The sequence below is a fragment of the Microbacterium sp. SSM24 genome, assembly GCF_025989145.1.
GTDB lineage: Bacteria > Actinomycetota > Actinomycetes > Actinomycetales > Microbacteriaceae > Microbacterium.
Map to the genome: position 1 here is coordinate 112,808 of NZ_JAPDNQ010000001.1, position 57,671 is coordinate 170,478.

Genomic DNA, 57,671 nt, shown 5'->3' on the forward strand with positions numbered 1-57,671 from the left:
CCACGTGCGCCGGTTCACCGCCGATGCGCAGAGCGCGGCATCCGCCACCTCCCAGACGCCGATCGCGCGACGCGGGTCGAACGGATGCTCCAGCCCGACCCGCTGCGGTGCGCCGCGGACCGCGAGGTCACCGCCGGCGTCGACGACCACGTCGCCCGCGACCAGACCGCACACGAGCGCGTGCACGAGGTCGACCAGGCGCCCCTTGCCGAGAGCGCCCACGTCGATCACTCCCGGGCCGTCCAGGGTGAGCAGGTCGCCGTCCCAGGTGAGGCGCCGCGCCCAGTCGGCCGGCGCAGGAACGGGCTCTCCCGCTGCCAGCGAGTACGCCGGGTCGTAGCCGAGACGCTCCAGCGACGATCCGACCAGGGGGTTCACGGCACCGTCCGTGGCATCGTCGAGTTGGGCATAGGCCTCGAGCATCGCGACCGCATCGGCGGGCGCCGGCACGCTGCCGCCGGCGTGCGCGAGGCGCGACACGACCGAATCGCCGCGGAATCGCGACCACTCGGCGTCGAAGCCCGCGACGACGTCCGAGACCGCGTCACGCGCACGCGCGTCGAGCGGCTCGTCGGTGACGATCTCCCATGCCGTGCCGATCGCCTCGAACCGCCAAGGGGCGGGCGGCTGGTCGGACGCGGCGGGCATGGCCTACGCGATCGCCTCGGACTTGATGGTCTCGAGCGCTTGATTGAAGCCTTCGCTGGTGAGCGACGAGCCCGCGACGCGGCTGACCGAGATGGTGTCGATGTCCTGCCCCTCGACGACGTCGGAGATGCCGCCGATGAACTGCCCCTGATACTGCTCCGACTCGGGCCGCGACGGGTCGCCGGACACCTCGACCGACGTGACGACGTCGTCCTCGAGGGTGACGGTGACGCTGATGGTCTCGACGGACTCGGGAGTGGCGTACGAGCCCTGTGCGGAGTATGTGCCGTCCGCGTAGGTGGCGGTGCCGGACGAACCGGTGTCACCGGAGTCCGAGCCGGTGTCGGCGGACGTGTCGGTGCCGGTGTCGGTCGCTGCGGGAGCGCAGCCCGCGAGCAGCGCGATCCCCGCGACGGCGGTGAGCGTGAGACCCGCACGGGCGGGACGGGTGGCGACGGCGGTGCGGATCATGACGGTCCTCCTGGGTCGTGGTTTGTCCTGGTGCTCTTCAGCAGCCTGGTGCTCTGGGCCCGGTGGGGCTGAACAGCACAGTGGCATCCTGACAGCGCACTCTATGAGCGCACTATGAAGGAGTTCACGGTCCGCTGCGCCGGATCGTTCAGAATCGGGTCAGGCCGCACCGTCGAACATGCTCGTGACGGAGCCGTCCTCGAAGACCTCGTGGATCGCACGCGCGAGAAGCGGGGCGATCGGCAGGATCGTGAGGCTCGGGAACCGCTTCTCCTCGGGGATGGGGATCGTGTCGGTCACGACGACCTCGTCGATCGCCTCGCTCTGGAGGCGCTGCGCGGCGGGGTCGCTGAAGATCGGATGCGTCGCCGCGACGATGACGCGCACGGCCCCGTTCGCCTTGAGCGCCTCGGCGGCCTTCACGATCGTGCCGCCGGTGTCGATCATGTCGTCGACCAGCAGGCACACCCGGCCGCTCACGTCACCGACGATCTCGTTCACGGTGACCTGGTTCGCGACGTTCGGATCGCGCCGCTTGTGGATGATCGCCAGCGGAGCGCCGAGGCTGTCGGACCACGTGTCGGCCACGCGCACGCGGCCGGTGTCGGGAGAGACCACCGTGAGCTTCGCGCGGTCATCGGCGGAGAGGGTTCGCTCGAAGTACTCCAGCAGGACGGGCTTGGCGAACAGGTGGTCGACGGGGCCGTCGAAGAAGCCCTGGATCTGCGCGGCGTGGAGGTCGACGCTCATGACGCGGTCGGCGCCCGCCGTCTTCAGGAGGTCGGCGACGAGGCGGGCGCTGATCGGCTCCCGGCCGCGGCCCTTCTTGTCCTGACGCGAGTACGGGTAGTACGGCGCGACCACGGTGATGCGCTTGGCCGACGCGCGCTTGGCCGCGTCGAGCATGATGAGCGTCTCCATGAGCCACTCGTTCACCGGCGGCCCGAAGCTCTGGATCAGGAAGAAGTCGCAGCCACGGATCGACACCTCGAACCGCGTGAGGATCTCGCCCGACGCGAAGGTGCGGTATTCGGTGGGCACCAACTGGGTGCCGAGGTGCTCGGCGACCTCGACGGCGAGCGCGGGATGCGAGCTTCCCCGCGCGACGACGAGCCGTTTCTTGGTCTTGGCGACCAGGCCGGGTGCGATGTCGTTCTCGCGGTCGAGCTCAACCGTCTTCTTCTTGCGCGCCATCGTCCGCTTCCTGTGCGGACCGAGCCTTGGCCGCGACGTCCGCGGCTCCGGTTCCCGGTCTGTTCTTCTCGACCCACCCCTCGACATTGCGCTGAGGGGCGACGCTGAGAGCGAGGGCACCGGCCGGCACATCCTTGCGGATGACCGCTCCGGCGCCGGTCTTCGCGCCGTCTCCGATCCTAACGGGCGCGACGAAGACGTTGTGCGAGCCGGCGTGCACCTCGTCGCCGATCTCGGTGCGGTGCTTGGCGAGATCGTCGTAGTTCGCCGTGATGGCGCCCGCGCCGAGGTTCACGCCGGTGCCGATCGTGGTGTCGCCGATGTACGACAGGTGCGGAACCTTGCTCCGCTCGCCGATGGTGGAGTTCTTCGTCTCGACGAACGTGCCGATCTTGCCCTTGTCACCCAGGTACGTGCCGGGACGCAGGTACGCGAAGGGCCCGACGCTCGCTCCGGCGCCGATGACGGCGAGCGTCGCGTCGGTGCGCGTGACGACGGCGTCCTCACCGACCTCGCAGTCGACCAGGCTCGTGTCGGGGCCGACCGTCGCGCCGGCGGCGATCGCGGTCGAGCGGAGGATGTGCGTGTTGGGAAGGACGGTCACGTCGGGTGCCAGGGTCGCCGTCACATCGATCCAGGTGGTGGCCGGATCGAGGATGCTGGCCCCCTCGAGCTGCCAGCGACGCACGGTGCGCGCGTTGAGCACGCGCGCGGCCTCGGACAGCTGCACGCGGTCGTTCACGCCGAGGGCGGCCGCGGCATCCGGCGCGCTCGACGCGGCCACGAGGAGGCGTGAGCCGCGCAGCAGCGCCACCACGTCGGTCAGGTACTTCTCGCCCTGTGCGTTCGCCGTTCCGACGAGCGCGAGGTGTGCGCGCAGCGCCGGCGCCTGGAAGACGTAGACGCCCGCGTTGATCTCGGAGACGGATGCCTCGTCCGCCGTCGCATCCTTCTGCTCGACGATGCGCGCCACGGAGCCGTCGGCGTCGCGGATGACCCGGCCGTAGCCGGTGGCATCGTCGACGACGGCGCTGAGCACCGTCGCGGCCGCGGCACCGGCGCGGTGCTCCCGCACGAGGGCGTCCAGCGTGTGCGCGTCGAGCAGCGGCACATCGCCGCTGAGCACCAGCACGTCACCGGCGAAGTCGTCGAGGGCGGCGAGTGCGAGCTCGACCGCGCGACCGGTGCCCGGGACCTCGTCCTGGTCGACGACGACGACACCCGGCGCCGCATCGACGACCGCGGCGGCGACGAGGTCGCGCTCGTGCCGCACGACGACGGCGACCGTGTCGGGCGAGAGCGTGAGCGCGGTCTCGATGACATGGCCGACGAGGGACCGGCCGCCGATGCGATGGAGCACCTTCGGCACCGAGGACTTCATGCGCGTGCCCTGTCCTGCGGCCAGCACGATCACGGCCAGACGGGTGTCATCGGTGTTGTGGGTCATGCTCCGCCGCCAGGATTCGAACCTGGGCCTCACAGCTCCAAAGGCTGTCGTGCTGCCGTTACACCACGGCGGATCGCCGCGTCGCGGCCGTCGTCAAGTCTGCCACGCCGCGCTTCCCCGGCCGGCCTTCGCCGCGGCGCCCTCGATAATGGGGACATGGCCAAGGAGACCGACGAGGTCGATCGCATCGTCGAGGCGTGGACCGCTCAGCGGCCCGACCTCGACTTCTCGCCCCTCGGGGTGCTCTCGCGAGTGGATCGACTCTCGCGGCACCTCGATCGCGCCCGCCGCGACGCGTTCCGGCGCAGTGAGCTGGAGCCGTGGGAGTGGGACGTGCTGTCGGCTCTCCGCCGGGCCGGCGAGCCGTTCCAGCTGAGCCCGAAGCAGCTGCTGCAGCAGACCCTGGTCTCCAGCGGCACCATGACCAACCGCATCGACCGGCTCGTCGGCCGTCGGCTCGTGCGCCGGGAGGCGGATCCCGACGACGGACGCAGCATCCTGGTCACGCTGACCGACGAGGGGAAGACGCGGGTGGATGCCGCCATCACCCGCCTCGTCGACGCGGAGGCCGTGCTGCTGGCGACCCTCTCCCGTAGCGACCGCGATCGCCTCGCGGCGCTGCTGCGCAAGCTCAGCCTCGGCTTCGACGCCTGACTCAGCCCATCTGCTCGGTGAGTTCGAACCAGCGCTCCTCGACGCTGTCGCGCTCGCTCTCGAGGGTGCCGATGCGCGCCATCTCGGCGCCGAGGCCCACGTAATCGGACTGGTCGTGGTCGGCCAGCGCCGTGCGCGCCGTCGCGATCTGCGCCTCGAGCTTCTCGAGCCGCCGCTCGAGCGCCGAGACCTCCTTCTGCACCGCGCGCAGGTCGGATCCGCTCAGCGCCGACGTGACGGGCGAAGCGGATGCCGCGGCATCCGATCGTTGCGCAGAGGGAGCCGAGCGTTCCCGCTCGCGCAGCCGGAGGTACTCGTCGACGCCGCCGGGAAGGTGCCGGAGGTGTCCGCCGAGGATCGCGTACTGCTGGTCGGTGACGCGCTCGATGAAGTACCGGTCGTGCGAGACGACGAGGAGCGTGCCGGGCCACGTGTCGAGGAGGTCCTCCATCGCCGCGAGCATGTCGGTGTCGAGGTCGTTCGTCGGTTCGTCGAGGATCAGCACGTTGGGCTGCTCGAGCAGGATGAGCAGCAGCTGCAGGCGACGCTTCTGCCCGCCCGAGAGATCCTTCACCGGGGTCGACAGCTGGGCGCTGGAGAAGCCCATCCGCTCGAGGAGCTGACCGGGCGTGAGCTCCTGCGCCTTGGAGCCGGCGCCGAACGTGTACGTCGTGCGCAGCCGCTCGATCACGATGCGCACGGGGTCGTCGAGGTGATCGTCGAGCTCGTCCAGACGCTGGGTGAGTGTGGCGACCTTCACCGTCTTGCCGCGCTTGACCCGGCCCGCAGTGGGCTCGAGGTCGCCCGACACCAGACTGAGCAGGGTCGACTTGCCCGCGCCGTTGACCCCGAGGATGCCGGTGCGCTCGCCCGGCGCGACGCGCCATTCGACGGGGTGCAGGACTTCGCGTGCCGGGCCCCCGTCGCGCGACGGATACGTCACCGACGCGTCGAGCAGGTCGACGACGTCCTTGCCGAGCCGCGACACGGCGAGCGACTGCAGCTCGGTCTTGTCGCGGATCTCGGGCACATCGGCGATCAGGGCGTTCGCGGCGTCGATGCGGAACTTCGGCTTCGACGTGCGCGCGGGCGCTCCTCGGCGCAGCCACGCGAGCTCCTTGCGTGCGAGGTTCTGCCGCCGCGCCTCGATCGAGGCCGCCTGACGGTCACGCTCGACGCGCTGCAGGATGTAGGCGGCATAGCCGCCGTCGAAAGGCTCGACGATGCGGTCGTGGACCTCCCACGTGCGCGTGCAGACCTCGTCGAGGAACCAGCGGTCGTGGGTGACGACGAGCAGTCCGCCGGCGCTGGCGGCCCAGCGGCGCTTCAGATGCTCGGCCAGCCACGCGATCGCCTCCACGTCGAGGTGGTTGGTCGGCTCGTCGAGGAAGACCACATCGTGGTCGCCGGCGAGCAGCGCCGCAAGCGCGACGCGGCGGCGCTGGCCGCCTGACAAGCCGACGACGGGACCCTCCCACGGGATGCCGTCGAGGAGGCCTGCGATGACCTCCCGCGTGCGCGCGTCGCCGGCCCACTCGTGCTCGGGCCGGTCGCCCACGACGGATTCGGCGACGGTGAGCGCGTCGTCGAGGGTGTCGGCCTGATCGAGCACGCCGACGCGCACCCCGCTGCGCACCGTGACCCGACCGCTGTCAGGGTCGAGGCGACCGGCGAGCATCGCGAGAAGGCTCGACTTCCCGTCGCCGTTGCGACCGACGATGCCGATGCGGTCGCCCTCGTCGATTCCCAGCGAGACGCCGTCGAAGACGACCTTGGTCGGAAACTCCAGGTGCAGGGCCTCGGCCCCGAGAAGATGTGCCATGTCCCCTCCAGGCTATGCGAGCGAAGCCCGCTGTCCCGCCGACCGGCGCTCGCACCGGCTCCGAGCGCTCAGTACCAGATGCTCAGGCGCGGCGCGGTGTGCCACGAGAGCACGCGGGCGGCAGCGGCCGCGTCGGCCGATCGCACGCGTCCGGCGGCGGCGAGGGTCGCCAGCGACACCCCGCCGAGGTAGGTGGCGGAGAGCTCCTCGATGCCGAGCGAGACCTCGACCGCCCCGGCGGGCGCGTCGCCCTCCCACGCACGCACGCGGCCCACGCCCTCGGCATCCACCTCGAGCAGGTACCGACCCGCGGCGTGACCGAGCGCGTCACTGACATCGAGCGCGATCAGCCCCGGCGCTCCGTACCGGCGCACCTCCAGCGCAGCGGCCACATCGAGGATGCGCACGTACTGGTGGTCGCGCAGCGTGATGGTCGCCGCACGCTGATCGGCGATCATCCACAGCAGCGGCTCGTCGACGGAGAGCTCGTCGGCGTTCACCTCGGCGACGAGGTCGAGCTCGAGGAGGAAGCGCCACAGCGCCGCGTAGGCATCGTCTCCGTCCGTCAGCAGGTATACGACCCGCACGGACGCCTTCGTGAAATCGTCGTGGTTCTCGCGCACCGTGTACAGCGCCAGGCCCCTCACCTCACCCGCCGCGTCGGTGTACTGGATCGCGCGCTTCTCGCCCGCCTTCTCGGCGGTGGGCGACGTCCCCGCGAAGCCGTCCCAGTGGCTGCCGGGAACGTCGATCTCGCCCGCGAGCGCCAGCCGCACGCGCTCGTGCAGCGCCGGTGCGAGCCCGCGGAGCGTCTCTCGCGAGATGAAGTCGACGCGACCCTCGGGTCGGGGTCCGATCCACGCGGCCCGCCGCGTCTCGATGCGCCAGCTCGCGCTCGCCGCGGCGGGAGCGAACCCGTAGCGCCCGTACAGCGTCGACTCGCTCACCGTGAGCATGGCGACCGGGATGCCGGCATCCGCCGCCGCGCGCAGCTCGCCCTCGAGCATCGCGCGGGCGATGCCGCGTCTCCGATGCGTCGGGGCGACGGTCACGGCGGAGATCGCGCACGCGGGGACAGCGGCCCCGCCCGGGACCGACAGCTCGCCGAGCCACGATGCGATCGTCGCCACGGGAGCCTCCGACACCGGGGCTGCGGGGTCGTACACGCCCGTCAGGCGCCGGTAGCCCGAGCGCTCGCGCGAGGACGCGATCTGCTCGGGGGTCCGCTCGCCGTCGAGGAACCCGCGGGCGACGGACTGGAGCCACGGTGCGAAGTCGTCGCCGTCGATCGAGGTGCGCCGGTAGTCGAGACCTCCTTCGGCGAGGCGTGCACGCGACTGCTCGTCGACGGGTCCTGCGCGGTACGCCGAACGATCGGCCTCCGAGGCGACGGGGACGCGGTCTGCGGTGGTCATCGGTGATCCTCCCAGGGGTTGTTCGTCGTCAGGTGCCGATCACGCGCGCGCCGGCGACCGGGCCGTGCACGTGGAGCGCCGGCAGCCCGGCCGCCGACAGCATGACCTGCAGTTCGAGCGCGGACTCGGGGTCGGCGGTCAAGAAGGCCAGAGTAGGCCCGGACCCCGACACCATGCCGGCGAGCGCCCCGGACCGCTCGCCGAGTTCGAGCGTGTCGCGCAGCGCGGGCCGCAGCGACAGGGTGGCCGCCTGCAGGTCGTTGCGGGTGTGCTCGGCGAGCGCGACGGGGTCGGCGGCGCGCAGCGCCTGGAGCACGGTGGGATCGACCTCCGGCACGCGGACGACCGACGCGATGTCGTGCTGCGCGCGCAGGGTGTCGAGGTGTCCGTAGACCTCCGGCGTCGACAGACCCTCGTCCGACGGCACGACGATCCAGTCGAAGCGGCCTTTCGCGAGCGCCGGGCTCAGCTGGTCGCCCCGGCCCGTGCCGACCGCGGTGCCGCCCATGAGGGCGAACGGCACGTCGGCCCCGAGCCGCGCGGCGAGCTTGTGCAGCTCCGCGCCGCCGAGGTCGGCGCCCCACAGCGCGTCGCACGCGACGAGGGCGGCCGCGGCATCCGCTGATCCGCCCCCCATGCCGCCGGCGACGGGCACGGCTTTCACGATGTCGAGGTGCACGCCGCCGCGGTGGCCGATCCGCTGCGCCACCAGGCGCGCGGCGCGCACCGCGAGGTTGCGGTCGTCGGCCGGAACGCCGTCGACGTCCACCGAGCCCGAGATCGTCACGGTGAAGTCGTCGGAGTGACTGGCCCACACGTTCTCGTACAGCGAGACGGCCTGGTACGCCGAAGCGACGTCGTGGTATCCGTCGTCCTGGACGTCGCCGACCTCGAAGAAGAGGTTCAGCTTGCCCGGGGCGCGAACATGGACGCGGCCCTCGACGAAAGCGTGGCTCACGAGGTGGCCGAGTCCGCCCACAGGTCGACGTCGATGCCGTCCGAGAGCGCGTCGATCTGCTCGACCTCCTCGGTCGTGAACGCCGGGCCCTCGAGGGCGGCGAGATTCTCGTCGAGCTGCGCCGGTCGCGACGCTCCGATGAGAGCCGACGCGACCACCGGGTCGCGCAGCACCCACTGGATCGCCATCTGCGCGAGCGACTGACCGCGCTCCTGGGCGATGACGTCGAGGCCGCGCAGCGTGGCGACGCCCTTGTCGCTCAGCGGTCCCTTCGGGAGCGACCCGCGCTGCTGCGCGCGGTCGGCGCGACCGCCGCCGAGGTACTTGTCGGTGAGCAGACCCTGCGCCAGCGGGGTGAACGCGATCGCGCCCATCCCCTCCTGCTTCAGCACGCCGGTCAGTCCGTCCTCGACCCAGCGGTTCAGGATCGAGTAGGCGGGCTGATGGATCACCAGCGGCGTTCCCAGCGAACGGGCAACGGATGCCGCGACCGCCGTGCGCTCCGCGCTGTACGACGAGATGCCGACGTAGAGCGCCTTGCCCTGGCGCACCAGGGTGTCCAGCGCCCCCACGGTCTCCTCGATCGGGACGTCGGGATCGACGCGGTGGGAATAGAAGATGTCGACGTAGTCGACGCTCATGCGGCGCAGCGACTGCTCGGCGCTCGCGAGGATGTACTTGCGCGAACCGCCGTTGCCGTAGGGACCGTGCCACATGTCGTAGCCCGCCTTGGACGAGAGGATGAGCTCGTCACGGTACGGGGCGAAGTCCTCGCGCATCATGCGTCCGAAGTTCGTCTCGGCCGTCCCGTAGGGCGGTCCGTAGTTGTTGGCCAGGTCGAAGTGGGTGATGCCCTTGTCGAACGCGTGGCGAAGCAGCGCGCGCTGGTTGTCGAAGGGGATGTTGTCGCCGAAGTTCCACCACAGGCCCAGCGACACCGGGGGAAGCGTCAGCCCCGAGGTGCCGACGCGACGATACTCGCGCAGGTCGTAGCGGTCATCGGCGGCGGCATACGGACGGTGGAGATCTCCTCCGCCGGAGCGGTAGTTCGGCTGGTCGGTCACCGGTCCAGGCTAGCGGCGCCGCGGCGACCACGCAGGTGCCAGGGCCGACATGCCGGGAAGCATGAACCGAACCGGCATGTCAAGGGGCCTCCCCGGAAACGTCCCCGTAATGGAGCGTGCCTAGTGTGAGGTCAGGAGGCCGCGCGCTCGCGGCATCCGCCCACCGTCGAAAGAGGTTCCGATGCCCGCACTCTCGGTCGTGCCGGCCGCGCCGGATGCCTGGTCGACCCTTCTCGGTCGCCCCGATGTGGTGCTCGACGGCGGCACCCTGCACCTCGTGCACGACACCGTCACTCCCGAGCAGGCGCGCGTCGCCGACCTGCTCCTGACCGCCGACGTGCTCGAGAAGGCCGGGATCGGCGTCACCCTGATCCGCCACGACCGATCCGTCACCGCGCTCGTGGTCGACATCGAACGTGCCCGTGAGGCGATGGCGGCGCTGGCCGTGGCCGGACGCGACGAGCCGCTCTACGTCAAGGCTCGGCGGCGGCCGGCGCAGCGGGCGGTCGACGCCGACCTGCCGGCCGGGACCCCGACGTCGCTGCGGGTTTTCCGGCCGCGCCTGACCTCGAGCGGCCTGCGCTACGGCGCCTCGCTCGGGGCGCGTCTCGAGTTCTGGCGGTTCGGCGAAGAGCTCGTCGAAGCGCCGAACGACAACGCGCTCACCCGTCGCCTGACCCCCACCGTGGACCTCTCGACGGCCACCGTCGACCGCTACGGCCGCACCTGGCGCACCATCGACGGCATGTTCGATCCGCTGCCCGCCGAGTTCACGGAGGACGTCGACCTCGTGTTCTCGTGGGTCGACGGTTCTGCGAGCGACTTCCAGCGTCAGCGCGCCGCACGCCTGGCGGAGTACGTCGTCGGCGAAGGAGACGACGGCCCCGCGCGCTTCCGTCACGTCGACGAGCTGCGCTACGCGCTGCGCAGCGTCCACATGCACGCCCCGTGGGTGCGGCGCATCTTCATCGCGACCGACTCCCCCGCTCCGGCATGGCTCCTCGACCACCCCAAGGTGTCCATCGTGCGGAGCGAGGAGTTCTTCGCCGACCCGTCCGTCCTCCCGACCCACAACTCGCACGCGGTCGAGGCGCAGCTGCACCGCATCCCGGGGCTCGCGGAGCACTTCCTCTACTCGAACGACGACATGTTCTTCGGCCGAAGGGTCGAGCCCGAGATGTTCTTCACCCCCGCCGGCATCTCGAAGTTCGTCGAGTGCGAGGTGCGCATCGGCGCCGGGGAGCCCGCGACGCACCGGAGCGGCCACGACAACGGCCTGCGCGTGAACCGGGCGCTCCTGCGCTCGCGATTCGGCCGGTCGATCGTGCGTGATCTCGAGCACTGCGCCACCCCGCTGCGCCGCAGCGTGATGGCCGAGCTGGAGCAGACCTTCGCCGCCGACTTCGCGCGCACCGCGGCATCCCGCTTCCGTGCCGCCACCGACATCTCGGTGACCAACAGCCTGTACCACTACTACGCGCTCATGACGGGGCGCGCGGTGCCGACCACGCAGCCGCGCACCCGTTACGTGCAGACCACGCTCGCCGCGTCGCTGCGGCGCATGGAACGCCTCGCCGAGCGCGGCGACGTCGACATGTTCTGCCTCAACGACGGCGGCGAGACGGAGGTGCCCGAGCAGCTGCGCACACGCGTCGTGCGCGAGACGCTCGAGCGGATGTTCCCGGTCCGTGCGCCGTGGGAGCGCGCCGAGACCAGCGCGGCGGTGCGATCGCTCAGCGCTGCAGAGCGATCGGCTCGGTTGGCGCATCCGTCCGCACGGCGCTGAACGGGCCTACGCCCGCGAGGGCGAGGCGGCGCTGGGCCTCGGCCGCGTCGATGTGCTCGAGCGTGCGCGGAACGTCGACGGGCACGACGGAGTGGACGATCGTGTCGTCGAAGAGGTGCACCAGGTTGAACGCCTGCGCACCGTCCTGGGGGCGAGTGCCCCCGGTCGGCACGGTGAGGTCCTGCGCGTAGCAGGTGGAGGATGCGACGGAGACGGGGATGCCCGCGAACGTCGCGAACGTCGAGTAGTGCAGGTGCCCGGCGATGATCGCCCTCACATCGGTGCCTCGCAGCACCGCGGCCAGCCGGCCCTGGCCCCGAAGCTCGACGCTCGCGGCGAGCGGGAGCACGCTCGGCACCGGCGGGTGGTGCATCGCGACGATCGTGCCCAGGGGCGCCGGCGTCGCGAGCACGTCCGAGAGCCACGCCAGCTGCGCGTCGGTGAGCTCACCGTGATGATGGCCGGGCACGGTCGAGTCGACGGTCACCACGCGCAGTCCGTCGAGTTCGGCGACGGCGTCGACGGGGGCCGTGCCGCCGGGTTCGTCGAGGAGCGCGCGTCGGAAGCCGTCGCGGTCGTCGTGGTTGCCCATGACCCAGAACACGCGCGCGCCGATGCGGGCGGCGAACGGGTCGACGAGTGCGCGCAGCTCGGCGTAGGCACCGGGCTCGCCCAGGTCGGCGAGGTCTCCCGTGAAGACGACGGCGTCGGGACGGATGCCGCTCGCCTCGATCGCAGCAAGGGCACGGGCCAGTCGCTCCGACGCGTCGACGAGGTCGAACAGGCGCGAACCGTGCGCACGCAGGTGCGTGTCGCTGATGTGCAGCAGGATGCGCTCGGGGTTCGGGTATTCGGCGCTCAGCATCGTCCCTCCGGCGCCCGCGGTCGAGGCGGGCTTGCCGGAATGCTACGCGCGCACCCGGCTCCATCCGGGTGAAACGCGGTGAACGCTGAGGGAACGCTTGGCGGTCACGCGGTGCGCGCGATCCTCACGAAGTCATCGATCGACAGTTCCTCGCCGCGCGCGGTGGGCGCCACGGCCGCCCGCTCCAGCACAGCGGATGCCTCCGCCGACGTTCCTCCGAGCACACTCGACAGCGCCTGGCGCAGCATCTTGCGGCGCTGCTGGAACGCGGCGTCGACGATCGCGAACACGCGCCGGCGCTCCTCCTCCGATCCTCGCGGCTCGGGGTCGCGGTGGAAGCCGACGAGCACGCTGTCGACGTTCGGCACGGGCCAGAACACCTGACGGGACACCGTGCCGGCGAGGCGCCACTCGCCGTACCAGGCGGCCTTCACGCTCGGTGCGCCGTACACCTTGGATCCGGGCGGCGCAGCGAGGCGTTCCCCCACCTCGGCCTGCACCATGACCACGCCGCGCTCGAGGCGCGGGAAGGTCTCGAGGAAGTGCAGGAGGACGGGCACCGACACGTTGTAGGGAAGATTCGCGACGAGCACCGTCGGCTCGCCCGGCAGCTCGGTGACGCGGAGGGCGTCGGCGTCGACGACGGTGAGCGCTCCGTCTGGCACGCCGTGCGCGGCGGCGGTCGCGGGGAGGCGCTCGGCGAGGCGGTGGTCGATCTCGACGGCGGTGACGGCGGCGCCGGTCTCGAGGATCGCGAGAGTGAGCGAGCCGAGACCCGGCCCCACCTCGACGACGCGGTCCTCGGGACGCACGCCCGCGACGTGGACGATCTTGCGGACCGTGTTCGCGTCGACGACGAAGTTCTGGCCGAGTTTCTTGGTCGGAGTGACGTCGAGGTCGGCGGCGAGCGCGCGGATCTCCGCGGCGCCGAGCAGGGTCACGGGCATGCGTTCACTGTACCCAGTGCCGCCGCCGCCGCTGTGTGGCTAGGGTGACGAGGGTGAACACCACTGGCGCGATTCCGTCCGATGCGTTCTCCCTCAAGAGCCCCTTCGGGCGCCGAGCGATCGGCCTGTCGGTCGCGGCCGCCGTCGGCGGGTTCCTGTTCGGCTTCGACTCGTCCGTCATCAACGGCGCGGTCGACTCCATCTCGAGCGACTTCGCACTCAACGACGTCATCACGGGCTTCGTCGTCGCGATCGCCCTCCTCGGCTGCGCCGTCGGTGCGATCGTCGCGGGCAACCTCTCCGACCGGTGGGGTCGGCTGCGGGTCATGTTCCTCGGCGCGATCATGTTCTTCGTCAGCTCGATCGGCGCCGGCCTCGCGTTCTCGGCGTGGGACCTCGCGCTGTGGCGCGTGATCGGCGGCCTCGGCATCGGCATCGCGTCGGTGATCGCGCCGGCCTACATCGCCGAGATCGCGCCGCGCCAGATCCGCGGCGGGCTCGCGTCGCTGCAGCAGCTCGCGATCACCCTCGGCATCTTCGCCGCGCTGCTGTCGGACGCGCTGCTGGCCAACACGGCGGGGGGCGCGGACGAGGTGCTGTGGCTCGGACTCGAGGCGTGGCGCTGGATGTTCATCGTCGGCGTGATCCCGTCGGCCGTGTACGGCATCCTGTCGTTCACCCTGCCCGAGTCGCCGCGATACCTGATCTCGAAGGGGCGCTACGACGAGGCGCGGGCGATCTTCGCGCGACTGGTGCCCGCGGCCGATCTCGACCACACGATGCGCGATCTCCAGACGACGATCGAGACGGACCGCAAGAACGCCGGCGTCTCGCTGCGCGGGCCCGTGCTGGGCCTCCAGCGGATCGTCTGGGTGGGCATCATCCTGTCGGTGTTCCAGCAGTTCGTCGGCATCAACGTGATCTTCTACTACTCGACGAGCCTGTGGCAGTCCGTCGGCTTCGATGAGAGCGACTCGTTCACGATCAGCGTGGTGACCTCGATCACCAATGTGCTGGTCACACTCATCGCGATCTTCCTCGTCGACCGGGTCGGGAGGAAGCCGATCCTGCTCACCGGGTCGGTGATGATGACGCTGTCGCTCGGGCTGATGGCGATCTCGTTCCTGTTCGCGACCACCAACGCCGAGGGCGAGGTGCAGCTCGGTGCGCCGTGGGGACCCATCGCCCTCGTCGCCGCCAACGTCTTCGTCGTCGGGTTCGGCGCATCGTGGGGCCCGCTGGTGTGGGTGCTGCTCGGCGAGATCTTCCCGAGTCGCATCCGCGGCAAGGCTCTGGGCGTCGCGGCCGGTGCGCAGTGGATCGCCAACTTCCTCATCACCATCTCGTTCCCGGCGATGTCGTCGTGGTCGCTCCCCCTCACGTACGGCATGTACGCGCTCTTCGCCGCACTGTCGTTCGTCTACGTCGCGTGGCGCATCCCCGAGACCAAGGGCATGGACATCGAGCAGACCGAGACCCTGTTCACCCGGAAGGGTTCCGCGGCCACGACCTGAGCCGTCGACGTCTGCGGCCGCGCCTAGGATGGGCGGATGCCTTCGCTCGGCGACCTGATCGCACCACGCCGACTCGGCACCGACTTCCGATGGCTCCTCGCCTCGTCGTGGACGAGCAATCTCGGCGACGGCATCGCGCTGGCCGCCGCGCCCCTGCTGATCGCCTCGCTCACGTCGTCTCCCGTGCTCGTGGCCGCCGGCGCCATGATGCAGTTCCTGCCCTGGCTGCTGTTCGGGCTGTTCGCCGGCGCCGTCGCCGACCATCACGACCGCCGTCGCCTCGTGATGCTGGCCAACAGCCTGCGCGCGGTGATCGTCACCGTCTTGATCGTGTTCCTCGTCACCGGCCAGGCGACGGTGTGGATGGTCCTGGCGACCGCCTTCCTGTACGGCACGGCCGAGGTGTTCGCCGACTCCGCGGGAAGCACGCTTCTTCCGATGCTCGTGAAGCCGGCCGACCTGGGCGTCGGCAACGCGCGCATGCAGGCGGGGTTCCTCGTCGGGAACCAGCTGGCCGGCCCGCCGTTGGGCGCGTTCCTGTTCGCGCTCGGGTCGTTCTGGCCGTTCGTCCTGCAGGTGCTGTGCGTCGCGTTGGCCGTGCTGCTCATCTCGCGCATCACGCGAACGCCCGTGCCGGAGCATCCGGACTCCCCCCGAGGCACGAAGGTCCACGCCATCCGCGAGGGGCTGCAATGGCTGCGACACAACGCACCGGTGCGCACGCTCGTCCTGATCATCCTGGTGTTCAACGTGACGTGGGCGGCGCCGTGGGGCGTCCTCGTGCTCTACGCGACCGAGTACCTGGGGATGGGTCCGGTGGGATACGGCGCCCTCACGACCGCCTCGGCGCTGGGCGGCATCGTCGCGATCTTCAGCTTCGGCTGGCTCGAGAAGCGCGTGTCGTTCTCGACGCTCATGCGTGTGTGCCTCTCGTGCGAGGTGCTCATGCACCTCGGCTTCGCGCTCACGACCTCGCCCGTCGTCGCGTTCGTGATCATGTTCGGCTTCGGACTGTACGCGTTCATCTGGGCGACGATCTCCACGACCGTCCGCCAGCGGCTGGTGCCGATGGAGCTGCAGGGCCGCATCGCCTCGGTGAACATGGTCGGCGTCTTCGGCGGACTCGTGATCGGTCAGTTGATCGGCGGCATTCTCGCCCAGGCGTTCGGACTGACCGCACCCTGGTGGTTCGCGTTCGCCGGCTCCGCGATCACGCTGGCCCTCGTGTGGCGCTCGATCGCGCACATCACCGCGGCGAAGCCCGTGCTCGACGACGACGAGGCGGATCGCATCCGCCCGGAGGACGAGCCGGGCGCCGGTGGGATGCCGCTCCCCGACTGAGCGCGGGTGCCCCTCAGTCCTCGAAGGAGCCGTACGCCTCGACCGTGTTCGCCGCGATCTGCGCGCACAGCTCGTCGAGGTCCAGGCCGAGCTCCTCGGCGATGAACCTCACCGTGACCGGGATGAGGTACGGGGCGTTCGGACGGCCGCGGTGCGGGACCGGCGTGAGGAACGGGGCATCCGTCTCGACCAGGATCCGCTCGCGGGGCGTGACCCGGAGCGCGTCGCGCAGGTTCTGCGCGTTCTTGAAGGTGACGTTGCCCGCGAACGACAGGAAGTACCCGCGTTCGGCGGCGATGCCCGCCATGTCCTCGTCGCCCGAGAAGCAATGGAACACGGTGCGTTCGGGTGCGCCGACCCGCTCGAGCGTCTCGAGCACGGCGTCGTGGGCGTCGCGGTCGTGGATCTGCATCGCGAGGCCGTGCTTCTTGGCGAGGGCGATGTGCGCCTCGAAGCTCTCGAACTGCGCCGGGAAGCCGTCCTCATCGGTGCGGAAGAAGTCGAGTCCGGTCTCGCCGATCGCCCGCACCCGGGGCTGGGCCGCGAGCTCGTCGATCACCCCGATCGCCTCGGCGAGGCGGCCCGCCTCCGCGTACGCGGGTGCTTCGTTGGGGTGGATGGCGACCGCTGCGAGAACACGGGGGTGGGATGCTGCAGCCCACGCCGACCACCGGCTCGACTCGATGTCGCCACCGGCCTGCACGACGCCGATCACGCCGACCTCCGCTGCGCGTGCCAGCTGCTCGTCGAGATCGAAGCCCACACCGTCCTCGATCTCGAGGTGCGCGTGGTTGTCGTAGACCGGCACCGCGAGCGGCTCGGGCGCCGCCGGATAGCTCACGTCGCGCGACCCCTTCTCGCGCACCCGCACGTACTGCGACGGATCCGATCCCTCCGCCGGGTAGGGCACCGGGCTGCGGGTCATCAGACCGACTGCTCGACCCGGGGGAAGAGCGGCGCGAGGCCGTTCACCGAGGTTCCGGGCTTGAGCACCCCCCACGCACCGGCGTCGCGGATCGGCTGGTCGATGAGGCGGCCGAGGCTCTCGGCCGCGCCGAGGGCGATCCACAGCTTCTCGGTCGACACGGGCATGACCGGCGACAGCAGCACGGCGAGCGCGCGCAGTCCCTCGGCGGCGGTGTAGAGCACCGTGCCCAGCCGTTCGCGCTGCGCCTCGTCCTTGGCCAGCACCCACGGCTCGTTCTCGGTGATGTAGAGGTTCAGGGCGTCCACGATCGTCCAGATCGAGGAGATCGCCTCGTCGATGCGGAAGCGCTCGATGGCCGCATCGGCGGCGGCCGCGGCATCCGCCACCGTCTTCTGCACGTGCAGGTCGGCCTCGGTGTAGGCGCCGGCCGGCGGCACGACGCCCTCGAAGTAGCGCTCGATCATCGCCGTCGTCCGCGAGGCGAGGTTGCCGAACCCGTTCGCGAGCTCCGCCTGGTAGCGGGCCGAGAGGTCCTCCCACGAGAACGAGCCGTCCTGGCCGAACGCGATCGCCGACAGGAAGTAGAACCGGTAGGCGTCGGAGCCGAACACGTCGGTGATCTCGGTCGGCGCGATGCCGGTCAGCTTCGACTTCGACATCTTCTCGCCGCCGACGAGCAGCCAGCCGTGCGCGAACACGCCGCGCGGCACGTCCACGCCCGCAGCCATCAGCATCGCCGGCCAGATGACGGCGTGGAAGCGCAGGATGTCCTTGCCGACCACGTGGTACGCCGGCCAGCGGCGGGCGAACTCGTCCGGGTCGCCGCCGTACCCGACCGCCGTCGCGTAGTTGAGCAGCGCATCGACCCACACATAGATGACGTGCGATTCGTCCCACGGCACCGTGATGCCCCAGTCGAACGCCGAGCGCGAGATCGACAGGTCCTTGAGGCCCTGCCTCACGAACGAGACGACCTCGTTGCGCGCCGACTCCGGCCGGATGAAGTCGCTCGACGAGTACAGCTCGAGCAGGCGATCCTGGAACTCGCTGAGCTTGAAGAAGTAGTTCTTCTCCTGGAGCAGTTCGAGCGGCTTGGAGTGGATCGCGCACACCTTGAGGCCCTCGAAGGGACCCGTGCCGTCGACGATCTCGGACTCGGGCTTGAACTCCTCGCAGCCGACGCAGTACAGCGCCTCGTACTCGCCCGCGTAGATGTAGCCGCGGTCGTAGATCGCCTGCACGAACTGCTTCACGCGCTCCTCATGACGCTCCTGCGTCGTGCGGATGAAGTCGTCGTTGGCGACGTCGAGCGTCTTCAGCAGCGGGAACCACGCCTCGCCCACGAGCTTGTCGACCCACTCCTGGGGCGTGACGCCGTTCGCCGACGCCGCACGCATCATCTTCTGACCGTGCTCGTCGGTGCCCGTCAGCATCCAGGTGTCGTCACCGGCCTGCCGGTGCCAGCGCGCGAGCGTGTCGACCGCCACGGTCGTGTAGCCGTGGCCGATGTGGGGCACGTCGCTCGGATAGTAGATCGGCGTCGTGATGTAGAAAGATCGGCCGGAAGTCACCCGAGGATTCTAGTCGGCACGGATGCCGCGCCCGGCCGGTGTGACAGGCGGGGCCGCCGCGGGGCCGGCACCGGGCGCTTTCGTCACATTCCCGGCGGGTGTCACCCCTTGACGGCGAGCGCGCCCTGATACAGCTCGCGCGAGGAGTGGCCGGTCTGTGCCGCCACCTCGCCGGCGGCATCCTTCAGCCGTGTGCCCGAACGCACCAGCTCGAGCACCTGGGTGACGGCGTCGGGGAACGCGACCTCGCGCGCGGCCGCGCCGTCCACGACGATGACGAGCTCGCCGCGGACGCCGGCCTCGGCCCACGCGGCCAGCTCGGCGAGCGTGCCCCGCGCCACCTCCTCGTGCAGCTTCGTGAGTTCGCGACACACCGCCGCCCGCCGGTCGGCACCGAACGCGACGACCATCGCGGCCAGCGTCGCCGCCACCCGGGTCGGCGCGTCGAAGAACACCATCGTGCGCGGCTCGGTGGCCAGCGCACGCAGGGCGGAGGCACGCTCGCCCGGCTTGCGCGGCACGAAGCCCTCGAAGGTGAAGCGGTCGGTCGGCAGGCCCGACACCGCGAGCGCGGTGAGCACCGCGCTGGGCCCGGGGATCACGGTCACCGTCACCCCGGCCGCGGCCGCGGCGGCCACGAGGCCGTATCCGGGATCGCTGACCGTCGGCATGCCGGCGTCGCTCAGCACGAGCACGTCCTGGTCCCGCGCCAGCTCGACGAGTTCGGGCGCGCGGTCCTTCTCGTTGTGGTCGTGGAGCGCGATGAGCCGCGGCCGATGAGTGACGCCGAGCCCGGCGAGGAGCCGCTGCGTCGTGCGCGTGTCCTCGGCGGCGATCACCGGTGCGCTCCCGAGCGCCTCGATGAGGCGCCGCGAGGCGTCCCCCAGATTGCCGATCGGAGTCGCCGCGAGGATGATCACGACCCCAGCCTACGAGTGGGCGGATGCCGCGTCGCCGGGCTCGCGGTCCGCGGTCTCGCGCGGGACCTCGTGAGCGGGCTGGACCAGGTCGACGGCGGACTGCATGCGGGCGAGGCACTCGATCACGATGCGCGCATGCTCGGGCGGCATGTCGACGACGGCCTCGAGCATCCGTGTGTGCATGGCACCGAGGGTGCGGCGCACCTCGTGGTCCGTCTCCGCCGTGGGGATCACGACGATGGCGCGGCGATCGGTGGGGTGCGGGGCACGGCGCACATGGCCGGACTTCTCGAGCCGGTCGATGATCGCCGTCGTCGACGCCGTCGACACGCCCAGATACCGCGACAGCTCCGCGGGCTGCACGATGCGTCCCTCGCGCTCGGCCTTGAGCAGGTACCGCAGCGTGAGCAGGTCGTTCTCGCCCATCGCCATCGCGTCGCGCGTGCGCCGGCGCATCGCGGCATCCGCGGCGCGGTAGAGGCGGAAGGACTCGAGCACCTCGATGGCCCGGCGGCGCGCGGCGTCGTCGTGCTCGCCGTACCAGTAGCCGCTTCCCGCCGTCACGACACGAATCATACGGATGCCCGCACTCCACGGGCCCGCACCGCGCAGGAACATCCCTGCTCGTGCACATGCACCGCGCAGGGTCATCGCGGGAGCCGCACTTATAGTGTCAGCGTGACGCACGCCGCCCCTCGCCTGGACGACAGCACGCCGGCTGCGCCGCTGCTGCCCGCGGAGCGTCCCACCCTGTACGAGCGGTTCACCGCGAGGCTCTCCCGCGACGACGCCGCGCGCCGCCTGTACGCGTGGCTGGGCCCCGCGCTCGTCGTCGTGCTGGCGGCGGTCCTGCGCCTGTGGAACCTCGCCGCGGCGCACGACCTCATGAACCAGTTCGACGAGACGTACTACGTCAAGGACGCCTGGACGCTGTCGCAGCTCGGGTACGAGGCATCGTGGCCCGGCAATGCCAACGAGAGCTTCCTGTCGGGCAACGTGAACGTCTTCACCGACAACGCGGCGTTCGTGATCCACCCGCCGCTCGGGAAGTGGATCATCGCGCTCGGCATGATCGTGCTCGGCCCCGAGAACGGCTGGGGGTGGCGCATCACGACGGCGCTGCTCGGCACGGCGGCGGTCCTCGTGCTGATGCTGATCGCGAAGCGGCTGACCGGCTCCACCACGTTCGCCGTCATCGCGGGACTGCTGATGGCCGTCGACGGAATGTCGATCGCGATGAGCCGCGTCGCGCTGCTCGACACTCCCCTGCTGTTCTTCGTGCTGCTCGGGTTCCTGTTCGTGCTGCTCGACCGGGAACGCACGACCGCGCGCATCGCGCAGACGGTGGCGGCGCGCTACGACGGGGACGAACCGCCGGCGTGGGGGCCGATCCTGTGGAACCGGCCGTGGATCGTCGCGGCGGGCGTCGCGCTGGGCGCGGCATCCGCCGTCAAGTGGTCGGGGGTCTGGGTCCTCGCGGGACTCGGCGTCTACCTCGTCGTGACCGACGCGCTCGCGCGGCGACGTGCGGGGGTGCTGTTCTGGCCGACCGACGCGATCCGTCAGGGCGTCGCGACCTTCGTCCTGCTGGTGCCCGTCGCGTTCGCGGTGTATCTCGCGTCGTGGACGGGCTGGCTCGTGACCGACGGCGGCTACGACCGTCACGCCGCCGACGCCGCGCCGGCGACCGGACTCTGGTCGTGGGTGCCGCTGTCGCTGCAGAGCCTATGGATCGACCACACCACGATGTTCAACGCGGCGTCGCAGATCACGTCGGGCCACTCGTATTCGAGCCCGGCGTGGCAATGGCCGCTGCTGATCCGCCCGACCGGCATGTATTACCACCACGACGCCTTCGGAGTCGACGGATGCACCGCCGTGAACGGCTGTTCGTCGGTCGTCTCCAGCATCCCGAACCCGCTCGTCTGGTACGCGGGCGTCGCCGCTGTGCTGTACCTCGCTTACCGGTTCGTCATCGTGCGTGACTGGCGCTACGCCTTCGTCCTCACGGGGATCGGGCTGACCTACGTCCCGTGGCTGTTCTACCCCGAGCGCACGATCTTCCAGTTCTACACGGTGCTCGTGCTGCCGTTCATGCTGCTCGCGCTGACCTTCGCTCTGCGCGACATCGCCGGTCCGCGACATGCCGACTCGTACCGAAGGCGCACCGGACAGCGCCTGGTGTGGGTGTTCCTGGCGGTCGCCCTGCTCCTCGCCGCCTTCTGGTATCCGGTGATCTCGGCGATGACGGTGCCGTACGACTTCTGGCGCATGCACAACTGGCTGCCCACCTGGGTCTAGACGGCCGCCAGCGCCTCCGGGTCGGTGACGGGCAGGCGGCAGGCGAAGTCGCGGCAGTCGTACGCCGTCGGACCGCCGTGCGCGGTCTTCGCCTCGAAGAGCGCGAACCCGGCGGCGGCGAACGCCCGTGCCTGCTCGGGACTCACGACGGCGACGGCGTCGGCGTCGAGGGCGCGCGCGGCGACGGCGAGCGGATGCTGCGGCTCGGCCGACACCACGACGATCTGCCGGGGTGCGGTGGCGACGAGGGCGGCCACGCGCAGCAGCGCGCCGTGCGCGAGGGGCTGCGCGAGTGCTCCCGCGGCGCCACGCGCGACGATCCGCTCGGCGAGAGCGCGGTAGGCGTGGCCGGCACCGAGCGTCCAGAGCGCGAGCGCGGCCTCGGCGAGCGCGGCGGGCCCCGAGGGCTCGTCGCCGTCGGATGCGGCATCCGGAGCACCCACGCCCTGAGCGGCGAGGACGGGATCGCCGCCGCCGGGCACCGCGAGGGCGCCGTCCGGTGCCACGCAGGCGTCGACGAGCTCGCGCGCCCGCGTCGCGTATGCGGCCTCGCCGGTCGCGACGGCCAGTGCGACGAGACCCGACGCGAACTGGCCGTAGTCGGCGATGGTGGCAGCGGCCCGTGAGGGGATCTCGTCGAGGGAGGCGCGGACGAGGAGGCCGTCCGTGGTGACGTTCGCGGTCAGCACGGCCTCGGCGGCCCAGCGCGCGGCGTCGATCCAGGAGGTCTCGCCCAGCCGCGCCCCGGCGCGAGCGAGGGAGCCGATCGCGAGTCCGTTCCACCCCGTGACGACCTTGCCGTCGACGGCCGGACGTTCGAGGCCGGCGCGGTCCGCGGCATCCCGCTCGTAGTACCCGCCCTCGCTGCGCGCACCGTCGATCCACGACTCGGAGTCCTGCGCCGCGCCGAACCCGCCCGTGGGCTGCTGCAGCACGCCGACGAGGAACGCGGCGATGCCGGTCGCCGTCGCCGCGTCACCGTCGGCGATGGCGACGTCGAGCAGCTGTGCGTTGTCGGTCAGCATGCGCTCGAAGTGCGGCACCGACCAGTCGCGACGCGTGGCGTAGCGGAAGAAGCCGCCTTCGACCGGGTCCCGCAGGGGCGAGGCGCTCATCGCCGCGAGCGCGCGCCCCGCGACCGCCGATGCGTCGCCGGCCCGCTCGCGCACCAGGCCCGTCTGGAGGAACCGCAGCGCCGTCGCCACCGGGAACTTCGGGGCCTCTCCGTCACCGAACCCGCCGTACTCGGGGTCCTCGCGCGCGGCGAGGGCCCTCGCCGCACCGGCGAGCTCCTCCGCGGACGGCGGAGCGGATGCCTCGGCACCCGTCTGCGCCCGGGCGTCGGCGAGCGCATCGACGATCGCGTCGGCCGTGCCGTCGATCTGCTCGCGGCGCTCCTCCCACGCCTCGTGGACGGCGGCGAGCACCTGCCGGAAGGCGGGAAGCCCGCCTCTCGGCTGCGGTGGGAAGTACGTGCCGGCGAAGAACGGGCGCCCCTGCGGCGTCACGAACACCGTGAGCGGCCAGCCGAGATTCGCGGTGAACGCGGACGCGGCGGCCATGTAGGCGGCGTCGACCTCGGGATGCTCCTCGCGGTCGACCTTGATCGAGACGAATCCGGCCGCGAGCTCGGCGGCGGTGGCGGGGTCTTCGAACGACTCGCGCGCCATGACGTGGCACCAGTGGCACGTGGAGTAGCCGATGGACACCAGGACGGGCACGTCGCGGGCGCGCGCCTCGGCGAACGCGTCGTCGCCCCACGGGAACCACGGGACCGGATTTCCCGCGTGCGAGCGGAGGTACGGACTCGCGGCCTCCGTGAGGCGACGGTTCATGGCGGTGTCAGTTCACCTCGTCGGGGTGGGCGCTGACGCGTCCCGACCCTTCGGGCTTCTCCATCGCGTCGATCGCGGCGACCTCGGCCTCGGTGAGCTCGAAGTCGAAGACGTCGAGGTTCTCTTCGAGGCGTTCGCGGCGGACGGACTTGGGGAAGACGATGAACCCCTTCTGCAGGTGCCAGCGCAGCACGGCCTGGGCGGGCGTCTTGTCGTGGGCCTTCGCTGCGGCGGCAACGGGATCTGCGCCGAACAGGTCGTACTTGCCCTGGCCGAGCGGACCCCACGATTCGATGCGCACGTCGTGCGCCGCGGCCCATTCGGTGATGTCGCGCTGCTGATACGCCGGGTGGAGCTCGATCTGGTTGACGGCGGGAACCACGCCGGTCGCGGCGACGAGGCGCTCGAGGTGCGGCACCAGGTGGTTGGACACGCCGATGCTGCGGGTGAGGCCCGCGTCGCGCAGCTCGACGAGCCGGGACCACGCGTGGACGTAGTTGTCGTGGGCCGGGGTCGGCCAGTGCACGAGGTAGAGGTCGACGCTCTCGAGACCCAGCTTCTCGAGACTCTCCGCGATCGCCGCCCGAGGCTCGTCGCCCTCGTGACGGTCGTTCCACAGCTTGGTGGTGATGAAGAGATCGTCGCGCGGAAGGCCGCTCGCGGCGATGGCGGCGCCGACGCCCTCTTCGTTGCCGTAGATCGCGGCGGTGTCGATGTGGCGGTAGCCGACTTCGAGCGCCTCGCTGACGGCGCGCTCGGTGTCTGCCGGCGGCACCTTGAACACGCCGTAGCCGAGCTGGGGGATGTCGTTGCCGTCGTTGAGCTTCACGGTGGGGATGTTTGCCATTCCTCCAGCCTAGGAGTGTCCGGGACGGGGTAGACCGGGTAGAGCCCGAGATCTGGCTCGCTGGCCCGAGGCGGGGCCTCGGTCTGCTTCCCCCGCCGGCCCCGACGGTAGCCGCGCCCAGGGCCCTTGAACGGAACGCCGGCGTAGACGAGCGGCTCGGCGAGTGGATCGTGCTTGCGGTGGTGCTCGGAGTCCCAGCCGACCCTGCGCACCCACTTCGCCCGCAGCTCGCTGACCTCGTCATCGAGGGTCTCGAAGCCCGCATCGGTCAGCCAATACCATCGCCACTGCAGCTCGGCGCGGACGTCCACGAGCCGCGCATCACGCAGTACACGCAGGTGCTTCGATACCGCCGTTCGCGTGATGCGGAACTCCGCCCCGACGATATGCGCCAGCTCTCCCGCGGTGTGTTCGCCACTGGCGAGGATCTCGATGATCCGGCGTCGAGCGGGTTCGGCGAGGGCGGCGAACGGGTGCATGGTCAGACCGTAGGGCGGCGGGCCGCGCCCGCGTGCTGGCGTGGCCGCCCGTGTGAATCGCGGTCACCGCTGGGCTGCGGTGGAGGAGTCGCGTCGATCGGTCGGTCGCGGATGCCGCTCCTCTTCCTCTTTCGCATTCATCACCCTCTCGTTTTCGCATGTGAGTTCTTGTTCACACGGCCTTCGGCCGGCCTCGGAGGGTCGCCGTCGTTCGGAGGACGGACGCACCCGGATGCTCTTTGCGACCACGGATCCGCGAACGGCGACACCACCCACCACGCATGTGAACCTCAACTCACATGACGGACGGCCACCACCCACCAGGCATGTGAACCCCAACTCACATACGAAAACGAAACTATGCAACTCCCGGCGACGGGACGGGGGACGAAAGTCGACGCGACTCATCAACCGCGCGTCGTCATACGATGGATGGCTATGTCCGTGCCCGAACCCGTGATCTCCTACCCCCCGGAGCTGCCCGTCAGCGCCGCGCGGGACGAGATCGCGCGCGCGATCCGCGACCACCAGGTCGTGATCGTCGCCGGGGCGACCGGATCGGGCAAGACCACGCAGCTGCCGAAGATCTGCCTCGAGCTGGGCCGCACGCGCATCGCGCACACGCAGCCGCGCCGCATCGCCGCTCGAACGATCGCCGAGCGCGTCGCCGAGGAGCTGCAGGTGCCGCTCGGCTCGACCGTCGGCTACAAGGTGCGCTTCACCGACAAGGTGACCGACGACACCCGCATCGCGCTGATGACCGACGGCATCCTGCTCAACGAGATCCATCGCGACCGGCTGCTGCGCCGCTACGACACGATCATCGTCGACGAGGCACATGAGCGCTCTCTCAACGTCGACTTCCTGATCGGCTACCTCACGCGCATCCTGCCGAAGCGTCCCGACCTCAAGGTCGTCATCACGAGCGCGACGATCGATCCGGAGAGCTTCGCGAAGCATTTCGCCGATCGCGACGGCACGCCCGCGCCCATCATCGAGGTCTCGGGTCGCACGTACCCGGTCGAGGTGCGCTACCGGCCCGGCGTGCGCGCCGCGAAGGGCGCCGATGCCGTCGAGAGCGACGACGTCGACGGCATCACGACGGCGCTGCGAGAGCTCGACCGCGAGACCGCGGGCGACGTGCTGGTGTTCCTCCCCGGTGAGGCCGAGATCCGGGACGCGATGGATGCCGTGCGCGGCATGTATGCCAAGGATGCCGCCCCCACGGAAGTGCTCCCCCTCTACGGCCGGCTCAGTTCGGCCGAGCAGCACCGCGTCTTCGAACGCTCCGCGATCGCGGGCGTGCGCCGCCGGGTCATCCTCGCGACCAACGTCGCCGAGACCAGCCTCACCGTGCCCGGCATCCGGTACGTCGTCGACACCGGCACCGCGCGCATCTCGCGCTACAGCAACCGCAGCAAGATCCAGCGCCTGCCCATCGAGGCGATCTCGCAGGCCTCCGCCCAGCAGCGCTCCGGGCGTGCCGGCCGCACCAGCCCCGGCATCGCGATCCGCCTGTACGACGAGGACGACTTCACGGCCCGGGAGGAGTTCACCGAGCCCGAGATCCTGCGCACGAGCCTGGCGTCGGTCATCCTGCAGATGCTGTCGCTGGGATTCGGCGACATCTCGGCGTTCCCGTTCCTCACCCCGCCGGACTCGCGCGGCGTGCGCGCCGCGCTCGACCTCCTCATCGAGCTCGGCGCCGTCCGTGCGCGCGGACGCGACGACGCGCCGGCGCTCACCGATCTCGGCCGCGAGATCGCCCGGCTGCCGATCGATCCCCGTTTCGCGCGCATGCTGATCGCGGCACGGAAGACCGGCGTGCTCCGCGATGTCCTCACGATCGTCGCAGGACTCTCCATCCAGGACGTGCGCGAACGGCCCGAGGAGCGACGCGAGGAGGCCGACCGCCTCCACGCCCGGTTCACCGACCCGACCAGCGACTTCCTGAGCCTCCTGAACCTCTGGAACCACCTCCAGGAGAAGCAGGCGGAGCTCGGCTCGAGCGCGTTCCGGCGCCTCTGCCGGCAGGAGCATCTCAACTACGTCCGGGTGCGCGAGTGGGCCGACGTCCACCGCCAGCTCAGCGCGCTGCTCGGCGTCTCGCGCAAGGCCGACACGGCCGCCGCGGATCCCGACGACATCCACCGCGCGATCCTCGCCGGACTGCTATCGCAGATCGGCATCCTCGACGACCGCACTCCCGCGAAGACGTCCACGCGCGGCGGCAAGCCCGATCGCGGCGCCGAACGCCGCTCGGCCGAGTACCTCGGCGCACGGGGAACGCGGTTCGCGATCTTCCCCGGGTCGGGACTGCGCAAGCAGCGCCCGACGGCGGTCATGGCCGCCGAGGTGGTCGAGACGTCGCGCCTGTTCGCCCGCACGCTGGCCGCGATCGACCCGGAATGGGCGGAGCCCCTCGCCGGCGACCTCGCCAAGCGCCGGCTGAGCGAGCCGCACTGGTCGAAGGCGTCGGGGGCGGCATCCGCCTACGAGAAGGTCACCCTCTTCGGCGTCGAGATCATCCCGAGGCGCCGTGTGCAGCTGGCCCGCTTCGACCGGCCGTACGCGCGCGAGCTGTTCGTGCGGCACGCCCTGGTCGAGGGTGAATGGGATGCCTCGGCCCTCGACAAGCGGCTGACGGCCTTCGAGCGGCGCAATCTCGAACTGCGCCGCCGACTCGAGAAGATCGAGGAGCGCGAGCGCCGCCGCGACATCCTCGTCGGCGACGAGGCCGTGTACCGGTTCTACGACGCGCGCATTCCCGGCGACGTGTACGACGTCCGTTCGTTCGAGGCCTGGTGGCGCGATGCCGCGGAGCGCACGCCGCGCCTGCTCGACATGACGGAATCCGACCTCGTCGATGAGGCCTCCCGCGGCGACGAGCGCGACTTCCCGGCGCGCTGGCAGCAGGGCGATCAGGTGCTCTCACTCGCCTACCGCTTCGAGCCGGGCGCGCCCGACGACGGTGTGACGGCGGTCGTGCCCCTGGCGCTGCTCGCCCAGCTGCGTCCCGAAGGGTTCGACTGGCAGGTCCCCGGCATGCGGGACGAACTCATCACGGCGCTGCTGCGATCGCTCCCCAAGGCGATTCGGCGCCACGTCGTTCCGGCGGCCGACTGGGCGTCCACCTTCGCGGGCGAGATCGCCGGTCAGGGACCGGAGGCGCACGGGGGCCTTCCGCCGTCGGGGCTGCGCGAGGCGCTCGCCGCGCGCATCCAGCGGGTCGCGAACCAGCCCGTCACGGCCGCCGACTTCGAGCTGGAGCGCGTGCCCGGGCATCTGCTCGTGTCGTTCCGCGCGGTCGACGAGCGCGGCCGCCCCGTCGGCTCCGATCGCGACCTCGCCACGCTGCAGGATCGCCTCGCCGGCCGCGCCCGGGCCTCGGTCGCACGTTCCCTCTCTCGGACGCCCGCGCGCGAGACCCCGACCCCCGCCCCCGGCCCCGGCGGACCCGGCATCGGCACCGCATCGGCCGGCTCCTTCATCGAGCGCGCCGGTCTCACCGAGTGGTCGTTCGGCGACCTCCCCGACGTCGTCGACACCAAGGTGGCGGGCGGCGTGGTGCGCGGCTACCCGGCGATCGTCGACGAGGGATCGAGCGTCGCGCTGCGGATCGAGGCCACCCCCGAGGCCGCCGCGCGGGCCACGCGCGACGGCGCGCGCCGCCTCCTGCTGCTCGCCGTTGCGTCGCCGACGGCCTATGTGCTCGATCACCTGACCGCCTCGGAGAAGCTCGCGCTCGCGGCATCCCCCTACGCCTCCGCCAAGGCCCTCGTCGAAGATGCGCGCGTCGCCGTCGCCGATGCCCTCGTCGAGCGCACGGCTCCCGGCGGCGTCGTGCGCACGCGGGCGGGTTTCGACGCCGTCCGCGATGCCCTGTCGGCGGTCGTCGTCGACGAGCTGTTCCAGACCGTGTCGCTGAGCGCCCGTATCCTCACGGCCTCGCGCGACGTGGAGCGCGCCGTCCGCGAGCAGAACTCGCTGACGCTGCTCGGAACGCTCAACGACATCAAGGGCCAGCTCGCCGGACTCGTCTTCCCCGGCTTCGTGTCGCGCACCGGCACCACCCGTCTCGCGCACCTGCCGCGCTATCTTCGCGGCGCTCTCGACCGGGTGCGCGCGCTCCCCGACAACCCGGGTCGCGACCGCCAGCGCATGACCGAGTTCGAACGCGCCGCGGTCGCCTTCGCGGATGCCGGCGGCACGGTGCCGCCCGAGGCGGATGCGCCTGCGCCGCTCGTGCGCGCGCGCTGGCTGCTCGAGGAGTACCGCGTGAGCCTGTTCGCCCAGCAGCTGGGGACGGCCGAGCCGGTGTCGCTTCAGCGGATTCAGAAGTCGCTGCGGGAATAGCCTCCGACGACGAGGAGGTTGCGCCTGCCATGACCACTGCGATCGTGTACTCCGAGTTCGGCGGACCCGAGGTCCTGCACTCCATCGACATCGACGCGCCGGCGCCCGGCGCCGGACAGCTCGCGATCCGCGTCGAGGCCGCGGGGGTGAACCCCATCGACGCGAAGCTGCGCTCCGGTGCGCGCCCCTCCGGGCCGATCGACGAGCCGCGCCGCGTCGGATCCGACGGCGCCGGCGTGGTGACCGCGGTCGGCGAGGGCGTGGACGGATTCCGCGCCGGGGACGCCGTGGTCTTCTCGGGTGCGAGGGGCGCGTACGCGACCGACGTCGTGATCGACGCGGCGCGCGTCCACAGCCGCCCCGCACACGTCTCGCCCGCTCAGGGCGCTGCGCTGGGCATCCCGATCGGCACCGCCTACCAGGCGCTCCGCTCGCTCGCGGTCGGTCCCGACGACACGCTGCTCCTCCACGCCGGATCCGGCGCCGTCGGACAGGCCGCCATCCAGTTCGCCGTGCTGTGGGGTGCGACCGTGATCGCGACCACCTCCGGCCGCCGGGCAGACGCCGTGCGCGCCCTCGGCGCGACGCCGGTCGAGTACGGCGACGGACTCGCCGAACGCGTGCGAGCGCTGGCCCCGAACGGCGTGACCGTCGCCCTCGACGCGGCGGGAACGGACGAGGCCCTGCAGACCTCGATCGAGCTCGTCTCCGACAGGACACGTATCGCGACCCTCGTGCGGGGGCGGGATGCCGCGTCGCTCGGCATCCGCGCGTTCTCCGGCGGATCGCCCACTCCCCTGACCCCCCAGCAGCTCGCGTGGCGTGACGAGGCGGTGCCCGTGGCACTCGCGCTGCTGGCCGCGGGCCGCTTCGATGTCGAGCTCGGACCGTCGCTGCCGCTCGCCGATGCCGCCGAAGCCCACGGGCTGGTCGAGCAGGGCGCCGACGGCAAGATCACCCTCGTCCCCTAGTCACCCCGCGGAGATCACACCAGGCCGGAAGACACCGCGCCGGATCACTCCGGGCCGGATCACACCGTGCCGGATCACACCGTGCCGGTGACCTCCGACGGGTCGGCCCCGGTCGCGATCGCGCGGCCCGGCGTGTTCGACCAGGCGCTCCACGAGCCCGGGTAGACGGCCACGTCGATCCCGGCCACGGCGCCGGCGAGAGCCGTGTGCGCCGCCGTGACGCCGGAGCCGCAGTACGCGGCGACAGGTGCTCCCGACCTCGCCCCGACGGCGTCGAACGCCGCCGCGAGTTCGTCCGGACGGCGGAATCGACTGCCGTCGAGGAGTGCGGCGGCCGGGAGGTTGCGGGCGCCGGGGATGTGGCCGGCGACCGGGTCGATCGGCTCGATGTCGCCGCGGTAGCGCTCCGGCGCGCGCGCGTCGAGCAGCACGCCCTGCTCCGCCCACGCGGCGGCCTCGTCGATCGTCACGGTCGACGCCCCGAGCTCGCTGAGCACGACGGAGCCGCGCCGCGGCGCGACCTCGCCCGTCTCGAGCGGCAGGCCGGCATCGATCCACGCGCTCAGTCCGCCGTCGAGCACGCGCACGTCGTCGACGCCGCTGCCGCGCAGCAGCCACCACGCGCGGGCCGCAGAGACCGAGTTCCAGTCGTCGTACACGACGACCGTGTCGCCGTCGTCGAGGCCCCAGCCGCGCGCCGCGTCCTCGAGCGCGTCCCGCGTCGGGAGCGGGTGGCGTCCCTCGTCAGGGCTGCCGGGACGCGAGAGCTCCGTGCCGAGGTGCACGAAGACGGCGCCGGGCAGATGTCCCGTGAGGAAGTCCGGCCGGCCGTCGGGACGATCCAGACGCCAGCGGACGTCGAGGATGCGGACGCGCGACGAGGATGCGGCGAGATCGGCGAGCGCTGCGGGGTCGATGAGGTGCGGCATCCCACCATCCTGCCCTCGTGCCCGCGTCCCGGCGCCCCGCAACAGTTCGACACACGGCGAGCGAGGCGAGGCATCCGGCGCCGACAATGGTGGGCATGTCTGAAGCCCCGCTCGCCTTCGCGACCGCACAGGTGCAGGCGGGGTTCGAGTCGGGCCTCGCCGAGAACACCGCGGTGCCGTCGATCCACCAGTCGAACGCGTTCGAATTCCGCTCGCTCAGCGACGCCCGCGACCTGTTCGCGCTGCGCCGCGACGGCAACATCTACAGCCGCGCCGCCAACCCGACCGTGCTGGTGTTCGAGAAGCGCGTGGCCGAGCTCGAAGGGGGCATCGCCGCGGCGGGCGTCGCCTCGGGTCAGGCCGCCGTCGCCCTCGCACTCCTCGCGCTCGCGAAGCAGGGCGAGCACATCGTCGCGGCACGCCAGCTCTACGGGGGCACCGTCGACCTGCTCCAGGACACGTTCGCCGACTGGGGCATCGACGTCACCTTCGTCGACCAGGACGACCCCGAGGCCTGGGCCGCCGCGGTGCGCCCCGCCACGCGCGCGTTCTTCGCGGAATCCATCACCAACCCGATCGCGCAGGTGCTCGACGTGCGCACGGTCTCCGACCTCGCCCACCGTGCCGGCGTGCCGCTCGTGATCGACGCCACGGTGGCGACCCCGTACCTGCAGCGGGTCAAGGACCTCGGAGCCGACATCACCGTCCATTCGGCGACGAAGTTCCTGGGCGGCCACGGCACGTCGCTCGGCGGCGTGATCGTCGACCTCGGCACTTTCGACTTCACCGCCGAACCGGGGCGATGGCCGCAGCTCACCGAGACCTACCCGCGCGTTCCCGACGGGAGCCTCGTCGAGCGCTTCGGCGAGTCGGGCTCCCCGTACATCGCGCTCGTGAAGACGAAGTACGTGCACGACCTCGGCCCGTCGCTCTCGGCGTTCAACGCGTTCCAGCTGCTGCAGGGCCTGGAGACCCTCGACCTGCGCATCTCACGGCATTCGGCGAGCGCGCTCGAGGTCGCGCGATTCCTGGAGCAGCATCCCGCCGTCGACCGGGTGCACCACCCGGGACTCGCGTCGAGCCCGTGGCATGAGAAGGCGCAGACCTATCTGCCGCGCGGCGCGAGTTCGGTGTTCGCCTTCGATCTGCACAGCACCGGCGACCCCGAGGCGGATTTCCGCGTCGTCGAGGACCTCGTCGCACGACTGCAGGTCGTGAAGCTCGTGGCCAACATCGGCGACGCGCGCAGCCTCGTGGCGCATCCCGCGTCGATGACCCACAGCCACCTGTCCCCCGCGCAGCTCGCCGATGCCGGCATCGCGTGGACGACCGTGCGGCTGTCGATCGGGCTCGAGGACGTGCGCGACATCGTCGCGGACCTCCGCCGTGCGCTCGCGGGCGTGCCGGCTGCGCAGGCTCGGTCCGCCGCGGAGCCTCAGCTCGCGGCGACCAGCGCGCGATAGAACCCGATCCCGCGCAGCCACACGTCCACCCGGATGCGCTCGTTGTGCGAATGCAGCGCATCGCGCTCGGCGCGGGTCAGGTGGAACGGTGTGAAGCGGTACACGTGGTCGGAGATCGCCGTGAACCACCGGCTGTCGCTCGCGCCGAGCTGCAGGTAGGGCGTGGCGAGGACGTCGTCGCCCAGGGTCTGCCCGACGGTCGTCGCGAGGCGGCGCCAGGCCTCACCGTGCCACGGCGACACCGGCGACGGATCGGAGCCGTGCCGCACCTCGATGTCGACCTCGGAGTCGGCGATCACCCGCTGAGCGCGCGCTCTCGCACCGGCGACCGTGTCTCCCGTGAGCAGGCGGATGTTGATCGAGGCCCTCGCCGTCGTGGCGAGCACGTTCTCTCCGGGAGCCCCGCTCAGCTCGGTGGCGACGGCGGTGGTGCGCACGGTCGCGTTCATCTCGGGGCCGAGGCGCGAGAGCGCTGCGGCGACGAGGGGGCCGGTGACGGCGAGGCTGCGCAGCAGCGACCGCAGCGGCTGGGGGGCGTGCGGGGCGACGGTGGACAGCATCGCCCGCACCGGCGGCGCGAGGCGCGTGGGGAACGGATGCCGGTGCAGCCGGTCGATCGCGCGCGCGAGACGTGCCGTGGCCGGCATCGCGGGCGGCGTCGATGCGTGCCCGCCTCCCTCGCGCGCCGTCAGGAGCAGCGTCATGACGCCGCGTTCGGCGACCCCCACCATCGCGGTCGGCACCGCGACTCCCGGGATCACGCCGTCCACGACCGCGCCGCCCTCGTCGAGCACGAGGGCGGGACGGATGCCGCGGCTGCGCAGCAGGTCGGCGATCGCGGCGGCGCCGCCGCCCGCGGTCTCCTCGTTGTGCCCGAACGCGAGGTACACGTCTCCGGCAGGGGTGAACCCCTCGGCCGCGAGCTGCTCGACCGCCTCGACGATCGCCACGAGCGCACCCTTGTCATCGATCGCGCCGCGCGCGTGGATCGCGGCATCCGCTCCCTCGCCGACGATCTCGGCGGCGAACGGGTCGTGCTCCCACTCGGACGCGACGACCGGGACGACGTCGATGTGCGCCATGAGGACGAGAGGATCGGATGCGCTGCGGTCACCGCGGTCCCCGTCGTGCGGGAGGTCGGCATCGTGAGCCCGCTCCCGTCCCCGCCAGCGGAAGAGCAGCGAGTGCCCGTCGACGACCTCGCGCTCCAGCGTGCGGTGCAGCGCGGGGTAGAGACGCTCCAGCGCCTGCTGGAATCGGTCGAACCCGGACCAATCGATCTCGGACTCGTCGGCGTGCGACACGGTCGGGATGCGCAGAAGCTCACGGAAACGCTCGACGGGGGATGCCACGTCCCAGAGCCTAGGCGCACGGGGTCCGCGTCGGTCGCTACGCTCGGGACATGACCGCTTCCGCATCCCCCCCGCGCTGGGGCATCCTCGGACCGGGCGGCATCGCCCGCGCCTTCGCGTCCGACCTCCGTACCGCGGGCCTCGACCTCGCGGCCGTCGGGTCGCGCAGCGCCGAGTCCGCGGGCGCTTTCGCGGCCGACTTCGACGTGGCCCGCGCGCACGGCTCGTACGAGGCGCTCGTGTCCGACCCCGACGTCGACATCGTCTACATCGCGACCCCGCATCCGTTCCACGCCGAGCAGGCGATCCTCGCGCTCGAGCACGGCAAGCACGTGCTCGTCGAGAAGCCCTTCACGCTCACCGGCGACGAGGCAGCCGCCGTGCGCGACGTCGCCGCCGAGCGGGGCCTCCTCGCCATGGAGGCGATGTGGACGCGCTATCTGCCCCACATGGTGCGCATCCGCGAGATCGTGGCCTCCGGCGCGCTCGGCGAGATCCGCGCTCTGCTGGCCGACCACACGCAGCGGATCTCGTCCGATCCTGCGCATCGCCTCAACGCCCTCGAACTCGGCGGCGGGGCCCTGCTCGACCTCGGCGTGTATCCGATCTCGTTCGCGTGGGACATCCTGGGCGAGCCGCTCGCGATCACCGCATCCGCCCGCCTGGGCGACACCGGCGCCGACACCGAGGTCGCGACCGTGATGTCGCACGTGTCCGGCGCGCTCTCGACGTCGTTGTCGGCATCGCGCGCCGCCGGCCCGAACACCGCGCACATCATCGGCACCGACGCCCGCATCGACATCGACCGCGTCTGGTACAACGCCACGTCGTTCCGGGTCGTCGCCGCCGACGGCACGGTGCTCGAGGAGTACGCGTCCGACATCCAGGGGCGCGGCATGCAGTATCAAGCGCTCGCTGCGCAGCAGTACCTGGCGGACGGACTCACCGACAGCGTGATCCTGCCGATCGACGAGACCGTCGCGATCATGTCCACCCTCGACGAGATCCGCCAGCTCGTCGGCGTGAGCTACCCCGGGGAGGAGTGAGATGCCCGACCGTCAGAACGCCCGCGTGGCCGTCTACCTCGACTTCGACAACATCGTCATGTCCTGGTACGACCGTGTCCACGGCAAGAACTCGTACTCGCGCGACCGGCAGAAGATCATCTCGGATGCCTCGGATCGCGAGATCGCCGAGCGCCTGACGGCCGCCACGATCGATGTCGGCGCGATCATCGACTACGCCACGTCGTTCGGCACGCTCGTGCTCACCCGCGCCTACGCCGACTGGTCGTCTCCGGTCAATGCGGTGTACCGCTCGCAGCTGGTGGCGCGGGCCGTCGACCTCGTGCAGCTGTTCCCCGCGGCGGCGTACGCGAAGAACGGCGCCGATATCCGGCTCGCCGTCGACGCCGTCGAAGACATGTTCCGCCTGCCCGATCTGACCCACGTGGTGATCGTCGCGGGCGATTCCGACTACGTGCCGCTCGCTCAGCGCTGCAAGCGCCTGGGGCGGTTCGTCGTCGGCGTGGGCGTCGCGGGTTCGACCGCCAAGTCGCTCGCCGCGGCGTGCGACCAGTTCGACTCGTACGATGCGCTGCCCGGGGTGGCGGCACCCGCCGAGGCGCGGAAGGACGCCGCTCCCCCGCGTCGTCGCGCCCGCACCGCGGGCGCGGACCCGGCCGAGGCGCTGCTCGATCGCGCCCTGCGGCTCGAGAGCGACAAAGAGGATGTCGAGTGGCAGCACGCGTCGGCGGTGAAGAGCCTCGTCAAGCGACTCGATCCGTCCTTCTCCGAGAAGGCGCTCGGACACAAGAGCTTCTCCGAGTTCGTGAAGGCCCACCCGTCCGTCGCCGAGGTCGACGAGTCCGGGAACATCGTGCTCATCCGGCTCGCCGCCGACAGGCGCTGAGCCGCGACACCGCGCCGCTTCAGACGGGAGGGGGCTCACACGACAGCCCGGCCGGGTCGAGGGCGTGCGGGCCGGGCATCCACGCGGCTCCCTCCCGGCGACTTCGCACGACGCTTCCCATCGGGGAAATCACGCCGTCGACTAGAGTGTGCGCTGTGGCACGCCGAAATCCGCCGCCAGGCTCGCAGACCTCGCTCCGCGAGGCCAATCGCGCGCGCCTGGTGGAGTCGCTCAAGCGACACGGCCGCCTGACCCAGGTCGAGCTCGCCGGCAGCACCGGCCTCTCGCCCGCGACGGTGTCCAACATCGTCAAGGAGCTCACCGCGTCGGGCATCCTGCACACGTCGTTCACCTCGCGCAGCGGCCGCCGTGCGACCCTCGTCTCGCTCGCCCGCCAGCTCGGCCTCGTCGCCGGCGTGCACTTCAGCTCGCGGCAGCTTCACATCGCCATCGCCGACACGGCGCGCGCGATCGTCACACAGTCCTCGCTGCCGCTGCCGCTCGACCACCGTCACGACGCCGAGCTCGACCGGCTCAGCCTGCTGCTGGGCGACATGATGGAATCGCTCGGCGGCTCGCTCTCCGACCTCCTCGCCGTCGGGCTCGCGCTTCCCGCGCCCATCGACCCGCGCACCGGCATGGTGTCCACACCCGGTCTGCTGCGCGGCTGGGAGGGCGTCGACGTCGCGGAGAGCCTTTCGGCGCGCATCGGGCGCCCCGTGTACGTCGACAGCGAGGCGAACCTCGGCGGGCTGGCCGAAGCGCGCGAGGGCAACGGGCGCGAGGCGTCGTCGTCGGTGTTCATCCGCGCCGGGCACACCATCAGCGCCGGCCTGATCGTCGGAGGCGACCTGTTCCACGGCGTCAACGGCAAGGCGGGCCAGATCGGACACGTCACCATCGACGAGAACGGGCCGATCTGCCGCTGCAGCAATCGCGGCTGCCTCGAGACCTACGCGGGCGGCCCGGCCCTGATGTCGCTGTTCCCGCCGAGCGAGGGCATGCAGCGCCTCGGCGACCTGCTGCAGGCTGCCGAGGCCGGCGACGGCAGCTCCCGGCGCGTGATCGCCGACGCCGGACGCCACATCGGCATCGCGGCGGCGAGCCTGTGCAACCTGTTCGACCCCGAGCTCATCATCATGGGCGGCGAGCTCGCACAGGCGGGCGAGATCCTCATGGCTCCGATGCGCCACTCGCTGGAGCGCACCGCGCTGACATCGGCGGGCGGACTCCCCGAGATCGTGGGGGCGTCGTTCGGCGAGTGGGCCGAGACGCGCGGCGCGATCGCGATCGCCCTCGATCACGTGACGGTGGATGCGCAAGCACTCCCGTATTCGGCGTAGCCCATGGCGAAGTCGAGATCAGGACGCGAGGTTCTGAGGAAGGCCCTCGGGCGCGCGGCGGCCGTCGCGGTCCTCGGGGCCGTGCTCGCCGGCTCCGCCGTCGCGTGCAGCGGAGCCGATCCCGGCCCGGCGACGAGCGGCGGGGCGGAGTCGATCGCGCTGCTGCTGCCGGATGCGAAGACGGCCCGGTACGAGACGTTCGACCGCCCGTTCTTCGAAGCCCGCGTCGCGGAGCTGGGCGACTACGACGTGCTCTACGCCAACGCGGACCAGGACGCCGCGAAGCAGCAGCAGCAGGCCGAGTCGGCCCTCGCGGCGGGGGTGGGGGTGCTCGTCCTCGATGCCGTCGACGCGAATGCGGCGGTGAGCATCGTCCGCTCCGCGAACGCGAAGGGCGTTCCGGTGATCTCCTACGACCGGCTGATCGCGGGCGGAGACCTCGCGTACTACATCTCGTTCGACAACGAGAAGGTCGGGGTGCTGCAGGCGACCGAGTTCGTCGATGCGATCGAGGATGCCGGAGGCGGCGGCATCCTGATGGTGAACGGCTCACCCACCGACAGCAACGCCGCGCTGTTCCGCGCCGGCGCGCACAGCCTGATCGACGAGAGCGGGCTCGACGTGCTGGCCGAGTACGACACGCCGGACTGGAGCCCCGACAAGGCGCAGGAGTGGGTCGCCGGGCAGATCGCGCAGTACGGCGATCAGATCGTCGGGGTGTATGCCGCCAACGACGGGACCGCGGGCGGCGCCGTCGCAGCGCTGAAGGCCGCGAACGTCGAGCCGTTCCCGATCGTCACCGGACAGGACGCCGAGCTCACGGCGCTGCAGCGCATCGTGACCGGCGACCAGCACATGACCGTCTACAAGGCGATCAAGCCGCAGGCGGAGCTCGCGGCGGAGGTGGCGGTGGCGCTCCTGCACGGCGAGGAGGTCACGGCGCCGATGGAGATCGACGGCGTGCCGTCGACGCTCCTCGACCCCGTGGCCGTCACCGTGGACAACATCCTCGAGACCGTCGTGGCCGACGGCTTCTGGACCGTCGAGGACATCTGCACGCCCGCGTACGCCGATGCGTGCGAAGCCGCGGGCATCAGGTAGGGTCCTGACCTTGGCGAGGAGGGCTTGACCGGATGTCGATGACACAGCCGCGCGCGGGGCGCCCGCGCGAGCGCGTGCTCACCATGCGAGGGATCGGCAAGCACTTCGGTGCCGTCAAAGCCCTCACCGACGTGGATTTCTGGGTCAACGAGGGCGAGGTGGTCGCCCTCGTCGGCGACAACGGCGCCGGCAAGTCGACGCTGGTGAAGGTGCTCGCCGGCGTGCACGCGCCCGACGCCGGCACGATCGAGTTCGACGGCGACCTGGTCGACATCCCGAGCCCCGCCGACGCGCAGGAGCTCGGCATCGCCACGGTCTTCCAGGACCTCGCGCTGTGCGACAACCTCGACGTGGTCGCCAACCTCTGGCTCGGCCGCGAGCTCGTGGAGAGCGGTGCGCTCGACGAGGTCGACATGGAGCAGCGCACGTGGACGCTCCTGCGCGAGCTGTCGGCGAAGATCCCCTCCGTGCGCATCCCGGTGGCCGGGCTCTCGGGCGGACAGCGCCAGACGGTGGCGATCGCCCGCTCGCTCATCGGCGACCCGCGGGTCGTCATCCTCGACGAGCCGACGGCGGCCCTGGGCGTCGCTCAGACCGCCGAGGTGCTCAACCTCATCGAGCGCCTGCGCGAACGTGGGCACGGGGTCATCCTCATCAGCCACAACATGGCGGATGTGATGGCGGTCGCCGACCGCGTGGTCGTGCTGCGGCTCGGGCGCAACAACGGCGTGTACAACGTGGCCGAGGTGACCAGCGAGACGCTCATCGCGGCGATCACCGGCGCCGCCGACAACGTGGCAGCCCGTCGTGCGGCCGAACGCCCCGCCGCCCCGCGCACCGCGCCGGCATCCGATCCGGTGGACGAACCCGATCCTGCACACGAGCACGGCGCCGAGATCATCCGCATCCCGCGCACGCGCCCGCGCGGCACCACCGACCCGAAGGGCGGCCGATCGTGAGCCGCGAGGTCGTCCCCGCCGCCGAAGACGCCGACGTCCGCCTGCTCAGCGTCGCGGGGCTCCGCGGCGCGTTCGCGTCGGTCATCACCCGGATCCGTGGCGGGGATCTCGGCGCCGCACCCGTGGTGGGCGGGCTCATCGTGATCTGGCTGGTGTTCCAGGCGCTGAACCCGGTGTTCCTCTCGAGCGAGAACCTCGGGAATCTCACGATGCAGTGCGCGGCGATCGGCACGATCGCACTCGGTGTCGTGCTCGTGCTGCTGCTGGGCGAGATCGACCTGTCGGTCGGATCGGTGTCGGGGCTCGCGGCGGCCGTCCTGGCCGTGACCTTCGTGCAGCTGAGCTGGCCGCTGGCCCTGGCCCTCGTCGCGGGCATCGGGATCGGATGCCTCGTCGGCCTCCTGTACGGATTCCTGTACACCCGGTTCGGCCTGCCGAGCTTCGTGATCACGCTCGCCGGGCTCCTGGGGTTCCTGGGCCTGCAACTGGCGGTGCTCGGCGACACCGGCACCATCGGGCTCGGGTTCGACTCCTGGATCGTCGAGTTCGCGCAGGACTGGTTCCTGCCGCACTGGGCGGCCTACCTCCTCGCGGTCCTGTCCGTGGGCGCGTACGCCTGGGTGCTGCTGCGGCGCGCGCGGCGGCGCGCGGCGGCGAACCTCGTGAGCCAGGGCAATCTCGAGATCGGCCTGCGCAGCGGTGCGCTGCTGGTCTTCCTGGTCCTCGCGACGTGGTACCTGAACCTGTACCGGGGCGTCGGCGTGATGTTCGTGTTCTTCATCGCACTCGTCGTGGCGATGAACCTGGTGCTCACCCGCACGCGGTGGGGGCGGGCCGTGTACGCGGTCGGCGGCTCCGTCGAGGCGGCGCGGCGCGCCGGCATCCGGGTCGATCGCATCTACCTGTCGGTCTTCATGATGTGCTCGACCCTGGCCGCGGTCGGCGGCATCCTCGCGGCCGCGCGACTGGGGTCGGCCGGTCAGAGCTCGGGCACCGGCGACGTGAATCTCAACGCCATCGCAGCGGCGGTGATCGGTGGCGCGAGCCTCTTCGGCGGGCGGGGCAGCGCCTTCTCCGCGCTGCTCGGGATCATCGTGATCCAGTCGATCTCGTCAGGCCTGACGCTGCTCGCTCTCGACGCTTCGGTACAGTTCATGATCACCGGCATCGTGCTCGTACTGGCCGTGATCGTCGACTCGATCTCACGCCGCACGCGCGCCGCGACCGGCCGCGCCTGACCGGCGGCTGACTTCATAGGGCAAACCCGCATCCCGGCCGTGAGAGCGATCCCTCCAGCCCTCGCGAGCACAATGCTCACCGAAGGGTTTCTGAGGCGCCATTCTGCGTTGCCTCACCCTGCATGACGGACGATCGACGGGTGACGGGATGAGGCATCCGAGGGCGTTGCCAAAGCGTTACGTTCAAGACTTGACGACAAGAAGCGAGCCGGAAATGATCGGTTCAAGCGCGAAGTGCAGCAGGAACGAACCTGGGGCTCGCGCACTTCAATGACGAAAGGCGAATGATGAAGAAGTCTTCACTCCTCGCTGTGGCCGCCCTCACGGGTGCGGCTGCGGTGATGCTTGCGGGTTGTGCCGGGAACTCTGGCGGCACCCCGAGCGAGAGCGGCGGCGGAGATGCCGAGGCCGGCCGCGCATGCGTGATCCTTCCCGACGCGGCGTCGTCGCCGCGGTGGGAGAACTTCGACGCGAAGTACCTGCAGGAGGGCCTCGAGGCTGCCGGCTTCGAGACCGACATCCAGAACGCTCTGGGTGACGTCAACAAGTACGCCACCATCGCCGACCAGCAGCTTGCGCAGGGCTGTGGCGTGATGCTCCTGGTCGACTACCAGGGCGCCGCCGAAGCCGTGGCCACCAAGGCCAAGGCCGAGGGCATCCCGGTGATCGCGTACGACCGTCCGTTCTCGGGCGCCGACTACTACGTGTCGTTCGACAACGTCGAGGTCGGTCGCATGCAGGGCCAGACGGTCCTCAACGGCCTCGAGACCGCCGGCATCGACCCGGCTTCGGCCACCGTCGTCTACATGGGCGGCGACCCGACCGACGGCAACGCGGCGATGTTCCACGACGGCGCCGTCGAGGTCATGGAGGCCGCCGGCATCACCGCGGCCGCCGAGCCCCCGGGAGCCTGGGACCAGGCCAAGTCGCAGACCAACTTCGAGCAGGCTCTGACGGGCCTGGGCGGCAAGGTCGACGGCGTCTGGGTCGCGAACGACACCAACGCGGCCGGCGTGATCAAGGTCCTGCAGGACAACAACCTCAAGGGCGTTGCCGTGTCGGGTCAGGACGCCAACGTCGCGGGCCTGCAGAACATCCTCCTCGGCTGGCAGACCGCCACGGTCTACAAGCCGGTCAAGGACGAGGCGACCGCTGCGGTCGAGACGGCCATCGCCCTGCTGAAGGGGGAGACGCCCGACGCGAGCGCCGAGCTGGAGGACGGCACGCCGTACATCCAGGTCACGCCGCTGCTGGTCGGACCGGAAGAGGTCAAGGACGTCATCGCCGCCGGCGACGCATCGTTCGACGACGTCTGCACCCCCGACGTCGCAGCTGCCTGCGAGCAGTACGGAGTCACCGAGTAAGTTATCGGTCAAGCCGCGGGGGCGTCGCGTCATCGAGGCGCGGCGCCCCTCGCGCGTTTTGCCGGGACCTTCGCAAGGAAGCGAGTATGTCAGAGACGATCACAGCCACAGAGCCGATCATCAAGTTGGTCGGCGTCAAGAAGTCTTTCGGTCCGGTCAGCGTCCTCAAGGGCGTGGACCTCAACGTGTTCCCGGGGAAGGTCACCGCATTGGTCGGTGACAACGGCGCCGGTAAGTCCACGCTCATCAAGGGTCTCGCGGGCGTGCAGCCCTATGACGAGGGCGAAGTCCTCATCGATGGCGAGCACCGCGACCTGCACGCGCCGAGGGATGCCTCGGGTCTGGGCATCGAGGTGGTGTACCAGGACCTCGCCCTGTGCGACAACCTCGACATCGTCCAGAACATGTTCCTGGGCCGTGAGGAGACCTCCGTCGGCACGTTCGACGAGGGCCGCATGGAGAAGGAGGCGTCCGACACGCTGCGTTCCCTGTCGGTGCGCACCGTGAAGTCGGTCCGTCAGAAGGTGTCCAGCCTGTCCGGGGGTCAGCGTCAGACGGTCGCCATCGCGCGCGCCGTGCTGAAGAAGGCGCGCGTGGTCATCCTCGACGAGCCCACCGCGGCGCTGGGCGTCGCGCAGACCGAGCAGGTGCTGAACCTGGTCAAGCGGCTCTCCGACCAGGGCGTGGCGGTCATCCTGATCAGCCACAACCTCGCCGACGTGTTCGAGGTCGCCGACGACATCGCCGTGCTCTACCTCGGCCAGATGGTGGCGCAGATCCCCGTGTCCGAGACCACCCGCGACGACGTCGTCGGGTACATCACCGGAACCAAGACCCTGGGCGGCGTCAACATCGTCGACACGTCCACCATTCGCACCGAGGAGGGGGCGGAATGAGCAGCAACGCGACCCGTACCGAGGCCGCACCCGATCCGGTCTCCAGCGATCTCATCGGCAGCGGCGTCGAAGGCGGCCTGTCCGACCAGGTCCGCGCGTGGTGGCAGCGCGTGCGCAGCGGCGACATGGGCGCCCTGCCCGCCATCGGCGGGCTCGTCGTGCTCGGCATCCTGTTCACCGCCCTGAGCCCGTTCTTCCTCACCGAACGCAACTTCGCGAACCTGCTCAACCAGGCCGCCACCCTCGTGGTCCTCGGCATGGCGCTCGTGTTCGTGCTGCTGCTCGGCGAGATCGACCTGTCCGCCGGTGTCACCGGCGGCGTGGGCATGGCCCTGTTCGTCGTGCTGAACTCGCAGTTCCACGTCCCGTGGCCGCTCGCGCTGCTCATCGGATTCGGCTTCGGGTTCCTCATCGGCGCGTTCATAGGCTTCTTCGTCGCGAGGGTCGGCATCCCGTCGTTCGTCGTGACACTGGGCCTGTTCCTCGGCCTGCAGGGCCTCGCGCTCGTCGTCATCGGACCCGGCGGCCTGTTCCGCGTCGAAGTGCCCGAACTCATCGCGCTGCAGAACGGCAACCTGCCGGTCTGGGGCGGCTGGGTCATGCTCGCGATCATGATCGCGGTCTCGGCCGCCACCTCGTTCTGGGACCGCGCCCGACGCACCCGCGCCGGCGTCCCCAACCGCGCGATCTCGCTGGTATGGATCAAGCTCGCCGTGATCGCCGTCGTCGGCGGCGCGTTCGTCTTCATCCTCAACCAGGACCGCGGCCAATCCGTCAACGCGGTGCAAGGCGTACCCAACGTCGTGCCGATCGTGCTGGTGATCCTCTGGATCGGCACCTTCGTCCTCGACCGCACCAAGTTCGGCCGCTACATCTACGCCATCGGCGGCAACGCCGAAGCCGCACGGCGCTCGGGCGTCAAAGTGCGCTGGATCAAGTGGTGGGCGTTCGTCATCTGCTCATCCCTCGCCGTGTTCTCCGCACTGCTCAGCGTGTCCCGCGTCGGCACCGTCGACGCGACCGTCGGACGCGACATCGTCCTCTCCGGCGTCGCCGCAGCAGTCGTCGGCGGCGTCAGCCTCTTCGGCGGCAAGGGCCGACTCATGCACGCAGCGATCGGCGCCCTCGTGATCGCGACGATCACCAACGGCCTCGGCCTGCTCAACCTCCCCGCAGGCGTGAACCTGCTCGTCACCGGCGGCGTCCTCATCCTCGCCGCCACCGTCGACGCACTCTCCCGCCTCCGCGGAAACGGCGTGCGCACGTAGCAGGGCTGTGCAGAGGCGCCGGGCGGAGGCATCCGCTCGGCGCCTCTTCGCGTGCGGGGCGGGCGCGGGCCGGGCGCGGGCGCGCGTGAACCAACCGGGGCCACCCTCCGCCCGCGGCGCGGGTCGCTGCGCCTCCCTACCCCCGGGCCGTCACCAGCTCGTCCACCCAGGCCGGTACCAGCTCCCCCGCCCAGCCGGCCCGCGCGTCGTCGAAAGGGATGAGCGCGTCGCTCGGCTCGAGGTTGAGCTCGACCGTCCACGCGCCGCACGCCGAGGCGAGCGCGACGTAGCCGGCGGCCGGGTAGACCGATCCGGACGTCCCGATCGACGCGAACACGTCGCACGCGACCACGGCGTCCTCGATGCGGTCGAGGTCGTACGGCATCTCTCCGAACCAGACGACGTCGGGGCGCAGCATCCGCTCTCCGCACACCGGACACGGCGGACGCGGCTCGAGGTCGGCATCCCACACGGGACGGGCGCCGCAGGCCGCGCACAGCGCGCGCTGCAGTTCGCCGTGCATGTGCACGAGGTTGCGGGTCCCGGCCCTCTCGTGGAGGTCGTCCACGTTCTGCGTCACGACCAGCAGCTCGTCGCCGAAGGCCCTCTCGAGGCGTGCGAGGGCGTGGTGCGCGGCGTTGGGGACGACGGATGCCACGGCCCGCCGCCGCGCGTCGTAGAAGCGCTGCACGAGGTCGGGGTCGCGCTCGAATCCCTCCGGCGTGGCCACGTCGTCGACGGAGTGGCCCTCCCACAGACCGTCGGCGTCGCGGAACGTGGGGACGCCGCTCTCCGCCGAGATCCCGGCGCCGGTGAGCACGACGATGCGCATGACACCAGTGTGGCGGGCGGGACGGCGGAAGACTCGTTCAGCCTCGCAGCAGCTCGCGCAGCGAGCCGATCGTGTCGGCCTCCCCCGCCGTCTTGTCGGGCCGATAGCCCTTCACCCTCGCGAAGCGCAGTGCGACGCCTCCGGGGTATCGCGTCGAGCGCTGCACCCCGTCGATCGCGATCTCGACGACGGTCTCGGGGCGCACGTGCACGGCATACGACGAGCGGTGCGTCTCGATCGTCGGGAAGTGCGCGGTCTGCCACCGGAGCAGGTCATCGGTCAGTCCCTTGAAGGTCTTGCCGACCATGACGAAGCCGCCGGGCTCGCCGAAGGCCCCGTCGGGGTCGCGCGCTCCCAGGTGGAGGTTGGACAGCATTCCCTGCCGTCGTCCCGAACCCCACTCGACGCCGAGCACCACCAGGTCGAAGGTGAGCACCGGCTTCACCTTGAGCCAGCTCTTTCCACGTCTGCCTGCCGCGTAGACGGACTCGATCCCCTTCACCATGACGCCCTCGTGGCCCGCGGCGAGCGCCTCGCGCGAGAGCTCCTCGGCGCGCTGCGGGTCGTCGGTGACGATCCCCGGCATGCGCGCGTCGCCGACGACCCGACCCAGCACCTCGAGCCGTGTCGCGAGGGGCTCGTCGATGAGGTCTCGGCCATCGACGTGGAGGATGTCGAAGAACCAGGGGCGCAGGGCGACGGATGCCGCGCCCTCCGATCCGAAGCGGGCCATCGTGTCTTGGAACGGCCGCGGACCTCCGTCCTCGTCGAGCGACAGCGTCTCGCCGTCGAGGATCAGCCGCTGGGACGGCAGCGCGCGCACCGCTTCGACGATCTCGGGCACGCGGTGGGTGATGTCGGCCAGGCTGCGGGTGTAGACCCGCACCTCGTCACCATCGCGATGCACCTGGATGCGCGCGCCGTCGAGCTTGTACTCGACGGACGCGGGTCCGCCGATCGCGCCGAGTGCCTCACCTGCCGACGCCGCGGTCGACGCGAGCATCGGCATCACCGGGCGTCCGACCTCGAGCCCGACGGCCTCGAGTTCGCCCGGCTCGCCGAACAGCGCGACGCGGGCGGTCTGGCCGAGATCGCCCGACAGCATCACGGCGCGGCGGACGGACGGCGCATCGGCGCCGGCAGCCTTGGCGATCGCGTCGAGCAGCACGCCCTCGAGCGCGCCCGTGCGCAGCTCGCCCTGGATCACGCGGCACAGGAAGTCCCACTCGGCGGGCGTCGCGCGGCCCGCCAGTTCGGCGAGGGCGTCGCGTCGCACGCCGGCCGAGCCGGCACCGTCGGCACCCGCGAGTCGTTCCAGCGCGGCGTCGACGTCGCCGATCGTCAGCGTCGCGGCATCCGCGTTCCGGGCCTCGACCGCGCGCAGACCGCGCCAGCCGACCCCGAGCCGGCCCTGACGCGGACTCGCGACGAGGAAGCCGATCGTGGGCGCGACCTCGGCGGGCGCGAGCCCTTTCAGCAGACCGGACAACGCCGCGATCTTCGCGAGCCGCGACGATGTCGCACCGGCCTCGTCGGCGGCCTCGACCACGGCGGAGAGCAGCATCCCTGGATTCTGCCACCCGCCCCCGACAGCACGCTCGAGCACGCCCGACCATGTCGCACGATGCGCGGGTGACGCGGCGCCGCACCCGCCATCCGTGTGACCCGCGCCGCGGTGGGAGGGCGGGCGCCGGGACGGCAGCGGGGCCGTGCGGAGGACCCATCGCCCGCACGGCCCCGACCACCTCAGGCCGGTGTCCGGCCCGTCATCGGGCCCCGCAGGAGGCCGCGACGTAGTCGACGGATCGCTCCGCCGCGACGGTCTCGCCACCGACGACCGCGGTGATCTCGGCGTCGACCGCACCCGCCGGCATGGCCGGAAGGCGGGTCGAGAAGACCGCCGTCGACTGCGCGCCCGGCGCGATGCCGGCCCACGTCTTGGTGCCGTAGGGCGTGGTGACGGCCACCGTCGCCGGCACCTCGTCGCCGTTGCCCGCGGTCACGACGAGCGCGACCTTCGACGCGACGCACCGTGTCGTCACCGTGATCTCGACGTCGACCTCGGGCTCCGCCTGCTCGGCCGCCCATGCCTCGAACTCCAGGATGCCGCTCGAGCCGCCGGCGCTGGCCGAGCCCCAGGCCTGCATGAGCGCCCGCAGCTTCGTCGTCGTCACCGGCGCGAACGACACCTCGTTCATCGCGGTCGAGGACCGGCCGTAGGCTCCGGCGGCCTCGACGTCCTTCCACGCCCCGGTCGCCAGGTCGACGTACTGGAGCTTCCACTCGCGCGGCGGGATCATGCCGACCCCTGCGGCGTCGGCGGAGTCGCGGAAGAACAGCACCCCGGCCCTGTCGACGGTGACCACGCGGTCCCACTCGAGCTGCACCCACTGCTCGCCGACGTTGGGCCATGTGCCCCACGACGCCCCCGTGAGCGCGCCGTCGTTCACGGCCGTCACCGAGTTCCAGGACGACGTGTAGGACGCGGTCGGGGTCGCGATCGGCGCGATGTTGCCCTCGAGCGGCGCGTCCGGCGACAGCGGCACGGTCACGGTGCCCAGCGCCGACACGTTGCCCGCGGCATCCTTCGACCGCAGGTAGACCACGTGACGCTGCGCGTCGACGGGCACCGGTGCGCCGTAGGCCTGCCAGCCGGTCGGCGCGTCGAGCGCGTACTCGATCACCGCGATGCCGGATCCGGCGTCGGCGGCCGTGGCGCTCACGGTGCGCGCGACGATGTCGAGCGTGCCCGTGACGGTGGGCCGCGTCGCGTCGATGCGGACCTGCACGGATGCCTCCGCCGACGTGTTGCCCGCGGCATCCGTCGCCCGCGCACGGACCGTGTGCGTGCCGTCGCCCGACACGGTCGCTTCTGCGAATCGGACGTTGTCGGTCTCCTGCCACGCGCCGCCGTCGACGGAGAGAGCGATGCGCGTGCGCACGTCGCGGTCGTCGGTCGCGGTGGCCCGCACGGTGACGGGTGAGAGGAACCAGCCGTTCGCGCCGTCCACTCCGGTCGCCGCGAGTGCCACCTCCGGCGCGTCGGCGTCGATCGTCTCGCCGTGGATCTCGAGCTCGCTGAGCCCGACCCCGGATCCCGTCTGCGCGGTCAGCGCCACGCGGACGGCCGTCGTCGTGACGGCGTCGAACGTGGCCGTGTTCGGCTCGCCTGCGACCGTCGAGGGCTGTCCGGCGCCGGTCACAGCCCGCCACTCGCCGTCGACGAGCGCTTCGACCGCCCACGACTGGGGCACGGCGACGCCGCCCCCGGTCCAGAAGTGCGCCGTCGCGCCGTCGACCCGCACCGGGGCGTCCCACGTGTAGCCCGCCCACGTCGTGGCGTCCGCGGTCCACACCGGGTCCGCGACGCCCGTGTAGGCGACCGCCTCGTCGTTGAGCGCGGCCACCGCCGAGCCCGCGGCGGTGGAACCCGCCGACGGCGTGCCCGTGAGCGCGAGGTTCGCGCGCCACGGGTCCTCGCCGAGCACGGTGACCGTGGCGGTCACGAGTCCGGCCGCGTAGCCCTCCACGAAGCCCTGCACCGTGAACTGCCCGGCCGCGGCCACATCGGCGGGGTCGACCGCGTCCCAGCGCACCGATGCGGCGAGCGTGTCGTCGCCGAACGCGAGGTCCACGGTCTCGGGCAGCTCGGGCGCCGTCCCGACGACCGTCTGCACCTCGACCGGGGCGACCGTGTCGGGTTGAGCCGCGTGGACCTCCCACTCCTCGACCGCGACGGCCGAGTACGAGGGCGGATTCGCCGCGTTCGGCGAGGCGCCCAGCACCGCGCGCAGGCGGGACGTGGTGACCGCGCCGAAGGTGACCTGGTGCACGGCCGTCGTCGAGGTCGGGTAGCCGCTCGGGTTCGGCACGTCCTTCCAGGCACCGGCATCCCAGTACTGCAGCACCCACGAGGCGGGGTCGGAGACGCCGTTGCCGGTGCCGGGCGCGATGTCGCGCCAGAACTTGATGCGTGCGCGGTCCAGGCGCACCGGGGCGTCCCAGTCGTACTGGATCCACTGCTGCGCGGGGCGGTTCGCCGTCCAGCTGCCCCACATGTCCGGCGGCAGCGGGTTGGGGCGGATGATCTCGTCGTTGAGCGCCTTGATCCAGTACTGGGTCGGGATCGGCTCGTTCGACGCCGACGCGGTCGCCCACGGGGCGACGTTCGATCGCGGCGTGAGGTTCGCGCCCTTCACCGGCGTCGTGGTGACGGGCACGATGCGCGCCGGGGTCTGCGTGTCGTCCCACTCGAGGTGATCGATCGCGACCGAGCGGCGGAAGTGGTTGCCGCCGACCGCATCGGCCGTGTGGTACGCCATGTACCACTCGCCCTGGAACTCGGCGATCGCCGGATGGCTGGTCGTCGACGACACCGGCGCGAGGATGCGGCCGCGGAACGTCCACGGTCCGAGCGGGCTCGACGCGGTCGAGTACGCGATGCACGCGTGATAGTTCGCGGGGGTGCACGTGCTGGTCGGGCCGGCGTTGTTGGCGGCGTAGGCGAGGTAGTAGGTCGCGTCGCGCTTGAACAGCCACGCCGCCTCGAAGAAGCCGGTCACGCCGCTCGTGATCGTCGTCGGCGTGCCGATCCGCGTCTTCATGTCGCTCTGCAGCTCGATGGCCATGAGCCGGCTGAAGCTGCCCCAGTACATCCACACCCGGCCGCCGTCGACGAGCACGGTCGGGTCGATGTTGTGGGCGTCGTTGCCGAGGATGGCCTGCGACACGATCGGGCCGCCCGCGTGGTCGGTCCACGGCCCGAGCGGGCTGCTGGAGACCGCGACGCCGATGCCGAACTTGTCGGCGGCCGTGCTGGCGGCCTCGTGCACCGGCACGTACCAGTAGAACCGGCCGTCGACGCCCTTCACGACCTGACCGGCGTAGGCGCGGCCGGGCGTGGCCCAGTCGAACACGGTCTCGGGCCGCATGAGCGAGGGGTGATGCTGCCACGCCCCGCCGTCGACGTCGGTCGTCGAGAAGGCCTGCCACTCGTTCATGATGAAGTCGTTGGTGGTGGTGCCGGCCTCGTCGCGGCCGGCGTGGATGTACAGCGTGTCGCCGTCGGCCAGCAGGCTCGGATCGGCCGAGTACACCGACCCGTCGCCGATGATGGGGTTCTCGGTGGCGGCCATCCCCGCCGTCGCGGGGATCAGTGCGGCGACCAGCGCCACCACCGCCCCTGCGGCGAGCGCAGCGCCTGCTCTCTTGGTAGTCCAGACCACGTCGTCTCTCATTCGTTTCGGCGCCGCCCGGTGGCGACGCGGAGGGGGTACAGGGGTGTCAGCGGGCCGACCGGCGGCGTGCGAGCACGACGACGGCGACGACGGATGCCGCGGCCAGCGCCGATCCCGCCACGATGCCGATCGCGGGTACAACCGCGGGGCCGACCGCGATCGCGGAATCCTCGGCCGCTTCTGGAACCTCGGCGGCGGTCGTCTCCGCCTCCTGCGCGGCGTCTCCCGCGCTGCTCAGCCCGGTCGAGATCACGTCGCCGCCGGAGCGGGCGATGATGTCCGCCGCGCCGGGATCGGAGTCGATCGGCAGGGACACGAGCGTCGTCCCGGTGCCGTCGGCGCCGACGGTGAGCGAGCCGAGCGTCGTCTCGGGCGAGACGAGCACGATCTCCCAGACATCGCCGGACGCCCCGCCGACGACCGTGACGGGGATCGGATCGCCCACGCCGGCCTGACGCACGCCGACGTGCAGCACCGCGGCGGATGCGGCATCCGTCATCACCGGGGTGGACGGGACGGATGCCTCGCCCGCCGCGAACGCGGAGCCCGCAGCGTTCGGCGCCGACAGTGCGCCGAACGCGATCGCCGCGGCGATCAGCGCGATACGGCCACGCCGGCCGGTGGCGGTGGGTCGGTTCATGGGAGTGAGTCCTCTCTGAGGTGCGAGGGGCGCCCGCTCGCGCGGACGCCCCTCGCCTGATCAGCAGCCGAAGGCGTCGTGGGCGACGGCCCACTCCTCGGTCACCGTGTCGCCGTCCCGCTCGCCCGTCACGGCGACCTCGACCGCGCCGGCCGGCACGTTCTTCAGTCGCGTGGTGAAGGACTGCGAGACCTTGGCGCCAGGGGCGACCGCGGCGAACGTCTTCGTGCCGTAGGGCGTGGTCAGCACGACCTTGACCGGTTCGTCGCCGTTGTTCACGGCCGAGACCACGAGCACCGACTTGCCGGCGACGCAGCGGTCGGTGACCGCCACCTCGACCTCGAACGAGGCGGGCGTGCCCGCGACCTCGAAGACCTGCCACTCCTTTATGCCGATGCTCCCCTGGCCCTCGGTCGTTCCCTGCGCCTTCAGCACCAGCCGCAGGCCGATCGTCGTCACAGGCTCGAACCCGACGGTGTTGAACTCGTCGACCTCGACGCCGTACTCCGACTCCTCGGCGGGCGTGACATCCGTCCACTCGCCGTTCTCGTCGAGGTACTGCGCCTTCCACTCCTCCGGCACCGCGATGCCCGCACCGCCGGCATCGAGATTGCTGATGAAGTAGACGCCGAGCTCGTCGATCGTGACCGGCTCGGTCCAGTCGTACTGCACCCACTGGTCGGTGATCTGCGGCCACGCACCCCACACGAACGCGTTGTCGTTCGGCGTGACGTCGCCCGACGACGTCGGCGCGACGTCGTCGTTGAGGCCGTCGACCGTGTTCCAGCCCGCCGTGTACGACGCGCTCGGAGCGGCCAGCAGCGCCACGTTGCGGCGGTGCGTCCCGTCGCTCTCGGCCACCTCGACCTCTTGGACGGCGGAGACGTTCCCCGCCTCATCACGCGCCCGCAGGTGCACGACGGTCTCCTCGAGGCCGACCAGGATCGTGCCCGTGTACGCGGTCCACTCCTCCTCGTCGTCGATGCGGAACTGGATCTCGTCGACCCCGGACCCGGCATCCGTCGCGGTGGCCTTGACCGTGCGCGCGGTCTCGTCGGCGGTCGGGGTGACCGTCGGCGCGGTGGCGTCGATCTTGAACGAGGCCTCGACCACGGGCGACACGTTGCCGGCGTCGTCGGCGGCCCGAGCCCGCACGGTGTGCGTGCCGTCGGCGGTCACCGAGACCGGGGCGGTGTATGCCGTCCACGCTCCGCCGTCGACCTGCACCTCGACCGACGGGGTCGCGTCGCGGTTGTCGGTGGCGGCCGCCGTCACCTGCACGGCCGCGGTGTGCCAGCCGCTGGCGGGTGCCTGCGGCGAGAACGAGACCGTCGCGACGGGAGCCGTCGTGTCGGGACCCTCTCCCCCGCCTTCGCCCACAGTGACGGTCGCGGTGGCGGCCTTCGTGCCGGCGATCGCCGACTGCACCGTTCCGGACACCGTGAACTCGCCGTCCGTGGCGTAGTCCGCGGGGTCGACCGCCTCCCACTGCACGGGCAGATCCTCACGGCTGCCGTCGTTGTACAGCACTCCCACCGATGCGGGAAGCTGCGGTGCGACACCGGCCGGAGTCTCGACCTCGACCGCGTCGACCGAGTTGATCTGCCCCGGAGCAGTGGCCCGCACCCAGACCGACGCCCGCGCCGGGACGGGCGAGCCCGCCACGATGCCGACGACGTCGAAGGTGCCCTCGGACGCGACCTGCTCCTCGGTGATCGGCCCCCACGCGACGGCCTCGGCCGAGCGACTGCCGTCGGCGTAGATCGCGTCCACGCGCTCGGGCAGGGTGGGGATCTGACCCACGGCGGTGCGCACGTCGATCGGCTCGATCGCCGTCGGCGCCTCCGCGAACACGCGCCACTCGCTCACGGCGACGCCCGCATACGGGTCGGCGCCCGTCCCGGGGCCGGCCGCGCTGAGCACGAGGCGCAGGCGGGTGGTCGTGACCGCGTCGAAGGTCGTGACGTTCGTCGCGGTGCGGGCGATGCCGTACTGATCGGCGCCGGTCACGTCGACCCACGCGGTGCCGTTCCAGTACTGCGCCTTCCAGGCCTTCGGCACGTTGACGCCGGCTCCCGAGGTCGCGTTGGTCTGGTCCGCCCAGAACGCCACCTCCGTGCTGTCGACGCGCACCGGGCTCGGCCACGTGTACTGGATCCAGCGCGTCGCCGGACGAGCGCCCGACCACGTGCCCCACAGGTCGGTCTGCTGACCGCCCGAGTGCAGCACGCGGCCGTCGTTGACCGCGTTGACGTTGTTCCAGCTCGCGGTGTACTCGGCGGTGGGCGTACCCGACGGCGCGACATTCGTGCCCTGCGTGGCCACCGATCCCTGCACCGTGAGATCCACCGAGCTCGACAGCTCGCCGTCCGTCGAGGTCAGGCGCAGCACGTACGTGCCTGCCGCGGTGAACCGCGCGATCGTAGACGGCGAGGTCGGCGCGTCGAACAGCGCGAGGCCGCCGGCCGGGGCCGAGACCACGGACCACTGCGACGAGAGGGTGCCGGCCGGGAGGCCGTCGTCCTTCGCCGAGCCGACCAGGTCAGCCTGACCCGCGATCGCGACGCCCGGCTTGACCCACGCCTCCACCAGCGGTTCCTGGTTCGTGCTCGCGGGCGCCTCGACGCCGGTGTGGAACAGCTGCACCTCCTTGACACCCGTCTTGAAGCCCGCCGCGTGCGTGAGGGTCACGCGCAGCGCGTCACCGGTCACCTCGGGGAACTGGATGTGGTTGAAGTTGCCCTGCGGGTAGACGGGCGCGCGCGCCTGCGCGGGAACCGGATGCCACTGCCCGCCCGAGCGGTACTCGAGCGCGTACATCGAGGGCTCGGCGTAGCCGCCGACCGTTGCCGACGACGAGGTCGTGTAGAAGTACAGGCGTGCGTCGTCGAAGGTCTGCGTGCCGCCGAGGTCGATGGTCAGCGAGTCCTTCGCGTTCGGCGATCCGGCGGTGCCCCAGAAGGGCTCGTTGATCGTCGTGCCGTTGACGGCCGCTGCCGGCGCGCGGCCGCTCGCGGCGTGCGTCGCGGTGACGGCCTTGCCCTGAGCCAGGTTGGCGCTGCCGGCGCTCTGGTCGGAGACATCCGCCCCCGCCTTGGCGAACAGGTCGACGACCCGCGCCTCGTTTCCGAAGCGAACGTCCTGCGGCGCCTGCACCGAGGAGGTGTTGGCGGTCGTCACGGTCAGGCCGTCCTCCGTCTCCACCTCACCCGTGGCCGGGTCGTACACGACCTTGCCGAGGCCGTCGACCGTGAACGCGAGTTCGCCGTCGAGGAAGACCGAGTATCCCTCGGGCACCGCGGAGCCGTAGTGGCGCTCGCCACCGGGCGCATCCCACGTCACCGTCAGATCGCGGTCGCGGAAGCGGATGTTGTTCGCGGTGAAGTGATCCCAGTCGATGTCGATCGGGTCCAGCTCGATCTTCGCGTCGCTGCGCGGACGCAGGCCCATCGCATCCTCGATCATCGTGAAGTTCGTCGCCCCGAGGATCGTGTGGTGGATCCACGAGCGGTAGCCGATGCGCTGCGGGTCGGCCGAGCCGTCGGACCAGAACTCGTTCTGGTCGGGCAGGCGGTTGTCGCCGCCGTTCTGGTAGTGGGCCCATGCGTTCCAGTAGAGGAGCTTCTTGTACCACTCCTCATCGATGGCATCGGTCGGATAGTCGCGCAGCACCGAGCCGAGCATCCGGAACGTCACCGTCGAGTTGATGATCGAGAAGTTGTTGCTGCCCGGGTCTCCCTCGGCGGCCGCTTCGGCCTTGTCGGCCTGGTTCGCGGTGTAGAAGGGGAAGATCGGGTACTCCTTGTCGTCCGCCCACAGGCGCAGCGCGTCGACGTAGTCGTCGTCGTAGTCCGCATCGCCCGGCTTCGGCATGAGCCCGACCGTGAACGGGTAGTAGTTGTTGATCTCCTTCCAGGGCACGTGCTCGCCGTTGTCGGCCATCGCGTGCTCGAGGAGGTTCCGGTCGGGGTTCCACAGGACATCGACGATCTGCTCCTTGACGTTCTGCGCGAACGCGTCCATCTCGTCGGCCTTGGCCTCGTTGCCGGCGAGGCGGTACGCCTCGGCGGCCGCCTTCCCGTTCGAGTACAGGTAGGCGTTCTCGGCCCGGTCCATGTTGCCCGCGCGCCAGTCGAACGACACCGCGTCGGCGTCGTTGCCCGTCATCGCGCCCCAGTTGTACTCGATGAGGCCGTTGTCGTTGAAGTCGTACGCGTCGATCAGGCCCTTGACGTCGTACTCGGCGTACTCGGCGAGGTTCTCTGCGATCGCGGTCGGTCCGCCGTGCAGCTGGTACGAGCGCCACGCCGCCTCGGAGATGTACTGCGTGTAGCTGTTCGACCAGTTCGCCGGGTCGCCCGGGTTGTCGACGAACTTGTAGCTCTTCGACGTCTCGCCGGCCGACACCCACGGGCCGTAGGAGTAGATCGGGTCGCGGAAGTACTTCAGGTCGTCGATGAACATGCCCGTCGTGAGGACGATGGCGTTGTTGTAGCCGAGCACGCCCTCCATCGAGGTCGGGAACTGGTAGTCGTTGCCCGGGATGTCCGCATCGAGGTAGTTGAAGCGCATGAGCCACCAGCGGTAGAACAGCGTCTTGTCGATGTTGTCTTCGGGGGTGTCGAGGTAGGGGATGTTGTCGGCCCACCACTGGTTGTACGCGTTCACCTGCGTCGAGAAGGCCTCGCCGGGAGTCGCGGCACGGTAGGCGTCGTAGTCGGCGCGCGAGGCGGGGATCTCGGTGGTCACGAGGCCCAGCTGCAGCTTCACGCTCGTGCTGCCGCCGGCGGGCACGGCCAGCGTGCGCGCGAGGGCGGTGCCGTCGGGGGCGAATCCGTCCCCCGAGAAGCGGGGGAAGATCGTCGTGAGGTTGTTGAGCGCCGAGACCGTGCCGGTGAGCTCCTGGCCGTCCGCGACGGTGGCGTACGGCGACGACGCCCGCAGCGTGACGGTCTGCGCGGCGCCGGTCGCCTTCACCTGCAGATTCGTGACGAGCACGTTCGCGTCGGTGATGAACTTCGTCTGGACGATCTCGAGGCCGCTCGCGGCGTGGCGGTGCACGCTGCGCCAGTAGCTCGGAGTCTGCTTGCGCTGCGCGGTGTCCTCGGTGAGCGTGATGTTCGCCCCGCCCACCTGGGCGGCGATCGTGTACCCGCCGCGGTTGTCGATCGACTCCCAGTACGCCAGCTGCCCCTGGAATCCGAGCGTGCCCGGCGTGTGGGTCTTCATGAAGGCGGCACGGCCGCGCGAGAACAGCCACTGGTTGGTGTCGTCGAAGCTGCCCGCCGTGCCGTACCGAGCGAGCATCTCGTCGACCCAGAAATCCTTTTCGGGCGATACGCCGGCGCCGTCCGCGACGTCGGCATCGAAGATCGCCTGGAGCTGGTTCCCCGGCGTATAGGTCACGCCGGTGGCGGGCACCGGATTCGGGCTGCCGCCGAACGTCGGGTATCCGATGTCGGCGTTGGGCTCGGCGTTCGCCGCCGGCGTCACCAGCAGGCAGCCGCTCACGACCGCTGTCGCGGCGAGCGCGGCGACGGCCGCTCTCGCCGGCTTTCGGGTGGTTGTCCAGTCCACGTCGTCTGTCCTCTCACGCACCGCTCCTCGACGAGCGGTGTCACACGTGACTCGGACGTTAGCGGTATCAACGGAGGACCGCAATCCTTTTCGGAGATTTCGAAAAGGCGCGGATGCCGCGACGCGGATGCCGCGGCGCGGCGGGTCAGGCGATCGGGGCGGGCTCCGACGCGGGGCGCAGCACGCCGTCGTGGAGTTCGAGCACTCGGTCGGCGCGCAGCACGATCGACGGGTCGTGCGTCGACAGCAGGACGGCGACGCCGTCCTCGTGGGCGATCGAGGCGATGAGGTCGATCATCGTCGCCGCCGTGTGCGAGTCGAGCTGTCCCGTCGGCTCATCGGCGAGCACGATGCGCGGCGAGCCGGCGAGGGCGCGGGCGATGCCGACGCGCTGCTGCTGGCCGCCGGAGAGCTCCCCCGGTCGCTGCTTCGCGTGGTCGGCGAGCCCGACGCGCTCGAGCAGCCGCGACACACGGGCCGACCGCTCGGCCGGATCGGTGCCCCGGATGCGCATGGGCAGCTCCACGTTCTCCTCCGCCGACAGGGCGCCGATCAGGCCGAAGGACTGGAAGATGTAGCCGATGTCGTCGCGGCGAACGGCGTCGACGTCCCGTTCGGGCGCCTCCGTCACGACGACGTCTCCCACCCGCACGCGCCCTGTGGTCGGAGGCTGGATTCCGCCGAGCACATGGAGCAGCGTGGTCTTGCCCGCACCCGAGGGACCGCTCAGCACGACCAGCTCTCCGGGATGCAGCTCGAGCGAGGCATCCGACAGCGCATGGACGTCGCCGGCGGGCGTGCGGTGCACGACGGACAGACCGGATGCCTCGAGCACGGGTTCACTCATGGTCGGACTCCCCTTCCTCGGCGCCGAGTCGACGACTGCGGCGCGTTTCACCGGACGGCACGGCAGGCTCCGCCACCGGCGATGCCTCCTGCCCGCCCTCCGTCGACACGGGCGGCGCGGGCGGCGCCTGGCGACCGTCGCCGGGCCAGACGCCCACGTGGTCGGCGTTGAGCTTCAGGCGCACGCGCTCCCGCAGCGAGAGCTGGTGCATGTACTCCGTCGGCAGCTGCAGGCGGCCCACCTTGTCGAGGACGACGAACTCCTCGGCCATGTCGTGCTCACGACCTTCGTCGTCGGTGTGGGTCCACCGCAGCACCTCGGTCGAGGTGCGGCCGTCGCGGATCTGCACGGTGCGCTGCACGTGCTCCGAGACCGTGGGG

The 57,671-nt window shown here is 71.1% G+C and carries 43 protein-coding genes and 1 tRNA gene (2 of these 44 running past the window's edge); 17 read left to right on the forward strand and 27 right to left on the reverse strand.

Annotated features, from left to right (window positions below; all coding sequences use genetic code 11):
- The 5 genes from OL358_RS00560 to OL358_RS00580 form a co-directional block, all read right to left on the reverse strand.
- Positions 1-648: the 5' portion of an FAD:protein FMN transferase gene (locus OL358_RS00560; RefSeq protein WP_264707970.1), read on the reverse strand. 252 nt of this gene lie to the left of the window's left edge; the window shows 648 of its 900 coding nt (coding positions 1-648); its start codon is at positions 646-648; its stop codon lies off the left edge, out of view.
- 3 nt (positions 649-651) lie between these two features.
- Positions 652-1,119, reverse strand: coding sequence for an FMN-binding protein (locus OL358_RS00565; RefSeq protein WP_264707972.1), 468 nt, complete (start codon positions 1,117-1,119; stop codon positions 652-654).
- A gap of 159 nt (positions 1,120-1,278) precedes the next feature.
- Positions 1,279-2,313, reverse strand: coding sequence for a ribose-phosphate diphosphokinase (locus OL358_RS00570; protein WP_264707973.1), 1,035 nt, complete (start codon positions 2,311-2,313; stop codon positions 1,279-1,281).
- Positions 2,288-3,760, reverse strand: coding sequence for a bifunctional UDP-N-acetylglucosamine diphosphorylase/glucosamine-1-phosphate N-acetyltransferase GlmU (gene glmU / locus OL358_RS00575; protein WP_264707975.1), 1,473 nt, complete (start codon positions 3,758-3,760; stop codon positions 2,288-2,290). The genes OL358_RS00570 and glmU overlap by 26 nt, the downstream gene beginning before the upstream one ends.
- 1 nt (position 3,761) lies before the next feature.
- A tRNA-Gln gene (locus tag OL358_RS00580) sits at positions 3,762-3,833 on the reverse strand.
- An 83-nt stretch (positions 3,834-3,916) separates the two neighbouring features.
- Here OL358_RS00580 and OL358_RS00585 point away from each other — a divergent pair.
- A complete protein-coding gene (locus OL358_RS00585) occupies positions 3,917-4,414 on the forward strand; it encodes a MarR family winged helix-turn-helix transcriptional regulator (RefSeq protein WP_264707976.1) in 498 nt (165 codons plus the stop codon).
- Position 4,415: 1 nt separating this feature from the next.
- Here the strand turns inward: OL358_RS00585 and OL358_RS00590 are convergent, their stop codons facing one another.
- From OL358_RS00590 to OL358_RS00605, 4 genes are all read right to left on the reverse strand, one after another.
- A complete protein-coding gene (locus tag OL358_RS00590; RefSeq protein ID WP_264707978.1) occupies positions 4,416-6,236 on the reverse strand; it encodes an ABC-F family ATP-binding cassette domain-containing protein in 1,821 nt (606 codons plus the stop codon).
- Between the two features lie 68 nt (positions 6,237-6,304).
- On the reverse strand, positions 6,305-7,651 hold the full coding sequence (locus OL358_RS00595; protein ID WP_264707979.1) for a GNAT family N-acetyltransferase: 1,347 nt from the start codon (positions 7,649-7,651) through the stop codon (positions 6,305-6,307).
- 28 nt (positions 7,652-7,679) lie between these two features.
- Positions 7,680-8,609 (reverse strand): 4-(cytidine 5'-diphospho)-2-C-methyl-D-erythritol kinase, encoded by a 930-nt coding sequence (locus OL358_RS00600; RefSeq protein WP_264707980.1) that lies wholly within the window; start codon positions 8,607-8,609, stop codon positions 7,680-7,682.
- Entirely contained in the window at positions 8,606-9,673 is a 1,068-nt protein-coding gene (locus OL358_RS00605; protein ID WP_319805418.1) for an aldo/keto reductase, read from the reverse strand. Before OL358_RS00605 ends, OL358_RS00600 begins: the two co-directional genes overlap by 4 nt.
- A 181-nt stretch (positions 9,674-9,854) precedes the next feature.
- Between OL358_RS00605 and OL358_RS00610 the strand changes: the two genes are divergently transcribed.
- On the forward strand, positions 9,855-11,459 hold the full coding sequence (locus OL358_RS00610) for a stealth family protein (RefSeq protein WP_264707981.1): 1,605 nt from the start codon (positions 9,855-9,857) through the stop codon (positions 11,457-11,459).
- Here the strand turns inward: OL358_RS00610 and OL358_RS00615 are convergent.
- Together OL358_RS00615 and rsmA are read right to left on the reverse strand one after the other, a co-directional pair.
- A complete protein-coding gene (locus OL358_RS00615) occupies positions 11,407-12,324 on the reverse strand; it encodes a phosphodiesterase (protein WP_264707982.1) in 918 nt (305 codons plus the stop codon). The genes OL358_RS00610 and OL358_RS00615 overlap by 53 nt on opposite strands.
- A gap of 104 nt (positions 12,325-12,428) precedes the next feature.
- Positions 12,429-13,271 (reverse strand): 16S rRNA (adenine(1518)-N(6)/adenine(1519)-N(6))-dimethyltransferase RsmA, encoded by an 843-nt coding sequence (rsmA, locus tag OL358_RS00620; protein ID WP_264707984.1) that lies wholly within the window; start codon positions 13,269-13,271, stop codon positions 12,429-12,431.
- 53 nt (positions 13,272-13,324) lie between these two features.
- Between rsmA and OL358_RS00625 the strand changes: the two genes are divergently transcribed.
- Entirely contained in the window at positions 13,325-14,785 is a 1,461-nt protein-coding gene (locus tag OL358_RS00625) for a sugar porter family MFS transporter (RefSeq protein ID WP_264707986.1), read from the forward strand.
- Positions 14,786-14,821: 36 nt separating this feature from the next.
- The gene (locus OL358_RS00630; protein WP_264707988.1) at positions 14,822-16,126 is read left to right on the forward strand and encodes an MFS transporter; all 1,305 of its coding nucleotides are present in this window, start codon (positions 14,822-14,824) and stop codon (positions 16,124-16,126) included.
- Positions 16,127-16,139: 13 nt separating this feature from the next.
- Here the strand turns inward: OL358_RS00630 and OL358_RS00635 are convergent, their stop codons facing one another.
- From OL358_RS00635 to OL358_RS00650, 4 genes are all read right to left on the reverse strand, one after another.
- On the reverse strand, positions 16,140-17,051 hold the full coding sequence (locus OL358_RS00635) for a TatD family hydrolase (protein ID WP_264707989.1): 912 nt from the start codon (positions 17,049-17,051) through the stop codon (positions 16,140-16,142).
- Positions 17,051-18,625 (reverse strand): methionine--tRNA ligase, encoded by a 1,575-nt coding sequence (metG, locus tag OL358_RS00640; RefSeq protein ID WP_264707992.1) that lies wholly within the window; start codon positions 18,623-18,625, stop codon positions 17,051-17,053. The genes OL358_RS00635 and metG overlap by 1 nt, the downstream gene beginning before the upstream one ends.
- Positions 18,626-18,726: 101 nt before the next feature.
- The gene (gene rsmI, locus OL358_RS00645) at positions 18,727-19,545 is read right to left on the reverse strand and encodes a 16S rRNA (cytidine(1402)-2'-O)-methyltransferase (protein ID WP_264707993.1); all 819 of its coding nucleotides are present in this window, start codon (positions 19,543-19,545) and stop codon (positions 18,727-18,729) included.
- 9 nt (positions 19,546-19,554) lie between these two features.
- Positions 19,555-20,109 (reverse strand): MarR family winged helix-turn-helix transcriptional regulator, encoded by a 555-nt coding sequence (locus tag OL358_RS00650; protein WP_264707994.1) that lies wholly within the window; start codon positions 20,107-20,109, stop codon positions 19,555-19,557.
- 114 nt (positions 20,110-20,223) lie between these two features.
- Between OL358_RS00650 and OL358_RS00655 the strand changes: the two genes are divergently transcribed.
- Positions 20,224-21,846 (forward strand): dolichyl-phosphate-mannose--protein mannosyltransferase, encoded by a 1,623-nt coding sequence (locus tag OL358_RS00655; protein ID WP_264707995.1) that lies wholly within the window; start codon positions 20,224-20,226, stop codon positions 21,844-21,846.
- Here OL358_RS00655 and OL358_RS00660 read toward each other — a convergent pair.
- The 3 genes from OL358_RS00660 to OL358_RS00670 are packed head-to-tail and all read right to left on the reverse strand — an operon-like array spanning position 21,843 to position 25,007.
- The gene (locus tag OL358_RS00660) at positions 21,843-23,681 is read right to left on the reverse strand and encodes a thioredoxin domain-containing protein (RefSeq protein WP_264707997.1); all 1,839 of its coding nucleotides are present in this window, start codon (positions 23,679-23,681) and stop codon (positions 21,843-21,845) included. The genes OL358_RS00655 and OL358_RS00660 overlap by 4 nt on opposite strands.
- Positions 23,682-23,688: 7 nt before the next feature.
- Positions 23,689-24,528, reverse strand: a complete 840-nt coding sequence (locus tag OL358_RS00665; RefSeq protein WP_264707999.1) for an aldo/keto reductase — start codon at positions 24,526-24,528, stop codon at positions 23,689-23,691.
- Positions 24,507-25,007: an ArsR/SmtB family transcription factor gene (locus OL358_RS00670; RefSeq protein WP_264708001.1), complete on the reverse strand. Its 501-nt coding sequence runs from the start codon at positions 25,005-25,007 to the stop codon at positions 24,507-24,509. Before OL358_RS00670 ends, OL358_RS00665 begins: the two co-directional genes overlap by 22 nt.
- A 438-nt stretch (positions 25,008-25,445) precedes the next feature.
- On the opposite strand from OL358_RS00670, the gene hrpA reads away from it, so the two are divergent.
- Positions 25,446-29,363: an ATP-dependent RNA helicase HrpA gene (hrpA, locus tag OL358_RS00675; protein ID WP_264708003.1), complete on the forward strand. Its 3,918-nt coding sequence runs from the start codon at positions 25,446-25,448 to the stop codon at positions 29,361-29,363.
- A gap of 29 nt (positions 29,364-29,392) precedes the next feature.
- Positions 29,393-30,334 carry a quinone oxidoreductase family protein gene (locus tag OL358_RS00680; RefSeq protein ID WP_264708004.1) on the forward strand — a complete coding sequence of 314 codons (942 nt, stop codon included), beginning with the start codon at positions 29,393-29,395 and terminating at the stop codon, positions 30,332-30,334.
- A 74-nt stretch (positions 30,335-30,408) separates the two neighbouring features.
- Here OL358_RS00680 and OL358_RS00685 read toward each other — a convergent pair whose 3' ends face one another.
- Positions 30,409-31,263, reverse strand: a complete 855-nt coding sequence (locus OL358_RS00685; RefSeq protein ID WP_264708006.1) for a sulfurtransferase — start codon at positions 31,261-31,263, stop codon at positions 30,409-30,411.
- Positions 31,264-31,349: 86 nt separating this feature from the next.
- On the opposite strand from OL358_RS00685, the gene OL358_RS00690 reads away from it, so the two are divergent.
- The gene (locus OL358_RS00690) at positions 31,350-32,726 is read left to right on the forward strand and encodes an O-acetylhomoserine aminocarboxypropyltransferase/cysteine synthase family protein (RefSeq protein ID WP_413631324.1); all 1,377 of its coding nucleotides are present in this window, start codon (positions 31,350-31,352) and stop codon (positions 32,724-32,726) included.
- Here OL358_RS00690 and OL358_RS00695 read toward each other — a convergent pair.
- Positions 32,699-34,078, reverse strand: a complete 1,380-nt coding sequence (locus tag OL358_RS00695) for a M20/M25/M40 family metallo-hydrolase (RefSeq protein ID WP_264708008.1) — start codon at positions 34,076-34,078, stop codon at positions 32,699-32,701. The genes OL358_RS00690 and OL358_RS00695 overlap by 28 nt on opposite strands.
- A gap of 50 nt (positions 34,079-34,128) precedes the next feature.
- On the opposite strand from OL358_RS00695, the gene OL358_RS00700 reads away from it, so the two are divergent.
- From OL358_RS00700 to OL358_RS00740, 9 genes are all read left to right on the forward strand, one after another.
- Positions 34,129-35,124, forward strand: coding sequence for a Gfo/Idh/MocA family protein (locus OL358_RS00700; protein WP_264708009.1), 996 nt, complete (start codon positions 34,129-34,131; stop codon positions 35,122-35,124).
- Between the two features lies 1 nt (position 35,125).
- A complete protein-coding gene (locus OL358_RS00705; RefSeq protein WP_264708011.1) occupies positions 35,126-35,989 on the forward strand; it encodes an NYN domain-containing protein in 864 nt (287 codons plus the stop codon).
- A gap of 155 nt (positions 35,990-36,144) precedes the next feature.
- On the forward strand, positions 36,145-37,332 hold the full coding sequence (locus OL358_RS00710) for an ROK family transcriptional regulator (protein WP_264708012.1): 1,188 nt from the start codon (positions 36,145-36,147) through the stop codon (positions 37,330-37,332).
- A 3-nt stretch (positions 37,333-37,335) separates the two neighbouring features.
- Complete coding sequence (locus tag OL358_RS00715; RefSeq protein WP_264708014.1) at positions 37,336-38,433, forward strand: sugar ABC transporter substrate-binding protein; 1,098 nt, start codon at positions 37,336-37,338, stop codon at positions 38,431-38,433.
- Positions 38,434-38,465: 32 nt separating this feature from the next.
- Positions 38,466-39,392 carry an ATP-binding cassette domain-containing protein gene (locus tag OL358_RS00720; RefSeq protein ID WP_264708016.1) on the forward strand — a complete coding sequence of 309 codons (927 nt, stop codon included), beginning with the start codon at positions 38,466-38,468 and terminating at the stop codon, positions 39,390-39,392.
- Between the two features lie 41 nt (positions 39,393-39,433).
- On the forward strand, positions 39,434-40,630 hold the full coding sequence (locus OL358_RS00725) for a sugar ABC transporter permease (protein WP_264710201.1): 1,197 nt from the start codon (positions 39,434-39,436) through the stop codon (positions 40,628-40,630).
- A gap of 287 nt (positions 40,631-40,917) precedes the next feature.
- Entirely contained in the window at positions 40,918-41,994 is a 1,077-nt protein-coding gene (locus OL358_RS00730; RefSeq protein ID WP_264708017.1) for a sugar ABC transporter substrate-binding protein, read from the forward strand.
- A gap of 86 nt (positions 41,995-42,080) precedes the next feature.
- Positions 42,081-42,890 (forward strand): ATP-binding cassette domain-containing protein, encoded by an 810-nt coding sequence (locus OL358_RS00735; protein WP_264708019.1) that lies wholly within the window; start codon positions 42,081-42,083, stop codon positions 42,888-42,890.
- A complete protein-coding gene (locus tag OL358_RS00740) occupies positions 42,887-44,158 on the forward strand; it encodes a sugar ABC transporter permease (RefSeq protein ID WP_264708020.1) in 1,272 nt (423 codons plus the stop codon). The genes OL358_RS00735 and OL358_RS00740 overlap by 4 nt, the downstream gene beginning before the upstream one ends.
- Before the next feature lie 136 nt (positions 44,159-44,294).
- Here OL358_RS00740 and OL358_RS00745 read toward each other — a convergent pair whose 3' ends face one another.
- The 7 genes from OL358_RS00745 to OL358_RS00775 form a co-directional block, all read right to left on the reverse strand.
- Positions 44,295-44,990 (reverse strand): NAD-dependent deacylase, encoded by a 696-nt coding sequence (locus tag OL358_RS00745; RefSeq protein ID WP_264708022.1) that lies wholly within the window; start codon positions 44,988-44,990, stop codon positions 44,295-44,297.
- A gap of 37 nt (positions 44,991-45,027) precedes the next feature.
- The gene (locus OL358_RS00750) at positions 45,028-46,554 is read right to left on the reverse strand and encodes an ATP-dependent DNA ligase (protein WP_264708024.1); all 1,527 of its coding nucleotides are present in this window, start codon (positions 46,552-46,554) and stop codon (positions 45,028-45,030) included.
- Positions 46,555-46,756: 202 nt separating this feature from the next.
- The gene (locus tag OL358_RS00755) at positions 46,757-50,215 is read right to left on the reverse strand and encodes a family 43 glycosylhydrolase (protein WP_264708025.1); all 3,459 of its coding nucleotides are present in this window, start codon (positions 50,213-50,215) and stop codon (positions 46,757-46,759) included.
- A 58-nt stretch (positions 50,216-50,273) separates the two neighbouring features.
- Complete coding sequence (locus OL358_RS00760; RefSeq protein ID WP_264708026.1) at positions 50,274-50,867, reverse strand: hypothetical protein; 594 nt, start codon at positions 50,865-50,867, stop codon at positions 50,274-50,276.
- 60 nt (positions 50,868-50,927) lie between these two features.
- On the reverse strand, positions 50,928-56,444 hold the full coding sequence (locus OL358_RS00765; protein ID WP_264708027.1) for an OmpL47-type beta-barrel domain-containing protein: 5,517 nt from the start codon (positions 56,442-56,444) through the stop codon (positions 50,928-50,930).
- 145 nt (positions 56,445-56,589) lie between these two features.
- Entirely contained in the window at positions 56,590-57,291 is a 702-nt protein-coding gene (locus tag OL358_RS00770; RefSeq protein WP_264708028.1) for an ABC transporter ATP-binding protein, read from the reverse strand.
- Positions 57,284-57,671, reverse strand: partial view of an ABC transporter ATP-binding protein gene (locus OL358_RS00775; RefSeq protein ID WP_264708029.1) — the 3' portion only. 614 nt of this gene lie beyond the right edge of the window; only the last 388 of its 1,002 coding nucleotides appear in the window; the start codon falls outside the window, past its right edge; its stop codon occupies positions 57,284-57,286. Before OL358_RS00775 ends, OL358_RS00770 begins: the two co-directional genes overlap by 8 nt.

Bases quoted from the DNA above. Each gene is read 5' to 3' on its own strand.
- OL358_RS00565 (WP_264707972.1), bottom strand. From the start codon at position 1,119: ATGATCCGCACCGCCGTCGCCACCCGTCCCGCCCGTGCGGGTCTCACG.
- OL358_RS00570 (WP_264707973.1), bottom strand. From the start codon at position 2,313: ATGGCGCGCAAGAAGAAGACGGTTGAGCTCGACCGCGAGAACGACATC.
- glmU (WP_264707975.1), bottom strand. From the start codon at position 3,760: ATGACCCACAACACCGATGACACCCGTCTGGCCGTGATCGTGCTGGCC.
- OL358_RS00585 (WP_264707976.1), top strand. From the start codon at position 3,917: ATGGCCAAGGAGACCGACGAGGTCGATCGCATCGTCGAGGCGTGGACC.
- OL358_RS00590 (WP_264707978.1), bottom strand. From the start codon at position 6,236: ATGGCACATCTTCTCGGGGCCGAGGCCCTGCACCTGGAGTTTCCGACC.
- OL358_RS00595 (WP_264707979.1), bottom strand. From the start codon at position 7,651: ATGACCACCGCAGACCGCGTCCCCGTCGCCTCGGAGGCCGATCGTTCG.
- OL358_RS00610 (WP_264707981.1), top strand. From the start codon at position 9,855: ATGCCCGCACTCTCGGTCGTGCCGGCCGCGCCGGATGCCTGGTCGACC.
- OL358_RS00615 (WP_264707982.1), bottom strand. From the start codon at position 12,324: ATGCTGAGCGCCGAATACCCGAACCCCGAGCGCATCCTGCTGCACATC.
- rsmA (WP_264707984.1), bottom strand. From the start codon at position 13,271: ATGCCCGTGACCCTGCTCGGCGCCGCGGAGATCCGCGCGCTCGCCGCC.
- OL358_RS00630 (WP_264707988.1), top strand. From the start codon at position 14,822: ATGCCTTCGCTCGGCGACCTGATCGCACCACGCCGACTCGGCACCGAC.
- OL358_RS00635 (WP_264707989.1), bottom strand. From the start codon at position 17,051: ATGACCCGCAGCCCGGTGCCCTACCCGGCGGAGGGATCGGATCCGTCG.
- OL358_RS00660 (WP_264707997.1), bottom strand. From the start codon at position 23,681: ATGAACCGTCGCCTCACGGAGGCCGCGAGTCCGTACCTCCGCTCGCAC.
- OL358_RS00665 (WP_264707999.1), bottom strand. From the start codon at position 24,528: ATGGCAAACATCCCCACCGTGAAGCTCAACGACGGCAACGACATCCCC.
- OL358_RS00670 (WP_264708001.1), bottom strand. From the start codon at position 25,007: ATGCACCCGTTCGCCGCCCTCGCCGAACCCGCTCGACGCCGGATCATC.
- hrpA (WP_264708003.1), top strand. From the start codon at position 25,446: ATGTCCGTGCCCGAACCCGTGATCTCCTACCCCCCGGAGCTGCCCGTC.
- OL358_RS00680 (WP_264708004.1), top strand. From the start codon at position 29,393: ATGACCACTGCGATCGTGTACTCCGAGTTCGGCGGACCCGAGGTCCTG.
- OL358_RS00685 (WP_264708006.1), bottom strand. From the start codon at position 31,263: ATGCCGCACCTCATCGACCCCGCAGCGCTCGCCGATCTCGCCGCATCC.
- OL358_RS00690 (WP_413631324.1), top strand. From the start codon at position 31,350: ATGGTGGGCATGTCTGAAGCCCCGCTCGCCTTCGCGACCGCACAGGTG.
- OL358_RS00700 (WP_264708009.1), top strand. From the start codon at position 34,129: ATGACCGCTTCCGCATCCCCCCCGCGCTGGGGCATCCTCGGACCGGGC.
- OL358_RS00705 (WP_264708011.1), top strand. From the start codon at position 35,126: ATGCCCGACCGTCAGAACGCCCGCGTGGCCGTCTACCTCGACTTCGAC.
- OL358_RS00715 (WP_264708014.1), top strand. From the start codon at position 37,336: ATGGCGAAGTCGAGATCAGGACGCGAGGTTCTGAGGAAGGCCCTCGGG.
- OL358_RS00720 (WP_264708016.1), top strand. From the start codon at position 38,466: ATGTCGATGACACAGCCGCGCGCGGGGCGCCCGCGCGAGCGCGTGCTC.
- OL358_RS00730 (WP_264708017.1), top strand. From the start codon at position 40,918: ATGAAGAAGTCTTCACTCCTCGCTGTGGCCGCCCTCACGGGTGCGGCT.
- OL358_RS00735 (WP_264708019.1), top strand. From the start codon at position 42,081: ATGTCAGAGACGATCACAGCCACAGAGCCGATCATCAAGTTGGTCGGC.
- OL358_RS00740 (WP_264708020.1), top strand. From the start codon at position 42,887: ATGAGCAGCAACGCGACCCGTACCGAGGCCGCACCCGATCCGGTCTCC.
- OL358_RS00745 (WP_264708022.1), bottom strand. From the start codon at position 44,990: ATGCGCATCGTCGTGCTCACCGGCGCCGGGATCTCGGCGGAGAGCGGC.
- OL358_RS00750 (WP_264708024.1), bottom strand. From the start codon at position 46,554: ATGCTGCTCTCCGCCGTGGTCGAGGCCGCCGACGAGGCCGGTGCGACA.
- OL358_RS00760 (WP_264708026.1), bottom strand. From the start codon at position 50,867: ATGAACCGACCCACCGCCACCGGCCGGCGTGGCCGTATCGCGCTGATC.
- OL358_RS00770 (WP_264708028.1), bottom strand. From the start codon at position 57,291: ATGAGTGAACCCGTGCTCGAGGCATCCGGTCTGTCCGTCGTGCACCGC.